The organism is Luteimonas sp. A501, assembly GCF_054052085.1.
Genome location: NZ_JBSVRI010000001.1, coordinates 396,242 through 451,555 on the forward strand (window position 1 = coordinate 396,242; position 55,314 = coordinate 451,555).

At 69.7% G+C, this 55,314-nt stretch carries 50 protein-coding genes, 1 pseudogene and 1 riboswitch (2 of these 52 only partly in view); of the genes and pseudogenes, 23 read left to right on the forward strand and 28 right to left on the reverse strand.

What is annotated here, in order from left to right; all coding sequences use genetic code 11:
• On the forward strand, nt 1-1,349 hold the 3' portion of the coding sequence (locus ACW7G5_RS01765; protein WP_457002813.1) for an NTP/NDP exchange transporter. 19 nt of this gene lie to the left of the window's left edge; 1,349 of the gene's 1,368 nt are visible here — the last part of the coding sequence; its start codon lies off the left edge, out of view; it ends in the stop codon at nt 1,347-1,349.
• A gap of 48 nt (nt 1,350-1,397) precedes the next feature.
• Here ACW7G5_RS01765 and ACW7G5_RS01770 read toward each other — a convergent pair whose 3' ends face one another.
• Together ACW7G5_RS01770 and ACW7G5_RS01775 are read right to left on the reverse strand one after the other, a co-directional pair.
• The gene (locus ACW7G5_RS01770; protein WP_457001291.1) at nt 1,398-1,778 is read right to left on the reverse strand and encodes a hypothetical protein; all 381 of its coding nucleotides are present in this window, start codon (nt 1,776-1,778) and stop codon (nt 1,398-1,400) included.
• 59 nt (nt 1,779-1,837) lie between these two features.
• Nucleotides 1,838-4,312 (reverse strand): acyl-CoA dehydrogenase, encoded by a 2,475-nt coding sequence (locus ACW7G5_RS01775; RefSeq protein ID WP_457001293.1) that lies wholly within the window; start codon nt 4,310-4,312, stop codon nt 1,838-1,840.
• Nucleotides 4,313-4,493: 181 nt separating this feature from the next.
• Between ACW7G5_RS01775 and ACW7G5_RS01780 the strand changes: the two genes are divergently transcribed.
• On the forward strand, nt 4,494-5,075 hold the full coding sequence (locus ACW7G5_RS01780; RefSeq protein ID WP_457001295.1) for a TetR/AcrR family transcriptional regulator: 582 nt from the start codon (nt 4,494-4,496) through the stop codon (nt 5,073-5,075).
• A 127-nt stretch (nt 5,076-5,202) separates the two neighbouring features.
• The gene (locus ACW7G5_RS01785; protein WP_457001297.1) at nt 5,203-7,023 is read left to right on the forward strand and encodes a phosphoenolpyruvate carboxykinase (GTP); all 1,821 of its coding nucleotides are present in this window, start codon (nt 5,203-5,205) and stop codon (nt 7,021-7,023) included.
• Between the two features lie 57 nt (nt 7,024-7,080).
• Here ACW7G5_RS01785 and ACW7G5_RS01790 read toward each other — a convergent pair whose 3' ends face one another.
• The 4 genes from ACW7G5_RS01790 to hslO form a co-directional block, all read right to left on the reverse strand.
• Complete coding sequence (locus ACW7G5_RS01790) at nt 7,081-8,667, reverse strand: sulfotransferase (RefSeq protein ID WP_457001299.1); 1,587 nt, start codon at nt 8,665-8,667, stop codon at nt 7,081-7,083.
• A 90-nt stretch (nt 8,668-8,757) separates the two neighbouring features.
• Nucleotides 8,758-11,607: a TonB-dependent receptor domain-containing protein gene (locus ACW7G5_RS01795; protein ID WP_457001301.1), complete on the reverse strand. Its 2,850-nt coding sequence runs from the start codon at nt 11,605-11,607 to the stop codon at nt 8,758-8,760.
• 171 nt (nt 11,608-11,778) lie between these two features.
• Nucleotides 11,779-12,633: an XOO1806 family protein gene (locus ACW7G5_RS01800; protein WP_457001302.1), complete on the reverse strand. Its 855-nt coding sequence runs from the start codon at nt 12,631-12,633 to the stop codon at nt 11,779-11,781.
• Nucleotides 12,634-12,730: 97 nt separating this feature from the next.
• Nucleotides 12,731-13,639, reverse strand: coding sequence for an Hsp33 family molecular chaperone HslO (gene hslO / locus ACW7G5_RS01805; protein ID WP_457001304.1), 909 nt, complete (start codon nt 13,637-13,639; stop codon nt 12,731-12,733).
• Between the two features lie 81 nt (nt 13,640-13,720).
• Between hslO and mtgA the strand changes: the two genes are divergently transcribed.
• From mtgA to ACW7G5_RS01820, 3 genes are read left to right on the forward strand one after another with little or no spacing between them, the layout of a single operon-like run.
• Nucleotides 13,721-14,482 carry a monofunctional biosynthetic peptidoglycan transglycosylase gene (gene mtgA / locus ACW7G5_RS01810; RefSeq protein WP_457002814.1) on the forward strand — a complete coding sequence of 254 codons (762 nt, stop codon included), beginning with the start codon at nt 13,721-13,723 and terminating at the stop codon, nt 14,480-14,482.
• A gap of 25 nt (nt 14,483-14,507) precedes the next feature.
• Complete coding sequence (locus tag ACW7G5_RS01815; RefSeq protein ID WP_457001306.1) at nt 14,508-15,539, forward strand: glycosyltransferase family 2 protein; 1,032 nt, start codon at nt 14,508-14,510, stop codon at nt 15,537-15,539.
• A complete protein-coding gene (locus ACW7G5_RS01820) occupies nt 15,499-15,930 on the forward strand; it encodes a CBS domain-containing protein (protein ID WP_457001308.1) in 432 nt (143 codons plus the stop codon). The genes ACW7G5_RS01815 and ACW7G5_RS01820 overlap by 41 nt, the downstream gene beginning before the upstream one ends.
• Before the next feature lie 180 nt (nt 15,931-16,110).
• On the opposite strand, the gene ACW7G5_RS01825 is transcribed toward ACW7G5_RS01820, so the two are convergent.
• From ACW7G5_RS01825 to ACW7G5_RS01845, 5 genes are all read right to left on the reverse strand, one after another.
• Nucleotides 16,111-18,021 (reverse strand): AsmA family protein, encoded by a 1,911-nt coding sequence (locus ACW7G5_RS01825; protein ID WP_457002816.1) that lies wholly within the window; start codon nt 18,019-18,021, stop codon nt 16,111-16,113.
• 136 nt (nt 18,022-18,157) lie between these two features.
• On the reverse strand, nt 18,158-18,796 hold the full coding sequence (gene trhA, locus ACW7G5_RS01830) for a PAQR family membrane homeostasis protein TrhA (RefSeq protein ID WP_457002818.1): 639 nt from the start codon (nt 18,794-18,796) through the stop codon (nt 18,158-18,160).
• A gap of 334 nt (nt 18,797-19,130) precedes the next feature.
• Nucleotides 19,131-20,735 (reverse strand): peptide chain release factor 3, encoded by a 1,605-nt coding sequence (locus ACW7G5_RS01835; protein ID WP_457001310.1) that lies wholly within the window; start codon nt 20,733-20,735, stop codon nt 19,131-19,133.
• 370 nt (nt 20,736-21,105) lie between these two features.
• Entirely contained in the window at nt 21,106-21,954 is an 849-nt protein-coding gene (locus tag ACW7G5_RS01840) for a M23 family metallopeptidase (RefSeq protein WP_457001312.1), read from the reverse strand.
• 3 nt (nt 21,955-21,957) lie between these two features.
• Entirely contained in the window at nt 21,958-23,061 is a 1,104-nt protein-coding gene (locus ACW7G5_RS01845; RefSeq protein WP_457001314.1) for a phytase, read from the reverse strand.
• A gap of 106 nt (nt 23,062-23,167) precedes the next feature.
• Nucleotides 23,168-23,286: riboswitch (SAM riboswitch) on the forward strand.
• 107 nt (nt 23,287-23,393) lie between these two features.
• Here ACW7G5_RS01845 and metX point away from each other — a divergent pair.
• From metX to ACW7G5_RS01860, 3 genes are read left to right on the forward strand one after another with little or no spacing between them, the layout of a single operon-like run.
• Nucleotides 23,394-24,449: a homoserine O-succinyltransferase MetX gene (metX, locus tag ACW7G5_RS01850; protein WP_457001316.1), complete on the forward strand. Its 1,056-nt coding sequence runs from the start codon at nt 23,394-23,396 to the stop codon at nt 24,447-24,449.
• A complete protein-coding gene (gene metB, locus ACW7G5_RS01855; protein WP_457001317.1) occupies nt 24,446-25,678 on the forward strand; it encodes a cystathionine gamma-synthase in 1,233 nt (410 codons plus the stop codon). Before metX ends, metB begins: the two co-directional genes overlap by 4 nt.
• Entirely contained in the window at nt 25,675-26,790 is a 1,116-nt protein-coding gene (locus ACW7G5_RS01860; protein ID WP_457001319.1) for a homoserine dehydrogenase, read from the forward strand. The genes metB and ACW7G5_RS01860 overlap by 4 nt, the downstream gene beginning before the upstream one ends.
• On the opposite strand, the gene ACW7G5_RS01865 is transcribed toward ACW7G5_RS01860, so the two are convergent.
• Complete coding sequence (locus ACW7G5_RS01865) at nt 26,777-28,159, reverse strand: L-serine ammonia-lyase (protein ID WP_457001320.1); 1,383 nt, start codon at nt 28,157-28,159, stop codon at nt 26,777-26,779. The genes ACW7G5_RS01860 and ACW7G5_RS01865 overlap by 14 nt on opposite strands.
• 90 nt (nt 28,160-28,249) lie before the next feature.
• On the opposite strand from ACW7G5_RS01865, the gene ACW7G5_RS01870 reads away from it, so the two are divergent.
• Nucleotides 28,250-28,477, forward strand: a complete 228-nt coding sequence (locus ACW7G5_RS01870; protein WP_457001322.1) for a glutaredoxin family protein — start codon at nt 28,250-28,252, stop codon at nt 28,475-28,477.
• Between the two features lie 16 nt (nt 28,478-28,493).
• Here ACW7G5_RS01870 and ACW7G5_RS01875 read toward each other — a convergent pair.
• Nucleotides 28,494-29,042, reverse strand: a pseudogene (locus ACW7G5_RS01875) (YceI family protein); the annotation flags it as partial.
• 290 nt (nt 29,043-29,332) lie between these two features.
• Between ACW7G5_RS01875 and ACW7G5_RS01880 the strand changes: the two are divergent.
• Together ACW7G5_RS01880 and ACW7G5_RS01885 are read left to right on the forward strand one after the other, a co-directional pair.
• Nucleotides 29,333-32,902 carry a two-component regulator propeller domain-containing protein gene (locus ACW7G5_RS01880; RefSeq protein WP_457001324.1) on the forward strand — a complete coding sequence of 1,190 codons (3,570 nt, stop codon included), beginning with the start codon at nt 29,333-29,335 and terminating at the stop codon, nt 32,900-32,902.
• Nucleotides 32,902-33,900, forward strand: a complete 999-nt coding sequence (locus tag ACW7G5_RS01885) for a hypothetical protein (RefSeq protein ID WP_457001326.1) — start codon at nt 32,902-32,904, stop codon at nt 33,898-33,900. The genes ACW7G5_RS01880 and ACW7G5_RS01885 overlap by 1 nt, the downstream gene beginning before the upstream one ends.
• Here the strand turns inward: ACW7G5_RS01885 and hemE are convergent.
• Genes hemE through ACW7G5_RS01905 form a run of 4 tightly spaced genes read right to left on the reverse strand, consistent with a single transcriptional unit; the run spans nt 33,885 to nt 36,937 of the window.
• On the reverse strand, nt 33,885-34,958 hold the full coding sequence (gene hemE / locus ACW7G5_RS01890) for a uroporphyrinogen decarboxylase (RefSeq protein ID WP_457001328.1): 1,074 nt from the start codon (nt 34,956-34,958) through the stop codon (nt 33,885-33,887). The genes ACW7G5_RS01885 and hemE overlap by 16 nt on opposite strands.
• Nucleotides 34,959-34,993: 35 nt before the next feature.
• On the reverse strand, nt 34,994-35,251 hold the full coding sequence (locus ACW7G5_RS01895; RefSeq protein ID WP_343275152.1) for a WGR domain-containing protein: 258 nt from the start codon (nt 35,249-35,251) through the stop codon (nt 34,994-34,996).
• A 25-nt stretch (nt 35,252-35,276) separates the two neighbouring features.
• On the reverse strand, nt 35,277-36,368 hold the full coding sequence (aroB, locus tag ACW7G5_RS01900) for a 3-dehydroquinate synthase (protein ID WP_457001330.1): 1,092 nt from the start codon (nt 36,366-36,368) through the stop codon (nt 35,277-35,279).
• Nucleotides 36,365-36,937 carry a shikimate kinase gene (locus ACW7G5_RS01905; RefSeq protein ID WP_457001332.1) on the reverse strand — a complete coding sequence of 191 codons (573 nt, stop codon included), beginning with the start codon at nt 36,935-36,937 and terminating at the stop codon, nt 36,365-36,367. Before ACW7G5_RS01905 ends, aroB begins: the two co-directional genes overlap by 4 nt.
• Nucleotides 36,938-37,070: 133 nt before the next feature.
• On the opposite strand from ACW7G5_RS01905, the gene ACW7G5_RS01910 reads away from it, so the two are divergent.
• Entirely contained in the window at nt 37,071-37,274 is a 204-nt protein-coding gene (locus ACW7G5_RS01910) for a dodecin family protein (protein WP_343255698.1), read from the forward strand.
• Here the strand turns inward: ACW7G5_RS01910 and ACW7G5_RS01915 are convergent.
• A complete protein-coding gene (locus ACW7G5_RS01915; protein WP_457001335.1) occupies nt 37,255-38,097 on the reverse strand; it encodes a kinase in 843 nt (280 codons plus the stop codon). The two genes, ACW7G5_RS01910 and ACW7G5_RS01915, sit on opposite strands and share 20 nt — an antisense overlap.
• Nucleotides 38,098-38,170: 73 nt before the next feature.
• Here ACW7G5_RS01915 and pdxH point away from each other — a divergent pair, with 73 nt between their 5' ends.
• The 3 genes from pdxH (at nt 38,171) to ACW7G5_RS01930 (ending at nt 40,138) form a co-directional block, all read left to right on the forward strand.
• Nucleotides 38,171-38,767 (forward strand): pyridoxamine 5'-phosphate oxidase, encoded by a 597-nt coding sequence (gene pdxH / locus ACW7G5_RS01920; protein ID WP_457001337.1) that lies wholly within the window; start codon nt 38,171-38,173, stop codon nt 38,765-38,767.
• A gap of 17 nt (nt 38,768-38,784) precedes the next feature.
• Nucleotides 38,785-39,594 (forward strand): cobalamin-binding protein, encoded by an 810-nt coding sequence (locus ACW7G5_RS01925; protein WP_457002819.1) that lies wholly within the window; start codon nt 38,785-38,787, stop codon nt 39,592-39,594.
• A 148-nt stretch (nt 39,595-39,742) separates the two neighbouring features.
• Nucleotides 39,743-40,138, forward strand: a complete 396-nt coding sequence (locus ACW7G5_RS01930) for a DoxX family protein (protein WP_457001339.1) — start codon at nt 39,743-39,745, stop codon at nt 40,136-40,138.
• A gap of 9 nt (nt 40,139-40,147) precedes the next feature.
• Here the strand turns inward: ACW7G5_RS01930 and proC are convergent, their stop codons facing one another.
• Together proC and ACW7G5_RS01940 are read right to left on the reverse strand one after the other, a co-directional pair.
• The gene (gene proC / locus ACW7G5_RS01935; RefSeq protein ID WP_457001341.1) at nt 40,148-40,999 is read right to left on the reverse strand and encodes a pyrroline-5-carboxylate reductase; all 852 of its coding nucleotides are present in this window, start codon (nt 40,997-40,999) and stop codon (nt 40,148-40,150) included.
• Between the two features lie 88 nt (nt 41,000-41,087).
• Nucleotides 41,088-41,780 (reverse strand): YggS family pyridoxal phosphate-dependent enzyme, encoded by a 693-nt coding sequence (locus ACW7G5_RS01940; RefSeq protein WP_457002820.1) that lies wholly within the window; start codon nt 41,778-41,780, stop codon nt 41,088-41,090.
• A gap of 172 nt (nt 41,781-41,952) precedes the next feature.
• Here ACW7G5_RS01940 and ACW7G5_RS01945 point away from each other — a divergent pair, with 172 nt between their 5' ends.
• From ACW7G5_RS01945 to ACW7G5_RS01960, 4 genes are all read left to right on the forward strand, one after another.
• The gene (locus tag ACW7G5_RS01945; protein ID WP_343255691.1) at nt 41,953-42,990 is read left to right on the forward strand and encodes a type IV pilus twitching motility protein PilT; all 1,038 of its coding nucleotides are present in this window, start codon (nt 41,953-41,955) and stop codon (nt 42,988-42,990) included.
• Nucleotides 42,991-43,002: 12 nt separating this feature from the next.
• Nucleotides 43,003-44,133 (forward strand): PilT/PilU family type 4a pilus ATPase, encoded by a 1,131-nt coding sequence (locus ACW7G5_RS01950; RefSeq protein ID WP_343255690.1) that lies wholly within the window; start codon nt 43,003-43,005, stop codon nt 44,131-44,133.
• A gap of 118 nt (nt 44,134-44,251) precedes the next feature.
• Nucleotides 44,252-44,878: a superoxide dismutase gene (locus ACW7G5_RS01955; protein WP_457001344.1), complete on the forward strand. Its 627-nt coding sequence runs from the start codon at nt 44,252-44,254 to the stop codon at nt 44,876-44,878.
• Nucleotides 44,879-45,027: 149 nt separating this feature from the next.
• Nucleotides 45,028-45,489 carry an FKBP-type peptidyl-prolyl cis-trans isomerase gene (locus ACW7G5_RS01960; protein WP_457001346.1) on the forward strand — a complete coding sequence of 154 codons (462 nt, stop codon included), beginning with the start codon at nt 45,028-45,030 and terminating at the stop codon, nt 45,487-45,489.
• An 18-nt stretch (nt 45,490-45,507) separates the two neighbouring features.
• Here the strand turns inward: ACW7G5_RS01960 and ACW7G5_RS01965 are convergent, their stop codons facing one another.
• A complete protein-coding gene (locus ACW7G5_RS01965; protein WP_457001348.1) occupies nt 45,508-47,313 on the reverse strand; it encodes a DUF4153 domain-containing protein in 1,806 nt (601 codons plus the stop codon).
• An 81-nt stretch (nt 47,314-47,394) separates the two neighbouring features.
• Between ACW7G5_RS01965 and ACW7G5_RS01970 the strand changes: the two genes are divergently transcribed.
• From ACW7G5_RS01970 to ACW7G5_RS01980, 3 genes are read left to right on the forward strand one after another with little or no spacing between them, the layout of a single operon-like run.
• Nucleotides 47,395-47,961: a YqgE/AlgH family protein gene (locus ACW7G5_RS01970; RefSeq protein ID WP_457001349.1), complete on the forward strand. Its 567-nt coding sequence runs from the start codon at nt 47,395-47,397 to the stop codon at nt 47,959-47,961.
• Entirely contained in the window at nt 47,961-48,449 is a 489-nt protein-coding gene (gene ruvX / locus ACW7G5_RS01975) for a Holliday junction resolvase RuvX (protein ID WP_457001351.1), read from the forward strand. Before ACW7G5_RS01970 ends, ruvX begins: the two co-directional genes overlap by 1 nt.
• On the forward strand, nt 48,446-49,387 hold the full coding sequence (locus ACW7G5_RS01980) for an aspartate carbamoyltransferase catalytic subunit (protein WP_457001353.1): 942 nt from the start codon (nt 48,446-48,448) through the stop codon (nt 49,385-49,387). Before ruvX ends, ACW7G5_RS01980 begins: the two co-directional genes overlap by 4 nt.
• A gap of 109 nt (nt 49,388-49,496) precedes the next feature.
• Here ACW7G5_RS01980 and mgtE read toward each other — a convergent pair whose 3' ends face one another.
• The 7 genes from mgtE to hprK form a co-directional block, all read right to left on the reverse strand.
• A complete protein-coding gene (gene mgtE, locus ACW7G5_RS01985) occupies nt 49,497-50,858 on the reverse strand; it encodes a magnesium transporter (protein WP_457001354.1) in 1,362 nt (453 codons plus the stop codon).
• Between the two features lie 121 nt (nt 50,859-50,979).
• Entirely contained in the window at nt 50,980-51,912 is a 933-nt protein-coding gene (locus ACW7G5_RS01990) for a 2OG-Fe(II) oxygenase (protein WP_457001356.1), read from the reverse strand.
• A complete protein-coding gene (ptsP, locus tag ACW7G5_RS01995) occupies nt 51,909-53,633 on the reverse strand; it encodes a phosphoenolpyruvate--protein phosphotransferase (protein WP_457001357.1) in 1,725 nt (574 codons plus the stop codon). The genes ACW7G5_RS01990 and ptsP overlap by 4 nt, the downstream gene beginning before the upstream one ends.
• The gene (locus ACW7G5_RS02000; RefSeq protein ID WP_457001359.1) at nt 53,633-53,902 is read right to left on the reverse strand and encodes an HPr family phosphocarrier protein; all 270 of its coding nucleotides are present in this window, start codon (nt 53,900-53,902) and stop codon (nt 53,633-53,635) included. The genes ptsP and ACW7G5_RS02000 overlap by 1 nt, the downstream gene beginning before the upstream one ends.
• Before the next feature lie 12 nt (nt 53,903-53,914).
• Nucleotides 53,915-54,307 carry a PTS sugar transporter subunit IIA gene (locus ACW7G5_RS02005; RefSeq protein ID WP_457001361.1) on the reverse strand — a complete coding sequence of 131 codons (393 nt, stop codon included), beginning with the start codon at nt 54,305-54,307 and terminating at the stop codon, nt 53,915-53,917.
• 100 nt (nt 54,308-54,407) lie between these two features.
• A complete protein-coding gene (rapZ, locus tag ACW7G5_RS02010; RefSeq protein WP_457001362.1) occupies nt 54,408-55,277 on the reverse strand; it encodes an RNase adapter RapZ in 870 nt (289 codons plus the stop codon).
• Nucleotides 55,277-55,314: the end of an HPr(Ser) kinase/phosphatase gene (hprK, locus tag ACW7G5_RS02015; protein ID WP_457001364.1), read on the reverse strand. It continues 919 nt past the right edge of the window; the window shows 38 of its 957 coding nt (coding positions 920-957); its start codon lies beyond the right edge, outside the window; its stop codon occupies nt 55,277-55,279. Before hprK ends, rapZ begins: the two co-directional genes overlap by 1 nt.

The following is a 55,314-nucleotide window of genomic DNA, read 5'->3' on the forward strand; positions in this document are numbered from 1 at the left end:
CCGACAGGCAGCTGGGACGCTTCCGGGCCGCGCTCGTCGCATCGCCGCCGCTGTGGTGGGCGATGCTGTATTTCTTCAGCCTGCTGTGCGGCTACTACGTGCTGCGCCCGGTGCGCGATGCGATGGGGGCGTCGTCCGATGCCGCAGCGGTGTTCCCGCGCGGACTGATCGCACTCGGCGAGCGCTTCGGCATCGAAGTCGGCGAGTTCACCCTGCAGCTGCTGTTCACCGCCACCTTCATCGCGATGGTGCTGCTGCAGCCGCTCTATGGCGCGCTGGTGTCGCGCTTTCCACGACGGGTCTTCCTGCCCGCGGTGTACCTGGTGTTCATCGCCTGCCTGCTGGGCTTCTGGTGGGCGTTCGACAGCGGCATCCCGGGGCGCGGTGCGGTGTTCTTCGTCTGGGTGGCGGTGTTCAACCTGTTCGCGGTGACCGTGTTCTGGAGCTTCATGGCGGACGTGTTCGACAACGCCAACGCCAAGCAGTTCTACGGTTACATCGGGGCCGGCGGCACCATCGGTGCGCTGGTCGGCCCGGCGATCACCCGCTTCCTGGTCGGTCCGGTGGGCGTCGCCAACCTGCTGCTGGTGTCGGCCGGCTTCCTGGCCGTGTGCCTGCTGTGCATCATCAAGCTGCGTCCATGGGCCCTGGCGCGCGAGCGCAGCCACGGCGGGAGTGCCGATGGCCGGGCGATGGGCGGCTCGATCCTGGCCGGCCTGAGGCTGGTCTGGCAGCGGCCGCTGCTGCGCGCGCTGGCGGTGCTGATGTTCTTCGGAGTCGGCGTCGGCACCCTGCTGTACAACGAGCAGGCGGCGATCGTGCGCGCCGCCTTCGACACCGCAGAGGAGCGCGCGGCGTTCTACTCGATGCTCGACTGGGCGATCAACGGCCTGACCATCGCCATCCAGCTGCTGCTGACGCGCTTCCTGCTGCAGCGCTACGGCATCGCACCGCTGCTGCTGCTGCCGGCGCTGGCGATCGTGCTCGGCTTCGCGGCGCTGTCTGCGTCGCCGCTGCCGATGCTGGTGGCGATCGTGCAGATCGTGACCCGTGCCAGCGAGTTCTCGCTGGCCAAGCCGGCGCGCGAGACCCTGTACACCCGCGTGGAGCGCGAGGAGCGCTACAAGGCCAAGGCGGTGATCGATACCGCGGTCTACCGCGGCGGCGACCTCGCCTTCGTCTGGGTGCACAAGGCGCTGGCGGTGCTGGGCTCGGGCATGGTGTTCCTCGCCGGCCTGGGCGTTGCGCTTGGCATGGCCTACGGCGCATGGCGCGTGGTGCGCGCGGAGCGCGTGCTTCCGCAGGACCCCGGCGCGGGCCCCGTGGATGGACAGCGCAAGCCGACGTGATCTGGTCGAAGCCGGCCGCGCCTACGCTGCCGCGATGGAGACCGCGGCCTATCCGGTGAGCGCCGCGAGCGCGAACAGGGCTGCACCGGTTGCGAACGCCACGTTGAGCCCGTGGACCATCGGATGGTTGACGCGCAGCCACACGAACTGGGTGGCCAGGCGCAGTGCCCAGAATCCGGACATGCCGAGCAGCAGCGCGTGCCCCAGCGGCGTATCGGCCAGTTCGCGGGGATGCCGCAGGCACAGCACCGCGACGAGCAGGAACACCCAGACCAGCTGCACGTTGGCGATCTGCAGGATCGCGCGATTGGGCAGCGTGGTGCCTTCCAGCGTCCGCGGCCATTTGAAGAGGGCCCAGAACGCCAGGTGGAACAGGGCGAACCCCAGGCTGTGGATGGCGCACAGCAGGAGCAGCGTCTGCGTGGTCACGGCCGCGCGGGCTTCGGCGCAGAGGCCATCAGGCGCCCCCTGGCATGCATGGCTGCGGCTCAGGCCGCCTCGCGCGTCCCGTCCGGGCGATGCAGGTCGCGGTAGCCCGCCGAGCGCAGCTCTTCGGTATCGAAGTCGTCGACCGTGATCGCGTCGAGGGTCATCACGCGCAGCTCTTCCAGCTGCGTGCGCTCTTCGGCGGTGATCCAGCCTTCGCGTACGCCCTCGTCAAGCTGGCTGGCGAAGTCCAGGGCCTCGATGCCTTTGTTCTTCAGCGCCTTGAGGAACTTGCGCTCCACCGGCTCGGCGGCAACGGCCGCGGCCAGGTAGCTGTTGATCCGGCCCGCCGGGTTGTTCGCGCCCGGCGTGGTGAACACCCCTTGGGCCAGGCGATCGCGGGCTTCGTTGGGCGTCATCAGCAGCGCGGCGACGCGGTGGCCGAGGCGATCGCCGGGGGCTTCCGCGCGGCGTCCCAGCGGGAAGATCAGCAGCCACATCAGCCAGCCCACCGGCCGGATCGGGAAGTTCCGCAGGGCCGCGGAAAGCGCGGTTTCGATCTGGTGGATGCTGTCGTGGTAGGCCCAGGCCAGCAGCGGCCGGTCGGCCACGGGCGCGCCCTCATCGTGGTAGCGCTTGAGGATGGCGCTGGTCATGTACAGGTGGCTGAGCACGTCGCCCAGGCGGCCCGACAGGGATTCCTTGAACTTCAGCTTGCCGCCCAGCATCAGCATCGACACGTCGGCCATCAGCGCGAGGTTGGCGGAGTGGCGGTTGAGGCGGCGGAAGTAGCGCTTCGTGTAGTCGTCGCCCGGCGCCTTGCCGAAGCGCGAGCCGGTGACCGCGAACCAGATCGAGCGCACGGCGTTGGAGATCGCGTAGCGGATGTGCCCGAACAGGGCGGAGTCGAAGGCCTCCAGGCCCGCGCGCTCGTCGGGGTCCTGCGCCGCCTTCATCTCCTTCATCACCCACGGATGGCAGAGGATCGCGCCCTGGCCGAAGATCAGCAGGCTGCGGGTCATGATGTTGGCGCCCTCGACCGTGATCGCGATCGGCGAGGCCTGCCAGGCGCGGCCGGCGAAGTTGCGCGGCCCGAGGATGATGCCCTTGCCGCCGATCACGTCCATGACGTCCCTGGCGACCTCGCGGCCCATCTCGGTGCAGTGGTACTTGGCGATCGCCGATGGCACCGCCGGCACGTCGCCACGGTCGACGGCGGCGGCGGTGGCCTGCGACAGCGCGCTGATCGCATAGGCCTTGCCGCCGATGCGGGCCAGGGCCTCCTCGACGCCTTCGAAGCGGCCGATCGACAGGCCGAACTGCTTGCGAATGCGCGCGTACGCACCGGTGGTGATGGCGCCGGACTTGGCGCCGCCGCTGGCGGTGGAAGGCAGGGTGATCGAACGCCCGATCGACAGGCACTCGCTGAGCATGCGCCAGCCTTCGCCGAAGCCGTTTTCCTCGCCGATGATCTGGCTCAGGGGCACGAACACCTCGTGCCCGCGCACGGGTCCGTTCTGGAACGGCGAGTTGAGCGGAAAGTGGCGGCGGCCGACGTCCATGCCTTCGACCCCGCGTGGCACCAGGGCAAGGGTGATGCCGATGTCGCGCACGTCGCCGAGCAGGCCGTCCGGGTCGTACATGCGGAACGCCAGGCCGATCAGCGAAGCCACCGGAGCCAGCGTGATGTAGCGCTTGTCGAAGGTGAGCTTGACGCCCAGCACCCGGGCGCCGTCCCACTCGCCCTTGCAGACGATGCCGAAGTCGGGGATCGAGGTCGCGTCGGAGCCGGCGAACGGACCGGTGAGGGCGAAGCAGGGCACATCGCGGCCGTCGGCCAGGCGCGGCAGGTAGTGGTCCTTCTGCGCCGGGGTTCCGTAGTGCATCAGCAACTCACCCGGGCCCAGCGAGTTGGGTACGCCCACGGTGGAGCTGACCACGCTGGAGATCGTGGCGAGCTTCTGGATCACCTTGTGGTGCGCAAGCGCGCTGAAGCCGAGGCCGCCGTATTCCTTCGGGATGATCATCCCGAAGAAGCGCTGGTCCTTCATGAACTGCCACAGCTCCGGCGGCAGGTCGGCGCGGACGTGGGTGATGTCCCAGTCGTCGGTCATCGCGCACAGCTGCTCCACCGGGCCATCGAGGAAGGCCTGCTCTTCCGCGGACAGTTCGGGCTTCGGCTGCGACATCAGTACGTTCCAGTCCGGCGCGCCCGAGAACAGCTCGCCCTCGAAGCCGACCGAGCCGGCCTCCAGTGCGATGCGCTCGGTCTGCGACAGCGGCGGCAGGATCTTCCGGTAGAACTTCAGCAGGGGTGCGGTGACCAGCGGCTTGCGGATCATCGGCAGCAGCAGCGGCACCGCCACCAGCGCGGCGATGGCGATCGCGACCAGGGTGGCGGTGATGTTCGCGCCCAGCAGCCAGCAGGCGGCGAGGCCGGCGGCGGTGATCGCCGCCCAGGTGGCCAGGCGCATCCGGTGGTAGGCGGCGAACGCGCCGACCAGCAGCAGGACGAGGAAGGGGACGACGATACTCATGGCACGGTCTCCGCGAGCGTTGCGCTCGCCTTCGGCTGGTGGGAGCCAGTGTGCACCCGGCGCCAGGCGCGGGTTGCCTCACTGGCCATACGGGTCAGTATGGATTTTGCAGGAAGTACTGTCAACGCCGCGAGGCGGCCGATACTGTCCCGCACGCCGGCGTATGGATACACTCCGGGGAATGAAGAAAACCGCCGCGAAAAGCGAACGCAGCCGGCTCAGTGCCGAGGACTGGGCCGAGGCCGCGCTCGACCTGATCGCCGAACAGGGCGTGGCCGCGGTGGCGGTCGAGCCACTGGCCCGCCGGCTGGGCGTCACCAAGGGCAGCTTCTACTGGCATTTCCCCTCGCGCGACGCGCTGCTGCAGGCGGCGCTCGAGCGCTGGGAGGCCCATGAGGAGCATGACGTCTTCGGCAAGCTGGAGGCGGTGTCCGACCCGCGCGAACGCCTGCGCGCGCTGTTCCAGATGGTCGCGCGCGAGTTCAAGTCGCACGTGGTCTACAGCGCCCTGCTCAAGGCGCCGGACCACCCGGCCGTGCAGCCGGTGATCGACCGCGTCTCGCAGCGTCGCCTCGACTATCTCACCGCGTCCTTCCGCCAGGCCGGACTGGGCCGCACCGACGCCCGGCATCGCGCCCGGCTGACCTACGCCGCCTACGTCGGCTTCCTCCAGCTCAACCTGCAGCTGCACCAGGCGCGGATGCCGCAGGAGGAGTTCGACGAATACGTCGAACACCTGATGGATACGCTCGTCCCCCGCTGAGCGGCGTGGCGCGCCCGGCGGCCCGCGATGGGGATTGTCTTTGACGCACTGCAGCACGGGGGCGTGGGCTGCGCTGGATAGAATTGCGTGTCCAGCCTGAAAGCAGCGCACTTCGGAGGCGCGAGACATGAATGCAGTTCCCCAGCAGGGCGCGAACGCGACGCCCGGCACCCGGCTTGCGTCCCTGCAGCAATGGGTCGACGAAGTCGCGGCGCTGACCCGTCCCGACCGCATCGTCTGGTGCGATGGCAGCGATGCCGAAGCGGCCGCGCTGCAGGAGGCCATGATGGCCGACGGCACCCTGCTGCCGCTCAACCAGGACACCCATCCGGGCTGCGTCCTGCACCGCTCCAGTCCCGATGACGTCGCCCGGGTCGAACACCTGACCTTCGTCTGCCACGAGCGACGCGAGGATGCCGGCCCCAACAACCACTGGATGGCCCCGGCCGAGGCCCACGCCAGGATCGATGCCCTGTTCGACGGCTGCATGCAAGGCCGCACCCTGTACGTGGTGCCCTACTGCATGGGGCCGATCGACTCGCCGCTGGCGCGTTGCGGCGTCGAGATCACCGACTCGCCCTACGTCGTCGCCAACATGCGGGTGATGACGCGCATGGGCGCCGACGCCCTGGCGCGCATCGAGCGCGAGGGCCTGGAGCATGTCGCCCGCGGGGAGCCCGACACCTTCGTCCGTGGCCTGCATTCAACGGGCGAGCTCGACCCGAACCGCCGCTACATCATGCATTTCCCCGAAGAGCTGGCGATCAAGTCCTACGGCTCCGGCTACGGCGGCAACGCCCTGCTGGGCAAGAAGTGCCACGCCCTGCGCATCGCCTCGCACCAGGCCCGCAACGAGGGCTGGCTGGCCGAGCACATGCTCATCGTCGGCATCGAGAACCCGCAGGGCGAAGTCCATTACGTCGCCGCGGCCTTCCCGAGCGCCTGTGGCAAGACCAACCTGGCCATGCTGATCCCGCCGGAGTCCTACCGCGAGAAGGGCTGGAAGGTGTGGACGGTCGGCGACGACATCTGCTGGATGCATCCCGGCGAAGACGGCCGGCTGTGGGCGATCAACCCGGAGGCCGGCTTCTTCGGAGTGGCTCCCGGCACGTCGGAAAAATCCAACCCCAACGCCCTGGCTTCGATCCAGCGCGACACCATCTTCACCAACGTCGCAGTCACCGACGACGGCCAGCCCTGGTGGGAAGGCCTCGACAAGCGCGTGCCGGCGAAGGATTGGCAGGGGCGTGACTTCGACCCCGCCAAGGGTCCGGCGGCGCACCCGAACTCCCGCTTCACCGTCAGCGCGAAACAGTGCCCGACGTTCTCCCCGCACGCCGAGGATCCGCAGGGCGTGCCGATCAGCGCGATCGTCTTCGGTGGCCGCCGCTCGGGCCTGGTGCCGCTGGTCTTCGAGGCGCGCGACTGGGCGCACGGTGTGCTCGTGGGTGCGGCGATGGCGTCGGAAACCACGGCCGCGGCCACCGGCGCGGTCGGCGTGATGCGCCGCGACCCGATGGCGATGAAGCCGTTCTGCGGCTACAGCTTCGCCGACTACTTCGCCCACTGGCTGTCTTTCGACCAGCCGGGTGCGAAGCTCCCGAAGGTCTTCCACGTCAACTGGTTCCGCAAGGATGCCGGCGGCCGCTTCATGTGGCCCGGTTTCGGCGACAACATGCGCGTGCTGGAGTGGATCATCGGCCGCGTCGACGGCGGCGCGAAGGCCGATGCGGCAGTGATCGGCCACGTTCCGGCAGAGGGCGCGCTCGATCTCGATGGTGCCGACGTGTCCGCGGATGCGATGGCCGAGCTGCTACGGGTGGATGAAGCCGGCTGGAAGGCCGAGGCCGCCAGCGTGGCGTCCTACCTTGACGAACTGGGCGTTCCGGGCGATTCGGCGCTGCGCCTGAGCCTCGAGCCGTTGCAAGGCGTCGCGACAGCGAGCTGAGGCGGGCCGGACCCGTTGGCAGCGTGGCTGCCAACGGGCGGGGCCGCGGAGTGGCGGTCACGCGCAGTCGATGCCGGCCGCTTCCAGCATGGTCCTGAGCGGCCCGAGCCGGTGTTCGTAGCGTTTCCACCGCCCCAGCGCGGTGGTGTACATCGGTGCCCGTACCTGCACCGCGCTCGCAGTGGAGACGGGCGTGGTGTTCTTCTCGAACGCCAGGCAAGCGTCGTCCCATTCAAGCCCGCAGTGGGAGATGATCGCGCGGCTGTTCCGCTCCTGCTCCAATACCAGCGACTCGTACTGGACCTCGAAGATCCGTCCGGGGAATGCCGCCTTCCAGTGCGCCATCAGCCTGTCGAACAGGATGTAGTAGTGCCCGATGTCGAGCAGGTCGTAGGAATAGTCGAAATAGGGCGATTCCGGCGCGAACAGCTGCCTGAAGTTGCCGAGACAGGTATCGAGCGGGTGCCTGCGGACACAGATCAGCTTCGCCTTTGGCAGTGCGCAGGCGATGTATCCGAGGTACAGGAAGTTGTGTGGGAGCTTGTCGGTGAAATGGGGCGCGGAGCCCGTGAAAGAGCGGGTGCTGGCGACGTAGTCGTCCCCGAGCTTGCGCCAGTCCAGGGCATCCGTTCCCGCGCCGGCGATGTGTGCCGGGTTGAACATCTCGAACCCCGGGCCGCCCATGGCACGCTTCCAGACAGAGGCGAAATTGTGCAGTTCACCGGCGGACTGGACCTTGGGATGGCTGGACACGATGCGGTCCACGAGGGTGGTCCCGGTGCGCGGCATGCCGACGATGAAGATCGGGTCGACCGCATCGCTGCCGCGGATGGCCGGAACAGGGCAGGGGGGCGGGAAGGCCGAGGCCAGCGCATCGAATAGCGCTTCGTCCTTTGCCGTTGAATATTGCAGCAGGTGCCCTGGTGCGCCCTTGCCGGTGACCCAGCGATCAAAGGCGCCATCGTGGTCGCCGATGTCCTCGAGCTCCTTGGCCAGCGCCATGTTCAGGAACGTGGTCGCGGTGACCTTGCCCTCGGCAGCCGTGGCCAGCGCCGACAAGCGTTCGATGTGGTTGGACTCCGTCGTTTGCCTGCGCAGTTGCGACAGGGAATGGTGGGCCCGCCAGTGATGCGGATCAAGGCGGACGCTGGCCTCCAGCTCACGCTCGGCGCCATCGATGTCGCCCAGGAAGGTCAAGGCGGTGCCGAGGTTGAAGCGGAGCCCCGCATTGTCTGGATCCAGGCGTATCGCCTGTCGAAAAGCGGCTGCCGCACGTTCATGGGCGTTGCACTGGACAAGGACGACCCCGAGGGTGTCGAAGCCGAGCGCGTGCTCGGGATGAAGAAGGGCTTCGGCCTGGCCAGCTGCATCGAGGGCCGCATCGTAGTCCTGCGACGACGCGCAGGCCCTTGCCAGGTACAGGTGGAAGTCGGGGCGCCGCGGGTCGAGGGCGATGGCCTGCCTGAAGTGAGCCTGCGCGCCGATGGCGCCGTGCTGTTCAAGCAGGGCCACGCCGGCGATGAAATGGATTTCCGGGTCGGCTGCGCCAAGGTCGATCAGGCGCAGGGCTTGCGAATGCGCTTGGCCCCATTGCCGGCGGTTCAGGGCGGCAATCATCTGTTGCTTGGGGACGCCGGTGTCCATGGATGGTCGTTAACCTCGTGTTTTCAAAGGCGAAAAAAACTACAGCCCCTTTCGGGGCTGTAGCGTCAAGCGTAGCGGAAGTTCAGAGGATCAGAACTTCTGCTGGTAGCGCATGTAGATGAAGCGTCCGATGTCGTGGCCACCGTAGAACGCGAAGCCCGAGTTCGGAGCCGAGAAGTAGACCGGCGGATCCTTGTCCAGCACGTTGTTGGCACCCACCGCGATGCGGGCGTTCCACGGAGCATTCCAGCTGACCTGCAGGTCGTTGAACGTGGTCGAACCGACCTCGTTCTGCGACACGATGTTGCCCAGGGTGTCCGGAGCCTGATAGTTCGGGAGCGAGCAGTGCTCTGCGAAGTAGCAGCCTTCCTTGGTGCCCGAGTTGTAGCGCATGCCCCAGCTGACCGCGAAGTCATTCAGGGCCCAGCTCAGGTTGAGGTTCGAGCGGACCCGGAAGGTGCCGCCGAAGCCGTTCGCCTGGCCCGGGATGACGCCTGCATCGTCGGTGGACTTGACCTCATACAGGCTGACGTAGGTCGTGGCCCAGCGGGCACCGAACCGGCCGTAGTCGGTATCCATGCTGTAGTTCACGTCGAGGTCGAAGCCTTCGGTCTCGACGTAACCCGCGTTGCGCGAGCCGTACAGCAGCTCGGTGACGATGTTGCCCTGGCCGGGGTCACGCGAGAACAGTCCGCAGCGGCTTTCGATCAGGCTCACGTAGCAGTCGCTGAGGATGTCGTTCGGGTGGTCGCCAACCACCGTGTTCTCGATCAGGATGTTCCACCAGTCCAGCGCCACGCTCAGACCCTGCACCTGGCTGGGGCTGTACACGAGGCCGATGGTCTTGGACTCGGAGAACTCCGGCTGGAGCAGGGGGTTGGAACCCGAGGTGAACGCGACCGGAGTCTGAGCGCCAGGCGTGGTGGTGGGCACGAAGCCCTGCTGCAGCTGGCGGTAGCCGACGGGCACGTCCTGGAGGCAGCGGGCCGTACCGGCGGCGGAACCGTAGAGCGTGTCGCAGGGGTCGCGGAAACCGGTGGTGAAGGTATCCGACGTACCGCCGTACAGGTCGCCGATGGTCGGGGCGCGGAAGCCCTCGGCCCAGGTGCCCCGGACCAGCAGGTCGTCCATCGGACGCCACTTCACACCGAACTTGTTGTTGGTGGTGTCACCGAAGGTGTCGAAATCCGAGTAACGGCTGGCAACGTTGAGGCTCAGCTCCTTGGCGAAGGCCATATCGGCAAGGATCGGAATGTTCAGCTCGAGATAGACCTCGTCGACCGAGTACGAACCGTAGGTCGGACCCGACGCCAGGTTGGTGGAGTCACCCGACTGCGCGATGGAGTCCGGAGTGAAGCCGCCCTCTTCCTTGCGGTACTCGTAACCCACGGCGAAGCCCAGGTCGCCGGCCGGCAGGGTGAACAACGAACCCGCCAGGTTGGCGTAGTAGTTGTTGGTCTCGGTCTTGCCGCTCGCGTGCTCTTCCTTGAACAGATAGTTGACCAGCGACGGATCGTCCAGCGAGTTGGCCACGGCGCCCGTGCCGAAGCCGGCAAAGGGGTTCCACGGCACGCAGCCGGCGATGACGTTACCCGGGGTACCGCAGACGATCTGGCCCTGGCCGTTCATGAACGACGGACCCACTGCGTCGCGGACCGCGGGGATGTAGAAGTTGCCGTTGTTGGTGATGTAGGTGTCGGCCTCGTTGTACATGTAGCCGACGTCCCAATCGAAGTAGCGCTCGCCGATTTCGAACGAGCCTTCCAGCCCCGCGTTCAGGCGCCACGTGGTCTGATCGGTTTCGGTGGTGCGCGGCACTTCCCAGCCGCGACGGCGCCAGTTGACCGCGGACGCGCCGCCGGTCGGGTTGAAGTAGCTGTCCGCGGCCATCGGAGCACCGAGGGCCCCTGACTGGGTCGGGTAACCCGCGATCTGTCGGTCCGACTCGCGCTTGGTGTAGCCCATGTCGGCAACGAAGCGGATGTTGTCGGTCAGGTCATAGTTGGCGTTGACGAACAGCGCGCGGCGCTTGAGCGGCGTCATCGCGTGCATCTGGTCGGACGGGATGCTGGTGTCCGCATCGGTCTGGTCGTGCCAGCCGCCGGGACCGATGGTATCGCTGCCGCGGTCGGCAACCTGCCAGGGATCGGTGTTGGCGGCACTCGGGAGACGCCAGTTGCCCCACTGCCCGACGGGCGTGGTGCTGTACTGCGGATAGCCCGGGTAGCTGTCCTTGGAGAACCAGCGGTTGCGCGCCCACACGCCTTCTTCCTTGTGGGATTCGGCAGCGATGGTGACCGAGCCGCGGTCGCTGGTCATGCCGACCAGGAAGTCGTAGGTCTGCTTCGTGCCGTCGCCTTCGCCGTACTGGCCGAAGTAAGCGTTGGCCTCGGCACCCTCGAAGTTCTTGCGGGTGATGATGTTGATCACGCCGGCCATGGCGTCCGAGCCATAGATGGAGGAGGCACCGTCCTTCAGGACGTCGATGCGATCAACCATGATGGTCGGGATGGTGGAGATGTCCTGGAAGCCATCGGGGCTGATGCCCAGGCGCTTGCCGTTGACCAGCACCAGGGTGCGCTGTGCACCGAGGTTGCGCAGGTCGATGTACTGGCCGCCAGCTTCGGCGTTGGCGGTCAGCGGCGAGGTGCGGCTGAACGTCGGGGAACCGGCCGACGGGATGTTCGCCAGGATATCGGCAACGGTGTTGAAGCCGCCGGCCTGGATATCGTCGCGGCTGATGGTCATGACCGGCTGGGCGGTTTCAACGTCAACCTGGCGGATGCGCGAGCCGGTGACTTCGATGCGGTCCAGCGTGGTCGCCTGGTCCGTGGAGCTGGCTTCCTGTGCAAATGCTGCACCAGTGCCCACGAGCGTGGTGGCACCTGCAACGAGCGCGAAAGTGATCGCGTCGCGGAGCTTGGTGGTCTTAAAGGTCATCTCTCTCTCCGAGTGAGTCTTGGGTAAATCCCATGGGAACCCCACCGGTGGAGTCAAGACAGACACCAAGCCCGGCAAGGCCGCTGCCGATAGTAGCTCCGCCTGAGCAAAAATTAAAGTGTTGTTAATAATTGCGCGCTCCGCCAGGGAAGTCTGCGCAAAATCAAGGACTTAGAGGTCCTGCTCGTACCTGATGTAGGGCACGGTGCCTTCTTCGTCACGACCATTGAGGTTCGGCGAGAACGGATTCCGGCCCTTGGTGACGAGATTGTCGGCGCCCACGGTGAGCTGGCCGCTCCATGGCGTGCGCCAGGTGAGCCCCAATCCGACGCCTTCCCACCGGGGCTGGCCCGGGGTTTCGACGACATGGCCGACGATGCTGGCGCCGAAGCGGCCGTAGCCGCCGCCGATCGTCAGGCTGCGCGAGGTCCAGGCGTCGCCGATGCCGAGATGGGTGGCTTCGGCCGGGGTCATCAGCGTGGCTTTCGCCATGGTGCCGGCGATGGCGACCACGCCTTCGCGGCCGATATTGTGCTGCGCGAAGACGGTCAGGTCGTTGACGTCGACCGTGGCGGCGGCGCCGCGGTTGCCCGTGGCAAGCCATGGCGGAAGGGTGCCGTGGCCGCTGCCGGCGCTCAGGCCCAGGCGCGTGTTGGTGCCGGCCTGGAAGGCTGCGGTACCGCTGGCATGGCTGCCGGAGTCGTCTTCGAAGCTGGCGAGCATGCAGTTGTCGGCAAGGTTGCCCAGCGCGCTGGCCAGGCCGGTCTTGCGGTCGCAGAACACGCCCAGGGAATTGCCGGCATCCAGTCCGAAAGCAGCATCAAGCGCGCTGTCGCCGAAGCCCGCGGCCGAATTCGCCTCGGCGGGCTCAAGCAGGAGCAGGGCTTCGATCTTGCCGCTGGACTGGTTCCATACCGGCAGCACGGCCTGGCCGCGCTTGCCCTGCAACGTCTGCCCGTGCGCGCCCGCTGCCACGCCGAGGGCGAGGACAAGGGAGAGGGACAGCTGTGCAAGGCGCGTCTTCATGGCGTGCCGGATAGACCCCTGACAGATGGCGGAAGTTCCGCCTCGATGATGGCTCCGACTCTAGTCGATTCATGTTTTCTTAACAATCCCTCCGCAGTCACTGCAGTCCCGGCGGAGCAGCCATTGGGCTCAGCTTGGCCGTGAAGAGGGCGTGCAGGGCGCCGGCGTCGAATTCGTAGGCCTGGCCGCAGAACTCGCAGCGGACCTGTGCGGTGCCGTCGATCAGGGCGGCCTCGGCTTCGTCCCTGCCCAGCGAAACCATCATCGCCTCGACCCGCTCGCGCGAACAGGAACAGGCGAAGGCCAGCGGCTTGCCGCCTACCACTTCCGGTGACTCCTCATGGAACAGGCGGTGCAGCAGCTCCGCCCCCGGGGTGGCCAGGAGCTCGCCTGCTCCCAGGGTGGAGAACAGCGCGCTGGCACGGTCCCAGCCGTCATCGTCGCCTTCGTCGGCGGGGAGCTTCTGCAGCATCAGTCCGGTGGCGGCGTCCCCGCCGGCGGCGAGCAGGATCCGGGTCGGCAGTTGCTCGGACTGGATGAAGTAGTCCTCGAAGGCCCGCGACAGGTCGGCGGCGTCCAGCGGTACCAGGCCCTGGTAGCGCGCGGCGTCGCGGCTGCCGACGCCGGGGTTTTCGATGGTGATCGCAAGCAGGGCGCCCTCGCCAAGGCCGTCGATCCCGCTGATGTCGCCGGCATCCTCCGCCATGCGCGCGATGCCGCGCAGGGTGCCGGCAGCGGTGCATTCGGCGAACAGGGTGCGCAGCGCGCCCTCGCCGCGCAGCTGCACCGAGAGGCGGCCGTCCACTTTGACGTGGCCGGTGAACAGCGCCGACGCCACCGCGGCTTCGCCGAGCAGCCCGCGCGCCACCGGTGGGTAATCGTCGCTGGATGCGATGCGGCGCCAGGTTTCGCCCAGGTGCACGTGTACTCCGCGCACGCCGGCGCGCGGCAGCAGGAAGCGGGTCAGGTGGTCGTGGGGCTCGGGGGCGTTGGCGGCATCAGTCATGCGGGGGGATCCGTTGCGCGTTGTGGTGGGGCCGTGCGGCTGGATAATCGCCGCATCGACCCGTGCGGGCGAACCGTGGAGATGGGGATGGAGTCGGGAAGGAACAAGGATGACGCGACGCCGTCCGCGTCGCGCCACGGCCGCCGCCGGCGCAGCCGATGGCACTGGTTGTGGAAGCTGCCGTTGCTGCTGGCGCTGGTGAGCGTGGTGCAGGTGCTCGCGCTGCGCTTCATCGATCCGCCGTTCTCGACGTTCATGGCCATCCGCCAGGTGGAGGCGCTGCGCGCGGGGGATACCGGTTTCCGGATCGCCTACGAATGGCGCGACCTCGACCGGATCGCGCCGTCGCTGCCGCTGGCGGCGGTCGCGGCCGAAGACCAGAACTTCGCCGGCCATCGCGGCTTCGACCTCGAGGCGATTGAACGTGCGCGCGCCCACAACGCCCGCGGTGGCCGCACCCGCGGCGCGAGCACGATCAGCCAGCAGTTGGCCAAGAACCTGTTCCTGTGGAGCGGGCGCAGCTGGGTCCGCAAGGGGGCGGAGGCCTGGTACACGCTGCTGATCGAGGCGCTTTGGCCGAAGCAGCGGATCCTCGAGGTGTACGTCAACGTGGCCGAGTTCGGCGACGGCATCTACGGCGCGCAGGCGGCGGCGCGCAGTTACTGGGGCAAGGACGCCGACACCCTTACGGACAACGAGAGCGCACGCCTGGCGGCGGTGCTGCCGAGCCCGCGACGCTACAGCGCGCATCGCCCCGGGCCATACGTGCAGCGGCGCGCGCAGTGGATCGAACGCAACATGCGCAACCTCGGCGGCGAGGCCTGGCTCGGGGCGCTGGAGTGACGCCGGTGCACGCTAGGATGTCGGCATGAGCCGTGACCGACTGACCGTGGTGGTGGCCGCCTTCAACGAGGCGGCGGCGCTGCCGGAGCTGCATCGCCGCCTGGCGGCCGTGCTGGCGCGGCTTGCCGCCGCCGATGGCGTGGCCGGCAGCGTGCTGTACATCGACGACGGCAGTACCGACGGGACCTGGGCGGTGATGCGGGATCTCGCCGCCGCCGACGCGCGGGTGTCGCTGCTGCGGCTGTCGCGCAACTTCGGCAAGGAGGCGGCGCTGACGGCCGGGCTGGATCGCGTGGTTTCGGGCGCGGCCGTGATCCTCGACGCGGACGGCCAGGATCCGCCGGAACTCATTCCGGAGCTGGTCGCGCGCTGGCGCGAAGGCTTCGACGACGTGCACGGCACCCGGCTGGCGCGCGAAGGCGACGGCTGGTTCAAGCGCGCCTCGGCACACCTGTTCTATCGCGTGATGCAACGCCTGTCGAAAACCCCGGTGCCGGCCGACACCGGTGATTTCCGCCTGCTTTCCCCGCGCGCGCTGGCCGCGCTGCGCGAACTGCGCGAGCGCCACCGGTTCATGAAGGGCCTGTTCGGCTGGATCGGCTTCAAGCGCGTCAGCGTTCCCTACCGGCGCGAGCCGCGGCTGGCCGGGCGCAGCAAGTTCAACGCGTGGCGACTGTGGAACTTCGCGCTCGAGGGCATCACCAGCTTTTCCACCGCGCCGCTGCGGCTGGCCACCTATCTCGGCATCGCCACGGCGCTGTTGGCGTTCGGCTATGGCCTGTGGATCATTGCCAAGGCCCTGGTCTGGGGCGATGCGGTGGCGGGCTGGCCGACGATGATGTCGGTGATCCTGTTCCTTGGCGGCGTGCAGCTGATGGCGCTGGGCCTGATCGGCGAATACCTCGGCCGGCTTTACGAGGAGTCGAAGCAGCGGCCGCTCTACCTGGTCGATACCTGGTCCCCGGCCGAAGGGGTATGCTCGGGCGTGCCCCCCACGATCGACGAGCGAGGTCGCGATGCGCACGGTAAGGCAGCTGCTGGAATCCAAAGGTCCTGAGGTCCATGCGATAAGTCCGGATGCGGCGGTGATCGACGCCATCCGGCTGATGGCCGAAAAGGGTATCGGCGCACTGGTGGTGCTGGATGCGGGAGGCGGGCTTGCCGGAATCGTTTCCGAACGCGACTACGCGCGCAAGATCGTGCTCGACGGGCGCTCGTCCAGGGACACGTCGGTGCGCGAGATCATGACCGCCGACGCGGTGACGGTCGGTCTCGACGACGTCGCGCCGGCGTGCATGCAGCTGGTGACCGAGCGCCGCATCCGCCACCTCCCGGTGGTGGTGGACGGCAAGGTGGTGGGCCTGGTCTCGATCGGCGACCTGGTCAAGGCGGTGATCGAGGAGCAGCAGCTCGAACTCGATCACCTGCAGCGCTACATCACCTCCTGAGCGGTGTCCTGCGCCCCTGTGTGGGAGCAGCGGCTATAGCCGCGATCGCCTTGCCATTGCAGGAGCGGCATGGTCGACCGGTAAACAATTCGCGGCTATAGCCGCTGCCACAAATGCAGCTGCCACAAATGCAGCTGCCACAAATGCAGCTGCCACAAATGCAGCTCCTGCAAGTGCGCGCTACCGCGCGTACTCGCCGCCGCAGTCGCTGTCTTCGCCGCCGCCAAGCTCCAGCGTGGCCAGCAGTGCTGCCGGGGGCGCGATGCTGGCGAGCGTGAGCGCGATCGCGCCGCGGAGGCCGAGCCTGGCCATGTCGGGACGGAAGCCCGGATCGAGGAAGCTGCCATCGACCACGAGCGGCGAGCGCAGCGCGAGGATGCTGCGGTCCTTGGGCCTGGGCCTGAGCTCCAGGTCCAGCTGCTCCTCGCGCAGGTCGACAGTGCCCTTGCCGACGATGATGGTGTCGCTGGTGTCGAATGCGAGCGCGCGCGCCGTCATCACCCCGTCTTCGACCGCGAAGTCGCCGAAGGCGCAGCGGATCGCCACCTTGCGATCCTTGCCGATCAGGAACTTGAGTGCTTCATAGATATCCAGGCCGGCGAGTTCGACCAGCAGGTTGCTGATCTCGCCGCGGCCCATGCCCAGCGCGATGTCGCCGTCGGCGGTGGCGAGCATGCGGGCCACGGAATTGCCGCTGCCGGCGATGTCGATGTCTCCGCTGATGCTGCCCACCGCATCGGCGGCGAGCTCGGAGTCCGGGAACAGCCGCCCCAGCTCGAGTCCGCGGGCGCTGATCGCGGCGTTGGTGCGGATCGCATCCTTGCGCGCGTCCATGCGCACGGTCGAGCGTACGCGGCCACCGGCAACGCCGAAGTCCAGCGGCTCCAGGCGCAGCAGCCCGGCCTCGAGCACGAGATGGGCGTCCATGTCGTCCAGCGGCCAGCCCGGTGCCTCGATGCGGGTCGCCTTCCAGCGAACGTCCGCGTCCATCGTGCGCAGTTTGTGCAGGTCGTAGGGCGTGTCCGGCAGCAGGCGGCCTTCGGCGGCGCGGGCGGCGGCCTGCGCCTTGAGCTCGGCATTGCCCGATTCATCACCGTCGCTGTCGGGCGGTGCGCCGACGAAGCCGCCGAGATCGTCGAAGTCGAGCAGTTCGGAATGCAGGTCGCCCTCGAACAGCAGGCGCTCGCCGCCGGTGGTGACCTTCGCCGTGCCACCAAGGTCGCTGTCGCCGACGGTGCCGCTGAAGCCTTCGTAGCGCCAGACGGCGCCGTCGCGGACCAGGCGGCCGTCGAGCGCGTAGCGCGGCGTATGCGGCAAGGCGAGCCCGAGCAGCGGATAGAGGTCTTCCAGGTCCTTGCCCGAAAGCGCCATCTCTACGTCGAACGCGTCCAGCCCGAGCAGCCGGGTGATGGCGCCGCGGGCGTGTGCACTCGTGGCTCCGGCGGTTGCGCGCAGGTCGAGTGCGAACGGCGTATCGCTTGAGCTCAGTTCGAGCGGCGACGCGACCGCGCCGCTGAGTTCGAAGGCCTCGCCGCGCCAGTGGCCATCACCGTGCAGGGTGAGCGGGCGTTCGTCGACGTCTTCGCCCTCGTGGCTGGCTACGGCAAGGTCGATGTCGGTGCCGTTGGCCGCGTCGATGAAGCGCAGGCGCCCCTCGTCTACCAGCAGGCGGTCGATCCGCGGGCCGTCGCCGTTGCCCGGGGTGTCCTTGAAGATCCAGTTGCCGCCCTTGGCGCCGGTCTCCAGCAGCAGGTCGGGCCGGGCCAGGTGGAGCTGGGGAACGTGCGCGCTGCCGGTCAGCAACGAGAACGGGCGCACGTGCAGTTCGAGTGAATCGGCGGTCGCCATCTCGGGCGTGTCGGACCAGTCGGCGTTCCCCAGCACCAGCCTGTCGGCGCGGACGATCGTGGTGAGGCCCAGGTCGACATCGAGGTCTCCGCCGATGTCGAAGCTGCGCCCGGTCTGCGCGGACACCACGCGTTCCACCGGGCCCTTGAACCAGTTCCAGTCCCACAGCAGGAGCAGCACCAGCAGCGCGATGGCGGTCGCCGCGGCGGCGATACGCCAGGGATGCGCGCGGGCGCCGTCCAAGGCCTCGCGATATGCCTCGCGTTGCCGGGGCTCGGGTTGCTGGGGATGTTCCGTCGGCACGCGGCGTTCCGGTGTGGATGCCGGGCCACCTTCCACCGCGGGCGGTAAAACGACGGTGAACGGACGTGGGGGATGTTCAGCCGGGCAGCGTGACCTGGGCCATCACCGCGACGTAATGGCACACGCTGCCGGCGATGCAGAACAGGTGCCAGATCGCGTGCGAATAGGGGATCGATTCGCGATGGTAGAAGACCGTGCCCAGGGTATAGAACACGCCGCCGGCGACCAGCCAGCCGAAGGTCCAGGCGTCGAGTGCGGCCAGTACCGGCTTGATCGCCACCAGCACCAGCCAGCCCATGGCCACGTAGACCAGGGTCGACAGGCGCTTGAAGCGGCCGGTGTAGAACAGCTTGAACACCACGCCGGCAAGTGCCAACGTCCAGATCGCGGCGAACAGGCCCCAGCCCCAGGGCCCGCGCAGGCCGATCAGCGTGAACGGCGTGTAGGTACCGGCGATCAGCAGGTAGATCGCGCAGTGGTCGAACACCTTCAGCCGCCCCTTGAGCACCGGATGCTGGAACGAGTGGTACAGGGTGGAGGCGAGGTAGAGCAGCAGAAGGCTGCTGCCGAATACGATGGCCGCACCAAGCTGCCAGCCGTTGCCGTACAGCGCGGCCAGGGTGATCAACACCGCGCCGCCTGCAAGCGCGGCGGTCGCGCCGAGGCCGTGGGTCAGCGCGCTGGCGAGTTCCTCGCGCCTTTCGCGCAGACTCATGGTGGACACGATGGAATCCCGGGGGGATGAACGGGGTCGATCATGCCATGCGTTGGCGTATAGGAGATGCGGGCAGAAGAGAAAGGGCGAGAGCTTTTTGCCACGGATTTGCGCGGATTACGCGGATCAAGCCAAGACCATGGGTTGCTTCTCGCCTCGACTCACTCCGTCCCGCGAACGCGTGGCAGAACTTCTTGGGCCAGACCCGCGTAATCCGCGCAAATCCGCGGCTGAAAGCTCCTTCGCCTGCTGTGCTCTATCCGTGTAAATCCGCCCTGATCCGCGCAAATCCGTGGCAAAAACGCTCTTCCAGCCCCATCCGTGCGACAGACGCTCAGCCAGCGGCCTGGGTGTGGGCCTGTTCGCGGGTGGCCATGAACTCGACGTCGGGTGAGCGTTCGATGGCGAGCTGGAGGTTGACTCGGGTCGGGGCGAGATAGACCAGCTGGCCGGCGGCGTCGATGCCGAGGTTGGTCGCGTTCTTCTCGCGGAACTCCTCCAGCTTGCGTTCGTTGGCGCAGCGCACCCAGCGGGTGGTCACCACGCCCACAGGTTCGAAGATCGCATCCACGCCGTACTCGGCCTTGAGCCGGTAGGCGGCAACCTCGAACTGCAGCACGCCGATCGCGCCCAGGATCAGGTCGTTGGACATCAGCGGCCGGAAGAACTGCGTGGCGCCTTCCTCCGACAGCTGCGCCAGGCCCTTCTGCAGTTGCTTGAGCTTGAGTGGATCGCGCAGGCGGGCGCGGCGGAACAGTTCGGGCGCGAAGTTGGGGATGCCGGTGAACGAGAATTTCTCGCCCTCGGTGAAGGTGTCGCCGATCGAGATCGTGCCGTGGTTGTGGATGCCGATCACGTCGCCCGGATATGCCTCGACCGCGATCTCGCGGTCGCTGGCCATGAAGGTCAGCGCGTTGGCCAGCTTCATGTCCTTGCCCGTGCGCACGTGGAAGGCCTTCATCCCGGCCTCGAAGCGGCCCGAGCACACGCGCATGAAGGCGACGCGGTCGCGGTGCTGCGGGTCCATGTTGGCCTGGATCTTGAACACGAAGCCGCTGAGCTTCGGCTCACCCGGCGCGACGTCGCGGCCGGTGGTCGCGCGCGGCTGCGGCGAGGGTGCCTGGCGCACGAAGAAGTCGAGCAGCGGCTGCACGCCGAAGTTGTTCACCGCCGAGCCGAAGAACACCGGCGTCTGGCGCCCGGCCAGGTATTCCGCGGAATCGAAGCCGTGGCTTGCTCCCTGCACCAGCTCCAGCTCGTCGCGAAGTTCGCGCAGCATGTCGGCGCCGATTCGCTGCTCCACGCGCGGGTCGTCCAGCGACGGGAAGATCGTCGAGTCCTGGCGGGTGAAGTTGCGGCCCTGCTCGTACAGGTGGACCTCGCCGCTCAGCAGGTGGACCACGCCCTTGAGCCGCTTGCCCATGCCGATCGGCCATGTCACCGGCGCGCACTGGATGCCGAGCACGCTCTCGACCTCGTCCAGCAGCTCGATCGGCTCGCGGCCTTCGCGGTCGAGCTTGTTGATGAAGGTCATGATCGGCGTGTCGCGCATGCGGCACACCTCCATCAGCTTGATGGTGCGTTCCTCGACGCCCTTGGCGACGTCGATCACCATCAGCGCCGAGTCCACCGCGGTCAGCACGCGATAGGTGTCCTCGCCGAAGTCGGCGTGGCCGGGGGTGTCGAGCAGGTTGACGATGCGGCCCTCGTAGGGGAACTGCATCACCGAGCTGGTGACCGAGATGCCGCGCTCCTGCTCGAGCTTCATCCAGTCGGAGGTGGCGTGGCGTGCGGCCTTGCGGCCCTTCACGCTGCCCGCCATCTGGATCGCGCCGCCGAACAGCAGCAGCTTCTCGGTCAGCGTGGTCTTGCCGGCGTCGGGGTGCGAGATGATCGCGAACGTGCGGCGGCGGGCGGCTTCGGCGGAAACGTCAGGCATGGCGGTACGCGCCGCGCTGGCGCCGTCGGGTGTGCGGAAAGTCCGGGATTATACGGGGCTGGTGTGGGTCCAAAGAGCGTTTGCCACGGATTTGCGCGGATCAGGGCGGATTTACACGGATAGAGCAGAGCGGGAGAGAGAGCTTTCAGCCGCGGATTTACGCGGACTACGCGGATCTGGCCGGGGGACTTTTGCCACGCGTTCGCGGAAATGGAAGTAGATCAAGGCGAGGGGCAACCCATCGCCTTGGCTTGATCCGCGTAATCCGTGGCTGAAACGCCTTTTTTCCTTCGCTCTTTCCTGCCTTTGCCCTATCCGTGTAAATCCGCCCTGATCCGCGTAAATCCGTGGCAAAAATGCTCTCCGCTCTTCACTCCACCCCCGCCGCAGCCTCGCTGAAGCGGAGGATCCCGGCCGGGCCGAACATCTTGAAGGGCAGCGACACCAGGCGCATGCCGCGGTTGGCCTGGACGGCGAAGTGCAGGTGCGGGCCGCCGCTGTAGCCGGTGCTGCCGGAGCTGCCGATGCGCTGGCCGCGGCGCACGCGTTCGCCCTCGCGGACCTGCGCGCCGCCCGGGGCGAGGTGGGCGTACACGGCCATGGTGCCGTCGGCGTGCAGGATGCGGATGAAGTTCGCGCGCTCGGTGTCGGCGGGTGAGCCGAGGCCGCCGTTGCGGAAGCGGGCTTCCACCTGCATCACCACGCCGTCGCGCGCGGCCAGCACCGCGGTGCCTTCGGCGACGGCGAAGTCGACCGCATGGCGGTTCTCGTCGTCGCGGTGGCTGAAGGCGCCGCCCCAGCCCTGGCCGATGCTGAGCACGTGGGTCGCCAGCGGCCATGTGTATTCCACGTCACGCGGCTTGGCGCCCGGATGGCCGGGCACCACGTCCAGCAGGAGCAGGGCATCGGCGCGATCCACCCGCGACACCAGCACCCGGCCCCGCGATGGAACGGTGGCGCGTGCAGGCAGCGCGGGATGCGCCACGGGTGCACTGCCGCTGGCGCGCAGCACGACCTCGATGGGGCCGGAGAGCAGATTCTCCGCCCAGGCCTCGGGGCCGTGGCCGCGGTCCACCACGTCCAATCGCGCAAGCGGTGCGGGATCCTGGCGCGTGCCTGCAACGGGTTCGGCGGCCTGCGCGGCGCCTGACGGCACGCAGCCCGCGGGCACCGGAATGCACCCTGCAAGCAGGATCGCGGCGGCGAGGAGGGTGCGCATCGGTCAGTGCAGGCAGGCGGTGTCCAGGCGCAGCGCCTCGACGATGTCGCCGAGGTCGAACGCGGTGACCGCACGGTCGTCGTGCACCGCGTACAGCACGCCGCCGGGGAACCGCGGCGTGGCGGCGGCGTGCAGGGCGATGCCGTCGGTGCGCGCCGTGGTTTCGCCATGGAAGCTGCCGACCGGCTCCAGGCTCTCGCGGTCGAAAAGGTGGAAACGCGTCAGCGGCGCCTGCTGGTCCACCGCCAGCCAGTAGCCGGCGGTGGCGCTGCAGGCCCACAACACCACGCCCTCGGCCTCCCCGGTGAACGTGTCTTCGGGCAGGCTGCGTCCGCTCCAGCGGCCGGCGAAGTCGTAGACGTGGATGTTCGACGGGCCGGTCTGGTCCTCCTCGGCGACCAGCAGGCGTTCGTGCGCCGGGTCGCCGGCGATCGACTCGACCATGTTCAGGCGCGCCGGCCCCGCGGTCTCGCCGAAGGATCCGAGATGGGCGGCATCCAGGTGGCCCTGGTCGTCGAAGCGCAGGCGGTAGCGGCGTACGCGCTGCGACAGCTCCTGGGCCGGAGGCACCACGTCGTGGCGCTCGCCGTACATGAAGCTGTCGGTGACGAAGACCTCGAGTTCGCGTGGCGCGCTTTCGTGCAGCCAGATGCCGTAGGGGCTGCGCAGCTCGTCGTGGCCGAAGCTCGCCACAGGCGCGAAGTCCGGCAGCGACAGCAGCTGCACGCGATGGTTGTCACGCTCGACCACGAACAGGATGTCGCCGAAGACCGCCAGGCCGTTGGGACGATTGAACGTACCCGGTGTTTCCCCGCGCGCGCCGACCGTGCGCAGTGCCGCGCCGGACTCGCCGTCGAACACCGACAGGCGGTGGGTGGACTTGCCGGTGGCGAGCAGCCAGGTGTCGCCGTCCCCGGAAACCCAGGTGACCACGGAGTCCAGCTCTTCGCCGTGCACGTCGGGCGAAATCCAGGCCTCGGTGACCAGCACCGAGGCCGGTGTAGCCGGCGACGTCGCGGAAGACTGGTAGGACGGACGGGGCGAAGGGGCGCCGGCGCAGGCGGCAAGCAGCAGGGCGAGCGCACTCGCAACGATGGGTCTCGACATGGCTTGATTATGCGGTGCGCAGCACGCCTGCGGCGACCGGAAGAAGGACATCTCTTCATCCGCATAAAGCGATTGACATGTGGCGGATGCGCTGCCAAGCTGCCGCCATCCATCGAGACCGGCCGAGGGACAGGCCCGACGACGCCGGGGCAACTGGATGGGGCGCACGCCCCGTCCGCTGTGCCAAGTCCTGCGGGGACCTGTGTGTCCACCGGAAGATGGCTGCGGATCACCCTCGGGGTGGTTCGTCGCGTATTGCCGCCGCTGCGGCGATATCCATCGTTCGGCATGCCCCGCGGCATCGATGGCCTTGTCCACATACGGATATCGCCATGAGCCTCGAAGACCGCGTCGCCCCTGCCTCCACGCTTCCCGCAGCGTGTCCCATCGCACCCGTACCACGGCCTCTTCCCGCGGCCGGCGGGACAGGCCATGCCGCCCTGCGCGGCGAGATCGACGTGGTGCTGCCGATGCGCCATGCCGGTGCCCGCCGCCTTCGCCTGGCCTGGCAGCTGCTTGGGCCCGAAGGCGCGCCGGTGGTGCTGGTGTCGGGCGGCATCTCGGCTGATCGCCACCTCGCCGCCAGCGCCGCGTTCCCGCAGCGCGGCTGGGCAGAGGCGGTCGTTGGCCGGGGCCGCGCACTTGATCCATCGCGACTGCGCCTGCTCGCCTTCGATCACGTCGGCGCCGACGGCAGCCTCGATGCGGTGATCGACAGCGCCGACCAGGCCGATGCCGCGGCGGTGCTGCTCGATGCGCTCGGCATCGCGCGCCTGCGTGCCTTCGTCGGCTACTCCTACGGCGCCGCCGTCGCACTGCAGTTCGCGGCGCGACACGGCGGGCGCCTGGAGCGGGTGGTCGCGGTCAGCGGTGCGCATCGCGCGCATCCCTGGGCCGCGGCCTGGCGTGCGCTCCAGCGCAAGGCGGTCGCGCTGGGGGGATTGCAGTGTGCGGAAGGGCAGGGCCTCGCGCTGGCCCGGCAGTTCGCGATGCTCGGCTACCGCAGCGGCGATGGTTTCGCGGAGCGCTTCGACGCGCCGGCCGAAGTGGTCAACGGACGCGTCAGGGTGGCATCGGAGGACTATCTGGATGCGGCCGGCGTGCGCTTCGTGGCAAGGACCCCGGCGCTGGCCTGGCAGCGGCTGTCGGAGTCACTCGACCTGCACCGGGTGGCGCCAGCGGACGTGAGGGTGCCGGCCACCGTGGTGGCGGTCGAGGGTGATCCGCTGGTGCCGCTGTCCGACGCGGTGGCGCTGGTGGAGGAGCTGGGGGGGCCGGCCAGCCTTCGCGTAGTGCGTTCGCCCCACGGCCACGACGCGTTCCTGAAGGACGATGGCCGCATCGACGCGATCCTGCAGCGGGCGCTGGCCGCGGAGGTGTCGGCATGAGCCGGCACGACCACGGCCCGGGCCACGAACACGACCCGGGCCACGGCGATGCGACCCGTGCCGTGCGCGCGGGCATCGACCGCGACCAGGCCTTTGGCGCGGTGGTGCCGCCGCTGGTGCTGTCGTCGAACTTCAGCTTCGAAGGCATCGGCGGCAAGCGCGAGTACGACTACACGCGCAGTGGCAATCCGACCCGCGACCTGCTCGGGGCGGCGCTGGCCGACCTCGAGGGCGGCGCCGGCGGCGTGGTGACCTCCAGCGGCATGGCGGCGATCACCCTGCTGCTGCACGCACTGCTCGAACCCGGCGACCGGCTGGTCGTGCCGCACGATGCGTATGGCGGCAGCTGGCGGCTGTTCGAGGCGCTGGCGGGCAAGGGCCACTTCGAGCTGCTCACCGCCGACCTGACCGATCCACGTGCGCTGGCCGACGCATTGGCGACGCGGCCGAAGCTCGTGCTGGTCGAGACGCCGTCCAATCCGTTGCTGCGCGTGACCGACCTGCGCTTCGTGATCGAGACCGCGCACCGCGCCGGCGCCCTGGTGGCGGTGGACAACACCTTCCTGTCGCCGGCGCTGCAGCAGCCGATCGCCTTTGGCGCCGACGCCGTGCTGCATTCGACCACCAAGTACATCAACGGCCACAGCGACGTCGTCGGTGGCGCAGTGGTGGCGGCGACCCCGGAGCTGCATGAGCGCTTCACCTGGTGGGCAAACGCGCTCGGCATCACCGGGGCACCCTTCGACAGCTTCCTCACCCTGCGCGGCCTGCGCACTCTGGACGCACGCATGCGCGTCCACCAGGAGAACGCGGAGGCGGTCGCGCGCCGGCTCGATGCGCATCCGGCGGTGGCGCGGGTCTATTGGCCAGGCCTTGAATCGCATCCCGGCCACGCCGTCGCGGCGCGCCAGCAGAAAGGCTTTGGCGCGATGCTGAGCGTGGATCTGCATGGCGGCGAGGCGGCGGCGCGTGCATTCGTCGACGGGCTGCAGTGCGTCACGCTTGCCGAGTCGCTGGGCGGCGTTGAAAGCCTGGTCGCGCATGCGGCCACGATGACCCATGCGGCGATGACACCTGCGGCCCGCGAGCGTGCCGGCATCGGCGCCGGCTTGCTGCGCCTGTCGGTGGGCATCGAGTCGCTGGCCGACCTGCTCTGCGACCTTGATGCCGCACTCGCGCGCGTCGATGCGGTCCTTGGCGCGATCGCGCGCCGACGGGTGGATGCATGAACGCAGCGGCCATCCATCCACCGCCGGCACGCCCGGATGGGCGATCCGCGGGTGCCGCGCGCCCCTCGCCACGGCTGGCGCTGCTGGGCACGGGCACGGTAGGCAGCGCCTTCGTCGCACGCTGCGAACGCCTGCGTGGCGAAGGCGTGGATGTTCCCGCGTTTGCCTGGCTGTCCAACTCGCGTGCAGTGAGCGAAACCGGGGATCGGCCGCTGCAGGCGCTGGCCGAGATCGCCGCGGCGCCGGTGCGCCACGGCGCCTGGGCTCCATGGGTGGAGCGCGAAGGCCTGCGCCGCGGCGACGTCGTGGTTGACGCCACGGCGAGCGACCGCGTGGCCGGCTGGCACGGCGAATGGCTGGCACGCGGCGTCCACGTGGTGACCGCCAACAAACTCGGCAAGGGTTCGGAGCTGGCGCGGGCGGAAGCCATCGCCGTCGCGCAGGCCGAGGGCGGTGCGCACTATGGCGACAGCGCCACGGTGGGTGCAGGCCTGCCGCTGCTGCGCTCGATCGCGGACCTGGTGGCCGGTGGCGACCGCATCCACGCCGTGGAGGGCGTGCTTTCGGGTTCACTGGCCTGGCTGTTCGGACGCTACGACGGCTCCCGGCCATTTTCGACGCTGGTGCGCGAAGCGCGCGAACAGGGCTATGCCGAGCCGGACCCTCGCGTTGACCTGTCCGGCGAGGACGTGCGCCGCAAACTGCTGATACTGGCGCGCGCGGCCGGGCTGCCGCTGGAGCTGCGGCAGGTGCGGGTGGAGTCGTTGCTTGACGGTGCGCTGGCCGCGGCCGGCCCCGACGAGGTGGAGGCGCTGCTGCCAGTGCTCGATGCAAGCCTGCGCAGGCGCCTCCTGCAGGCCCGGGGCAGCGGCGCGCGGCTTTGCTTCGTGGGTCGATTCGACGCCGGCGGCGCGGAGGTGGGCCTGCGCGCGCTGCCCGCGTCGCATCCACTCTGTGCGGGCGCAGGCACCGACAACCTGGTGGCGATCAGCAGCTGTCGTTATGCCACGCAGCCACTGGTGATCCGCGGCCCTGGGGCGGGTGCCGAAGTGACGGCTGCGGCGCTGCTGGATGACGTGCTGAGGACTGTGCGGTCGCTCAGCACTCGATGACGTTCACCGCCAGCCCGCCGCGGCTGGTTTCCTTGTACTTGTCCTGCATGTCGCGGCCGGTGTCGCGCATGGTCTTGATGACTTCGTCCAGCGTCACCTTGTGCTTGCCGTCGCCGCGCATGGCCATGCGCGAAGCGTTGATCGCCTTCACCGAGCCCATCGCATTGCGCTCGATGCAGGGGATCTGCACCAGGCCGCCGATCGGGTCGCAGGTCAGGCCCAGGTTGTGCTCCATGCCGATCTCGGCCGCGTTCTCGATCTGGCTGGGAGTGCCGCCGAGCGCAGCGGTCAGGCCCGCCGCGGCCATCGAGCATGCGACGCCGACCTCGCCCTGGCAGCCGACCTCGGCGCCGGAGATCGATGCGTTTTCCTTGTAGAGGATGCCAACCGCGGCCGCGGTAAGTAGGTAGTCGAACACGCCCTGCTCGCTGGCGCCGGGGCAGAAGCGCTCGTAGTAACGCATCACCGCGGGCAGGATGCCGGCGGCGCCGTTGGTTGGTGCGGTCACCACGCGGCCGCCGGCGGCGTTCTCTTCGTTCACCGCCAGCGCGTACAGGTTGACCCAGTCGAGCACGGTCAGCGGATCGCGTATCCCGGCCTCGGGGCGTTCGGAGAGCTCGGCGTACAGCGCCGGCGCGCGGCGCGACACGCGCAGGCCGCCGGGCAGGGTGCCGCCGTTGGCGATGCCGCGCTGGATGCACGACTGCATGGCATCGTGGATTTCGCGCAGGCCGGCGCGCACTTCATCCTCGCTGCGCCAGGAGGTTTCATTGGCCATCATCAACTGGGCGATGCTGAGCCCGTGTTCCGCCGCCTGGGCCAGCAGCTGGTCGCCGCTGCTGAAGGGGTAGGGCACCGGCGTGGTATCGGCGACGATGCGGTCTTCGGCGGCCTCGTCCTGGTTGACCACGAAGCCGCCGCCGACCGAGTAATAGTCGCGGGTGGCGATCACTTCCTCGCTGGCGTCGTAGGCGGTGAAGCGCATGCCATTGGTGTGGTGGGGCAGCTTCTGGCGCTTGTTCATCACCAGGTCGCGCTTCTCGTTGAAGGCCACCGGGTGGCGGCCCAGCAGATGGACCTGCTTTTTACCGCGGATGCGTTCGAGCGCGGCGGGGATGATGTCGGGGTCGATGGTGTTCGGGTGCTGGCCTTCCAGGCCCATCAGCACGGCCTTGTCGGTGCCGTGGCCGCGGCCGGTCAGCGCCAGCGAGCCGAAGACCTCGGCGCGGATGCGGGCAACGTCCTGCAGGCGACCGGGTTCATCCAGCCAGTGCTCGACGAAGCGCGCGGCGGCACGCATCGGGCCGACGGTATGCGAGGAGCTCGGCCCGATGCCGATCTTGTAGAGGTCGAACGTGCTGACGGCCATGGCGTCCCGGAAGGGCTGGGGTATTGCCTATGATAGCCGTCGCCGCGTACGGGCCCGTGCGTCGGCGTACCCGAAGCGAGGCCTTGCCGCATGCCCCTGATCCTGTTCCAGCGCGACGACTGCCATCTCTGCGACCTGGCCCTGGAGGTGCTGGCCGCGGCGCGGGTGCCGGCGTTCGAGAGCGTGTTCATCGACGGCGACGAAGCGTTGGAGGCCGATTACGGCGACCGGGTGCCGGTGCTGCGCGACGATGGCGACGGGCGCGAGCTGGCCTGGCCGTTCGATCCGGCGAAGCTGGGGGATTTCCTGCGCCGCTGAGGCGCGGTGTACTTCAGCGAGTGGCTTCGAGTTCTATCCGCACTTCGACCGCATCGCCGATCATCGAATCCCATGCGGTGCTGCCGAAGTCCGCGCGGCTCAGCGTGGCGGTGGCGGAGAACCCGACGGTGTGGCGGAACGGCGGCAGCGGGTGGCGGCGCTCGGCGTTGCGGACGGCATCAAGCACCACCCCGCGGGTGACGCCGCGCAGCGTGAGCCCACCGTGGATGCGGGCGCGCCCGGCGTCCAGCGGTTCGATGCGCGTGGAGTGGAAGGCCGCGATCGGGTGCCGCCCGGTGTCGAGCAGCCCGCGCGCGGCGACCGCGCGGTTCCACGCGGCATCGCCGAAATCCAGCTGCGCGAGCGGGATCCCGACCTCCACGTGCGCGCCTTCCCAGGATCCAGGCACCAGGTGCAGCGTGCCCGTGGCTCCCGACACCGTGCCGATGGCCTTCGAGAATCCGGCGTGGTCGACCGCGATCGCGATCCTCGTGTGCACCGGGTCCAGCGTGTAGGCATGGGCATCGGGATGCAGCGCCGGGGCCGGGTTCGGAGGGGTCGGCACGGAACCGGTCGCGGGGTCGACTGCCGGCGACGCGCCGGCCACCGCTGCATCGCGCGATGGTGCTTGCGCACATGCGCCGGCCAGCGCGCAGAGCGCAGCCAGTGCCGCAGGTCGCAGGCCAGGTCGCCGGTGGATGGCAGGCATGGCGTCCCCAGGGTGTGGCCGCATGGACCGGTGGCCCGATTCTAGGCAGCTCCGGCGCGCGGCGAAACTTGCGCCGGCGCGCGGGCATTGCGAGGATGCCCCGGGGGTCGATCGGTGCCCGGCGCACCGTGGACATGGGGAGTTCAATGCGGGGTTGGGCAAGGGGCTGGTGGCTGTGCCTGCTGTCGCTGCTTGCGGGTGCGGCCGGCGCCAGCGTGCCGCAGCTGCCGCAGCCGCGGCAGGTCAGCGTGATCGACGGGCTGCCGTCCAACCGCGTCAACGCCATCGCCGAAGACCGGCAGGGCTATCTCTGGATCGCGACCCGCGACGGCCTGGCGCGCTACGACGGCGTCGGCTTCCGCATCTGGCGCGTTGGCGACGGGCTGCGCGACAACTTCGTGTGGTCGGTGCACGTCGACACCCGGGACAGGGTCTGGATCGGCACGGCGTCGTCCGGCCTGGCCATGCTCGACGTCGACCGCGAACACTTCACCTGGTACGACCGTGAAACGCAGCCGGAGATGGCGAGCAACGATATCTGGTCGATCAACGGCACGCCCGATGGCGACATCTGGTTCGGCAGTTCGGGGGGCGGCCTGCACCGGCTGTCCGCGGACGGCGCGCTGCGGCGCTATCAGCGCGATCCCGACGACGGCTCCAGCCTGCCCTCCGATGGCGTCTCGCACCTGGTCGTGGACCGCAGCGACGGCACCCTGTGGGTCGGCACCAAGGGTGGCGTCGCGCGCTGGAACGGAAGCGGCTTCGACAGGCTGCCAGCGGAGATGCTTGGCACGCAGATGGTCGACGGGATGGCCATCGACGACGCCGGCAGCCTGTGGATGGGCATCCACGGCGGCGGCATGGTCCGCCACGCCGACGGCCGCCTGGAACCCCTGCCGTGGACCGACCCGATGCTCGGCGAGGTGGCGCTCAACATGCTCATCCAGGACTCGCGGGGCGCGCGCTGGCTGGATACGCGCAGCGGGCTGGCCTGGGTCCACGAGGGACATGTCCGGAACGTGCCGCTGTATAGCACCACCAGCCGCGGCCTGGTGCGTCCGGCCTGGTCGAGCGCATACGAGGATCGCGAAGGCGGGCTGTGGTTCGCCAGCTCCGACTCGGGCCTGTGGCACCTGCCGGCCAACTGGCGGAACTTCACCGTGCTGCAGCGGCGCCTGGGCGATCCGTCATCGCCGGCCAACGCCTTCGTCTACAGCGCCGCGCCTGCGTCGCCGAACGCGGGCAACGGGCTGTGGCTGGTCGGCAGCGGTGGCACGCTCGACCACCTGTCGCCTGACACCGGCGTGATCGAACACCGGCTGGCGGCGGCCTGCGGCGCGCTGTTCATCACCGGGGTGACCGAGGCCACCGATGGCGGCGTCTGGCTCGGTTGCCAGGACCAGCTGGTGCACCTCGACCCGGACACCGGGAACGTGCGCCGCTGGCATGCCGACGGCAGCGCGGATGCGGCTCCGCCGGGGCGCATCGCCCAGTTCGTCGAACAGCGCGACGGCAGCCTGTGGCTGGCGAGCCACCAGAGCATCCAGGTGCGCGACGCGGATGGAACGGTGCTGGACACCCTCCATCGCGGCGACGGCCGCGGGCTGGCCGCGTCGACCGTGGTCGAGCACATGGTGCGCGCGCCGGACGGCGGGGTGTGGCTGGCCACCACCGATGGCCTGCTCGCCTGGAACGACGGCACGGCCCGGTTCGAGCGCGTGCGCGGCGCACCGGAGGCGGCGCTCTACAGCATCGCCTTCGATGGCCAGGGCGTGGCATGGCTGGCCGGCTATGGCGAGCTCGGTGCCTATGCCTGGGACGGCGACGCACTGGCCCCGATGCGCACATTCGGTGCCGCCGAGGGCCTGCCGATGGTCGCCCCGGGCGGTGTGGTGGTGGACGATGCCGGCGTGGTCTGGCTGACCACGGTACGCGGCCTGGTGCGCATCGATCCGGAGAGCGGCCGCCTTCGTGTCTATGGCGTGCACGACGGATTGCCCAGCCACGAATTCAGCGAATACCCCGTGGTGGTCTCGGCCCAGGGCTATGTCGCCGCCGGCACCGCGGATGGACTGCTGCTGTTCCAGCCCGGCCTGGTGCAGTGGAGCCAGCGCACGCCGACGCTTGCGATCGAATCGGTGGACCTGAGGCGCGGCGACGAACGCATCGTCATGCCGCCGCACGACGAGATCCCGCTGCGCCACGACGACCGCGACCTGCGGGTGGTCGCGCGGCTGCTGTCGTTCACCGATGCCCATGCCCACCGCTACCGCTTCCGCCTCGATGGCTACGATCCCGGCTGGGTCGAGACCGGTGCCAGCGGGGAGCGGATCTTCGCGCGGCTGGCGCCGGGCACCTACCGGCTCAGCGTCCAGGCGCGCACCGCGGACCAGCAGTGGACTCCCGTGCAGGGCCTGCAGCTGCGCGTGCAGCCGCCATGGTGGCAGGCCGCCTGGGCGGTGGTGGCGTTCGCGACCCTGGGCGCGCTGCTGGTGCTGTGGATCGTGCATGCCTACCGGTATCGCCTGAAGCGGCGGCACGCCTGGCAGCTCAACAAGCAGAAGCGCGAGCTCGCCGAGCACGCGTCGCAGGCCAAGACGCGCTTCCTGGCCACGCTGGGCCACGAGGTGCGCACGCCGATGACCGGCGTGCTGGGCATGAGCGAATTGCTGCTGGGAACGTCCCTGGACACGCACCAGCGCAGCTATGCCGATGCCATCCGCCGCGCCGGCGAGCACCTCATGCGACTGGTCAACGATGCCCTGGACCTTGCGCGGATCGAATCCGGGAAGCTGGAGCTCGTGGTTCAGCCCTTCGATCTCGTGACCCTGCTGGAGGAGGTCGGCGGCCTGGTCGAGCCGATGGCACGGCAGCGCGGGCTGCGCTTCCGCTGCCACGTCGATGCGGGCACGCCGCGCTGGCTGCTCGGCGATCCCGGGCGCGTGCGCCAGATCCTGCTCAACCTGCTCGGCAACGCGGTGAAGTTCACCGAAGCCGGGAGCGTCTCGCTGCAGGCCGCGCCGATCGCCTCCGGTGGCGTGCGCCTGGTGGTGTCGGACACCGGCCCCGGACTCAACGAGGAGCAGCAGGTGCACCTGTTCCGCCGCTTCGAGCAGGCCGAAGGCGCGCGCACCGCCGCGCGCTATGGCGGCAGTGGCCTGGGCCTGGCGATCTGCCAGGAGCTGGCGGTGGCGATGAAGGGGCGGATCGAACTCGACAGCACGCCGGGCCAGGGCACGGACTTCACCGTGGACCTGCCGCTGCCGGCTGCGTCGCCGCCGGCTGCGTCGCCGCCGGCGGCACCGGCCGCCGATGCCGCATCGCCCGCGCCGAGGGGCGCGCAGGCGCCGCTGTCGCTGCTCCTGGTCGAGGACGACCCCACGGTCGCGCGCGTGATCGCCGGGCTCCTGCGTGCGCAAGGGCACGAGGTCGTGCAGGTGCCGCACGGGCTGGCGGCACTCGGCGAGGTGGCGGGCACATCATTCGACATGGCGCTGCTGGACCTCGACCTGCCCGGGATCACCGGCCTGGCGCTGGCCAGCCAGCTGCGGGCGCGCGGGTTCGTCGCGCCGCTGCTGGCGGTCACCGCGCGCGCCGACGCCGAGGCCGAACCGCTGGCGCGCGAGGCCGGCTTCGACGGCTTCCTGCGCAAGCCGGTGACCGGCGCGATGCTGGCCGGCGCGATCGAACGCTTGCGGAACCGGGAGGGGGACTGATGGCGATATGGCAGGGGAAGCGCGGGCTGGCATGCGCCGCGATGTTGTTGGCCGTGTGCGCCTCGCATGCGGTGCTGGCCGCGACCGGAGAGGCGCAGGACGATGCCCCGGAGCCGTTCCTGGGTGGCTTCCTGAAGGAAACGCGTGTCGTCTATCCACTCGAAGTCGATGGCTGGCGCGCGCGGGACGAGAAGCTGTACGACGCAGCCGAGCTTGGCGCTTCGGTTCGCTACCAGTCCGGTGAGCGCCTGGACCGCTGGATCGACATCTATTTCTACCCGGTCGGCGTCGTGCAGCCGTCCCACCTCGACCAGGCCGCGCTGCGCACGCTGCAGGAAATCAGCACGGCCTCCGGCTACCGGGAGGTGGAGGCCGGAGCGTTGCGCAGCTTCGACGTGGAACTTGAGCGTGATGGTGAATCGACCGGCATCCCGGCGCGTTCTGCCGACATGCGGCTCATGCGCGACGAGGGCGCCTACCATTCGGCGATGGTGCTGCTGGTCGACCGCATGTACTACGTGAAGGGCCGCTACAGCGTTGCCGCGGCGGCCATGGCGCGCGATGAAGTGCGCTCCATGCTGGAGGTATTCGTCGCCGCGATGCTGCGCGACACGTACATCGGCAGCACCGGCAGCTGCGGGTCGCCGCTGGTCATCGAGGCGCTGCCCGCGGACGCCCCGGTGCCCACGGATGCGGGCCTCTCGATCACCTCGGACGGCGGCAACGGGGCCTGGGTGGTGGACGGCCGCGTGCTGGCGCGGGATCCGGCGAGTGATGAGGCGCAGGTGCTGGCCGTGCTCGCGATGAGCATGGACGGCCGTCCGTACCCTGGCTGCGTCGACGCCGAGCCGCACAACCCCGAGGTGCCCGAGGGGCACCGCGAGATCCGCTTCGAATACCGCGCGCCGACCGATACGCGCAGGCACGACGGCCGCATCCTGGCCCCCTCGCGCGCCGGCATCGGTCGAGCCGGCGCGCCCGGTCAGCGCCGGCTGTAGGCGTGCACCTCGTCCACCAGCACGCGCACGTGCTCCGGATCCATGCCCGGCGACATGCCGTGGCCGAGGTTGAACACGTGGCCCTCGCGCGAGCCGCCGTTGCCGTCGCGGTAGCTGTCGAGTGCGCGCCGCACTTCGCGGCGGATGGCGTCCGGCGTCCCGTACAGCGTGGTCGGGTCGAGGTTGCCCTGCAGCGCGACCTTGCCGCCGGTGGCGCGCGCGGCGTCGCCCAGTTCGATCAGCCAGTCGACGCCGAGGCCTTCGGCGCCCGAGTCGGCCAGTTCGCCAAGGTAGGCGGCATTGCCCTTGCCGAACACGATCAGCGGCGTGCGGTCCGCGCCTTCGCCACGCTCCAGCTCGCGCGCGATCCGGGTGAGGTAGGGCAGCGAGAACTCGCGGTACATCGCCGGCGACAGCACGCCGCCCCAGGTGTCGAACACCTGCAGCGCCTGGGCGCCGGCCGCGCGCTGCGCGGCGAGGTAGGCGATCACCGCCCGGGTGTTGACCTCGAGCAGCGCGTGCAGCGCCTTCGGGTCGGTGTGCGCCATGGCCTTGATGCGGGCGAAATCCTTGCTCCCGCCGCCTTCGACCATGTAGCAGGCGAGCGTCCACGGGCTGCCGGAAAAGCCGATCAGCGGCACGCGGCCGTCGAGCTCGCGGCGGATCACGCGCACAGCGTCCATCACGTAGCCGAGTTCGCCCTCCATGTCCGGCACGCCGAGCTTCGCGATCGAGGCGGCGTCGCGCAGCGGGCGCTCGAACTTCGGGCCTTCGCCGTCGACGAAGTACAGGCCCAGGCCCATCGCGTCGGGGATGGTGAGGATGTCGGAGAACAGGATCGCGGCGTCGAGTTCGAAACGCTCCAGCGGCTGCAGGGTGACCTCGCAGGCCAGCTCCGGGTTCTTGGCCATGGCCAGGAAGCTGCCGGCCTTCGCCCGGCTGGCACGGTATTCGGGCAGGTAGCGGCCGGCCTGGCGCATCAGCCAGACGGGGGTGTGGTCCACGGGCTCGCGGCGCAGTGCGCGAAGGAAACGGTCGTTCTTGAGTGCTTGGGTCACGTCGGGATCCTGTAGTGCCGGCGCGCGGGGCTGCTCTAGGGCCGGGGAACGTCGGCGCCCTGCGCGAACGTCACCTGGAACCCGCGCTTGAGCTGCTGGTCGCGCGCCTGTTCCAGCGCGTGTGTCGCGCTGGCCTGGTCGAGGAACTGCTCGCGGCGCACCGTGCTGCGGCCGCCGATCTGCCCGCTTTCGCGCACCAGCATCCAGCCACCCAGGAGGTCGGGCTGGAGCATGAGCTGCACGAAACGCGGGGCCTCGGGGCCGCCGGGTCGCTGTTGGAGGAGCAGGCGCATCCGGGGATTGTAGCCGGGCGGCGGTTCAGCCCGCCCGGAGCACGTCCAGCACCCGCGCCTCGGGAACGCCGGCCACGACCCGCGCCCGGCCCGGCCCGTCCCACAGCACGAAGCGCAGGCCGTCGGCCTGGGCCTTCTTGTCCAGGCGCATGCGCGCCACCAGCGCGGCCGGGTCCAGGCCGCGGGGAAGCGCCACCGGCAGCCCGAAGCGTTCGAGCACGCCGCACAGCGCGTCGGCATGGGCCGCGTCCGCGAGTCCCAGTCCGGCCGACAGCCGGGCCGCCAGCACCATGCCCACGGCCACCGCTTCGCCGTGGTTGAGGCCGTCGTAGGCCTGCTCGGCCTCGATCGCATGGGCGAAGGTGTGGCCGAAATTCAGCAGCGCGCGCTCGCCGTGCTCGAACGGGTCGCGCTCGACGATCGCCGCCTTGTGCGCGCAGCTGCGGGCGATGGCCGTGGCCAGCGCGGCGTCCTCGCGCTCCAGCAGCGCGCCGGCGTGGCCGCACAGCCAATGCAGGAAGTCTTCATCGACGATGGCGCCGTACTTCACCACTTCGGCCAGGCCGGCGCGCAGCTCGCGGTCGGGCAGGGTGCGCAGCACGCCGGTGTCGGCGAACACGGCGCGCGGCGGATGGAAGGCGCCGACCAGGTTCTTGCCGGCGGCAAGGTCGACCGCGGTCTTGCCGCCCACCGACGAGTCGACCATCGCCAGCAGGCTGGTCGGCAGCTGCACGCAGTCGATGCCGCGCATCCAGCAGGCGGCGGCGAATCCCGCCAGGTCTCCGACCACGCCGCCGCCGAGGGCGTAGACGCAGGCGTCGCGGGTGGCGCCGAGGGCGGCCAGGGCGTCGATGGCGGCGCTGAAGCCGTCGAGTGTCTTGCTCGCCTCGCCGGCGGGAAGCACGAAGGCGTCCACGCGCGCATCCGGGCGTGCATCGCGCAGGGCGTCGCAGACCTGGCGCGCATACAGCGGACCGACGTGGCTGTCGCTGGCCACCAGCGCCTGGCGCCCGCGCAGCGGCATGGCCAGTGCCGCGCCGTCGGCCAGCAGGCCGGGACCGATGGTGATGGCGTAGGGCGCCGGGCCGCCCACGTCGATGCGTTGGCGCGCGCTCACGCCGCCGGCTCCGGCGTGGCCCGCGTCGCCGCGGCCGCGGTGCCGCGGCGCCACGTGGACTCCAGCAGCGCCGCCAAGCGCTGTGCGGCGTCCTGGGCCGGTGCCGGGGCGGGCTCGAAGACGAGGTCCGCCACCTCCGCATAGAGCGGATCGCGCTCGGTGGCCAGGCGCGCCAGGATCGACGCGCGGTCGCCGTGCGCCAGCAGCGGGCGGCTGCGGTCGCGGGCCAGGCGCTGCAGCTGCGCGGGCACGTCCGCATGCAGGTGCACCACGAATCCGTCCCGGGCCAGGCAGCGCCGGCTCCCTTCATCCAGCACCGCGCCGCCGCCGGTGGAGATCACCGCGTCCGGCCCGGCCAGCAGGGCGGCGAGCACGTCGCGTTCGCGCGCCCGGAAGCCGGCTTCGCCCTCGCATTCGAAGATGGTCGCGACGGTGGCGCCGGTGCGCTGCTCGATTTCCTGGTCGCTGTCGGCAAAGGCAAGGTCGAAATGCCGCGCCAGGCAGCGCCCGATCGAGGTCTTGCCGGCACCCATGGGGCCGACGAGCACGAGATGGCGGGCGGGATTCATGGGCGTTGGCGTGGCGGCGTCCAGGGTGTGCCGATGCTAGCAGCCGGCCACCGGCGAAGGCATGCCCTTAACGGTCGCGAGCCGAGGATGGCGTTCGCCACCAGTCCGGTGGCCAATGCGAAAGGAGAACACCATGTCGGTTGCCAAGGTCATCGAGATCAATGCGTCCTCGCCCACCAGCGTCGAGGACGCCGTGCGCAAGGGGCTGGCCAAGTGCGCGGAATCGGTGAAAGGCATCAGGGGTGCCTGGATCAACGAAACCAAGGTCGTCACCGACGGTGACGGCACCATCACCGAGTGGCGCGTGAACCTGCGCATCAGCTTCGTGGTCGACTGACCGCGGAGGCCGCAGCGGTCGGCCGCCGCCGCGCGTCCAGCGCGATGACGTGGTCGGCAATGCCCGGCAGGGTGCGCAAGGCCTGGCGGCTGGTTCGTTCGTAGTGCTGGACGAAGCGTTCGACGCCTGCACGGTCCATGCCGCCGCCGCCGGCGCTGATCGCGTCGCGCAAGCCCTGTTCCGCCTGCCATCGCCATTCCGGCACGATCTCGAACGAGGGCGGCTGAAGCAGGAGCAGGCGATCGATTCGCTGCCACAGAGCGGGATAGTCGCGTGCCAGCGCGTTGTTGCACCAGCGCCGCCAGCGGCCATCGCCGTCTTCCTCGCGTTCCAGGGCGTTGACCGGCGCGGCCAGCGTCGCGTCGTCCTCTGCCGGGGTACCCAGGAACCAGCCTTCGAACACGGCCAGGTCCACTGCGCCCGACGCCGGCCATCGCGCGTCCGGCAGGCGGTCGTCGGCAAGCTTGTCGAAGCGTGGCAGGGCGACATCGCGGCCCTCGCGCAGGGCGTCGAGCACGTCGATCGCGAGCGTGACCTCGTGAGTGCCCGGCGGTCCCCGCGTGGCCAGCAGCGGATGGACCTCGCGCGCCAGGCGCTGCCGGTCCGCGTGGCCCAGGTAGACATCGTCGATGGACAGTACGGCGCAGCGCAGGCTGCGGCTCCGGGCTTCCGCGGCCAGCTGTGCGGCGAAGGTCGACTTGCCGCTGCCCTGCAGGCCGCTGATGCCGAGGATGCGGACACCCTGGCGCAGCGCGTCGTCCAGTGTCGTGGACACAAGGCGGCTGTCGAAACCCGGGGTGGGCCTGTGCATCGGCGTCGCCATCCGGGCACGATAGCCCAGGTGCGCACGCGTCCCGCGCACGCCGACGACAGCAGAACCGCGGAGCCCCCAGCTTATGACCGACCTTTACGCCGAAGCCCTGCACACCTTCGACACGCTCTTTGACGAGGCGCTGGCTGCCGGCGAACCCGATCGCACCGCCATGCAGCTGGCCACCGCCACCGGCGACGGCCGCCCCTCGCTGCGCACTGTGCTGCTGAAGGCGCACGACGCGCGCGGCTTTGTCTTCTACACCCACCTGGAGGGCCGCAAGGGCCGCGAGCTCAAGTCCAACCCGCGGGCGGCCTTGCTGTTCCACTGGCCGCGCGTACGGCTGGGGGTTCAGGTGCGCATCGAGGGCGGCGTGGTGATCGTGGACGAGGCCGAAGCCGACGCCTATTTCGCCAGCCGTCCACGCGGCAGCCAGCTCGGCGCCTGGGCTTCGCTGCAGTCCGAGCCGCTGGAGTCGCGGGAGGAGTTCGATCGCCGCCTGGCCGACTGCGAGCGCGAGTTCGAAGGCCGCGACGTGCCGCGGCCGCCGCGCTGGACCGGCCTGCGCGTGGACCCGGAGCGCATCGAGTTCTGGTACGCCGCTGAATACCGCTGGCACGAGCGCTGGCTGTACGAGCGCGACCTCGCCGGTGGCTGCAGCAAGCGGATGCTCTATCCGTGAGCCGCGCCGCCTCCGCCATGCGCGGCCCCAGGCGCATCGTCTGCCTGACCGAAGAGCCCACCGAAACGCTGTATGCACTGGGCGAACAGGACCGGATCGTCGGCATCAGCGGCTTCACCGTGCGCCCGCCACGGGCGCGCCGCGAGAAGCCGAAGGTCAGCGCATTCACCAGCGCGAAGATCGACGCGATCATGGCCCTCGCGCCCGACCTCGCGATCGGCTTTTCCGACATCCAGGCCGACATCGCCGCCGAGCTCGTGCGCCGCGGCGTCGAGGTCTGGATCAGCAACCATCGCAGCGTCGAGGGCATCGTCGACTACGTGCGTCGCCTGGGCGCCCTGGTCGGCGTGCCGGAGCGTGCCAACGACTATGCCGATGCCCTGCAGCGTGGCGTCGAGGAGGTCGAGGCCCGCGCGGCAACGCTGTCGCAGCGCCCGCGCATGTATTTCGAAGAGTGGGACGAGCCGCCGATCACCGGCATCCGCTGGGTGGCCGAGCTGATGCGCATCGCCGGCGGCGACGATGTGTTCCCGGAGCTTGCCGCCGAGCCGCTGGCGAAGCAGCGCATCCTCGCCGACGCGACCGAGGTGGTGCGTCGCGCGCCGGACATCATCGTCGGCTCCTGGTGCGGCAAGAAGTTCCGCCCCGACCGGGTCGCGGCGCGGCCGGGCTGGGACGCGATCCCGGCGGTCCGCGACGGCGAGCTTCACGAAGTGAAGTCGCCGCTCATCCTGCAGCCCGGCCCTGCGGCGCTGACCGACGGCCTGCTTGCGCTGGCCGACATCGTGCATGGCTGGGCAGAGCGACAGCAGGAGCGCGCCCGATAAGAGCGCGCTCGACAGGAGCACGCTCGACAGGAGCACGCCGGAATGCGGCCGACGTTCGGCAACGGCGGGCCGGCTCGCGCGACTGCAGCGGGCTGACGGCCGCGTGCGTGTCTGCCATGATCCGCGACTCCAGACAACGGGACCGGTCATGAACCAGGCTGCGATGCACGACCTCGCACGACTGCTGCTGCGCATCACCCTCGGGGTGTTGATCCTGCTGCACGGCATCACCAAGCTGCGCGGCGGCATGTCCGGCATCGAGGGCATGGTGGTGGCGCAGGGCCTGCCCGGCTTCCTTGCCTATGGCGTGCTGGTCGGCGAGGTGCTGGCGCCACTCATGCTGCTGGCCGGCTTCCACGCGCGCATCGGTGCCGTGCTGGTCGCGATCAACATGCTGTTCGCGATCGCACTGGCGCACCTTGGCGAACTCGGCCAGCTCAATGCCAGCGGCGGCTGGGCGCTTGAGCTGCAGGGCATGTTCCTGGCCACGGCCATCGCCATCGCGCTGCTGGGGCCCGGGCGCTACGGCATCAACCAGCGCTGAGCCGCCGTTTCAGTCGTTCGCGGCCGAGAGTTCACGGCCGCGTGCGGCGGCGGCATCGATCGCTGCCGCGACCAGCGTGCGCAGGCCGCCGGCCTCGAAGGTTTCGATCGCCGCCTGGGTGGTGCCGCCGGGCGAGGTGACGCGGCGGCGCAGCTCCGCCGGCGCTTCGTCGGAGCCTGTGAGCATGCGGGCTGCGCCGAGCAGGGTCTCCTGCACCAGGGTGCGCGCGGCATCCGCCGGCAGGCCCTGGGCGCGCGCCGCGTCCTCCATCGCTTCGGCAAGCAGGAACACATAGGCCGGGCCGCTGCCGGAAACCGCGGTGACCGCGTCCATCAGCGCCTCGTCCTCGACCCAGACCGTCTTTCCGGTGGTCGCCAGCAGCGCCTGGGCGCGTTCACGGCCGGCAGCGTCGACGGCGGCGTTGGCGTGCAGGCCGGTCACGCCGGCGCCGAGCAGGGCGGGGGTGTTGGGCATGGCGCGGACCACCGCGGCATCGCCGCCGAGCCAGGACGCGAGCTGGCCGGCGGTGATGCCGGCGGCGATCGAGATCGCAAGCGGGCGCGAGGCGCGGGCCTGGCCTGCCAGGCCTTCGCAGACCTCGCGCATCACCTGCGGCTTGACCGCGAACACCCAGGCGTCGGCGCCGGCCACGGCATCGGCCGCGCCGGCGTGGACCTGCACGCCGTAGTCGCGGGCCAGCGCATCGCGAAGCGCGTCCACCGGTTCGGCTACGTGGATGCCCGCCGGATCCGCGCCGCGGGACACCATGCCGCCGATCAGGCTGCGCGCCATGTTGCCGCCACCGATGAACGCGGTGGCCCGCGGCGTGGCGGATCGGGCATCGGTCCGTGGATCGATCATGGCGTGGCTCCTGCAGCGACGGGGCCGGCCATTGTCGCCGAGCGCCGGCGCCGCCGCGACCGTCGCACCCGGGCGGGCGTGGCCCGGCTCAGGCCGGCGTGCGCGGTCCGAACAGCGCGCTGCCGATGCGGACCATGGTCGCGCCTTCGGCGATCGCGAGTTCGAAGTCCCCGCTCATGCCCATCGACAGCGTGTCGGCGCCGGGATGCGCCGCCAGCAGTTCATCGTGCAGCACGCGCATGGCCACGAAGCCGGCGCGGCGGTGCCCCGGGTCGGGATGCGGTTCCGGGATCGCCATCAGCCCGCGCAGCGCGAGCGCGGGCTGCGCGGCGATGGCCCGGGCGAGTTCCGCCACGTCGGCGGGTGCGCAGCCGTGCTTGCCGGCTTCGCCATCGATGTTGACCTGGATGAGCACGTTCAGGGGCGGCCGCTGCGGATCGCGGGCCGCGGCCAGCGCCGCCACCAGCTTCGGGCGGTCGACCGACTGCACCCAGTCGAACAGCGCCGCCGCCTGTGCCGCCTTGTTCGACTGCAGGTGGCCGATCAGGTGCCATTCGATCCCGGTGCCCTCCAGGGCGGCGACCTTGGCCGACGCCTCCTGGACGTAGTTCTCGCCGAATGCGAGCGCGGCGCCGGGACGCAGGGCCGCCCACTCCGCGGCCAGGGCCGCGATCGCGCCGGCCTCGCGGGTCTTGCCCACGGCGACCAGGCGCGGCGCCGGCCGCGTTGCGCCGCGGATCGCGTTCTCTCCCGAAGCGGTCTCTTCCGAGGCGCGCGCCATGGCTTCAAGGACGCGCGCGAGGGGTCGATCCGGCATCTGCCTGCTCCTCCAGCACCGCTGGTTCTGTGACGCGTTTACGGGGCTATACTGCCTCCGGGGAGTACTCTGGCGCCAGCCGCGACGCGGTTGGGCGTCCCGCAATCAACTTGTGCACTGCCGCTGGGGAGCATGCATGGATATCGCCGAACTTTTGGCGTTCTCGGTCAAGAACAAGGCCTCGGACCTGCACCTGTCGGCAGGCCTGCCGCCGATGATCCGCGTCGACGGCGACGTCCGCCGGATCAACATCCCGGCGCTCGACCACAAGCAGGTGCACGCGCTGGTCTACGACATCATGTCGGACAAGCAGCGCCGCGACTACGAGGAATTCCTCGAGGTCGACTTCTCGTTCGAGATCGCCGGCCTGGCGCGCTTCCGGGTAAACGCCTTCAACCAGAACCGTGGCGCCGGCGCGGTATTCCGCACCATTCCGTCCGAGGTGCTGACGCTCGAGGACCTCGGCACGCCGCGGATCTTCAAGGAGCTGATCGACCAGCCGCAGGGCCTGATCCTGGTCACCGGCCCGACCGGTTCGGGCAAGTCGACCACGCTCGCGGCGATGGTCGACCACGTCAACAAGACCGAGTACGGGCACATCCTCACCATCGAGGACCCGATCGAGTTCGTGCACACCGCGCAGAAGTGCCTGATCAACCAGCGCGAGGTGCACCGCGACACCCACGGCTTCAACGAGGCCCTGCGCTCGGCGCTGCGCGAGGACCCCGACGTCATCCTCGTGGGCGAGCTGCGTGACCTCGAGACCATCCGCCTGGCGCTGACTGCCGCGGAGACCGGCCACCTGGTGTTCGGCACCCTGCATACCTCGTCGGCGGCCAAGACCATCGACCGCATCATCGACGTGTTCCCCGCCGGCGAGAAGCCGATGGTGCGCTCGATGCTGTCGGAGTCGCTGCGCGCGGTGATCTCGCAGGCGCTGTTGAAGAAGGTCGGCGGCGGGCGCACCGCGGCCTGGGAAATCATGGTCGGCATCCCCGCCATCCGCAACCTGATCCGCGAGGACAAGGTCGCGCAGATGTATTCCTCGATCCAGACCGGCCAGCAGCACGGCATGATGACCCTGGACCAGCACCTGCAGGACCTCGTCAAGCGCGCCATGGTGACCCGCCAGCAGGCCCGGGACTACGCCAAGGACAAGCGGCTGTTCGAGTAACCGGAGCACCACATGAGCGCCATCGACTTCACCTCCTACCTCAAGCTGATGGCCCATCAAAAGGCCTCGGACCTGTTCATCACCGCCGGCATGCCGCCGTCGATGAAGGTCCACGGCAAGATCTCGCCGATCACCCAGAACGCGCTCACGCCTCAGCAGGCGCGCGACCTGGTGCTGAACGTGATGACGCCGCCGCAGCGCGAGGAGTTCGAACGCACCCACGAGTGCAATTTCGCCATCGGCGTGTCCGGCGTCGGCCGCTTCCGCGTGTCGTGCTTCTACCAGCGCAACCAGGTGGGCATGGTGCTGCGCCGGATCGAGACCCGGATCCCGTCGATCGAAGAGCTCAACCTCCCGCCGATCATCAAGACCCTGGCGATGACCAAGCGTGGGCTGATCATCTTCGTCGGCGCCACGGGCACGGGTAAATCGACCTCGCTTGCATCGATGATCGGCTACCGCAACCAGAACTCCACCGGGCACATCATCACTATCGAGGACCCGATCGAGTTCGTGCACAAGCACCAGGGCTGCATCATCACCCAGCGCGAGGTCGGCATCGACACCGACAACTGGGAGAACGCGCTCAAGAACACCCTGCGCCAGGCGCCGGACGTGATCATGATCGGCGAGGTGCGCACCCGCGAGGGCATGGACCACGCCATCGCCTTCGCCGAAACCGGCCACCTGGTGCTGTGCACGCTGCACGCCAACAACGCCAACCAGGCGATGGACCGCATCATCAACTTCTTCCCCGAGGACCGTCGCGGCCAGCTGCTGATGGACCTCTCGCTGAACCTCAAGGGCGTGGTCGCGCAGCAGCTGCTGCCGACGCCGGACGGCAAGGGGCGCCGCGTGGCGATGGAGATCCTGCTCGGCACGCCGCTGGTGCAGGACTACATCCGCGACGGCGAGATCCACAAGCTGAAGGAAGTCATGAAGGAGTCGACCAACCTCGGCATGAAGACCTTCGACCAGAGTCTGTTCGAGCTCTACCAGGCCGGCGAGATCTCCTACGAGGACGCGCTGCGCTACGCCGACTCCGCCAACGAGGTGCGCCTGCGCATCAAGCTCGCCCAGGGCGGCGATGCGCGCACGCTGTCGCAGGGGCTGGATGGCGTCGAGGTGGCCGAGGCCAACTGATACGCAGTGTTTCGTGGTTCACGGAAAGGGCGCCCATGTGGCGCCCTTTCCCTTTGCGTACTTTTTACCTTGCAGCGGCGACAATGGCCGGCCGACCCATTCATCCTTGGAGATCCCCATGGCCTTCACCCTGCCCAAGCTTCCCTACGCCTACGACGCGCTCGAGCCCCACATTGACGCGCAGACGATGGAAATCCACTACACCAAGCACCACCAGGCCTACATCAACAATGCCAACGCCGCGCTTGAAGGCACGGAGTGGGCCGACAAGAGCGCCGAGGAGATCATCGCCAACCTCGACGCGCTGCCGGAAGACAAGCGCGGCCCGCTGCGCAACAACGCCGGTGGCCATGCCAACCACTCGCTGTTCTGGACGGTGATGTCGCCCAAGGGCGGCGGCAACCCGACTGGTGAAGTGGCCAAGCGCATCGACAGCGACCTCGGCGGCTTCGACGCGTTCAAGGAAGCCTTCACCAAGGCCGCGCTGACGCGCTTCGGCAGCGGCTGGGCCTGGCTGTCCACGGACGCGTCCGGCAAGCTCAAGGTCGAGAGCAGTGCCAACCAGGACAATCCGCTCATGAAGGGCGTCGGCTCGGGCAATACCCCGATCCTGGGCCTGGACGTGTGGGAGCACGCCTATTACCTGAAGTACCAGAACCGCCGTCCGGACTACATCGGCGCGTTCTACAACGTGGTCGACTGGAACGAGGTCGAGCGCCGCTACAAGGCCGCCGTCGCCGGCTGATCCGCGCCCGGTCGCAAGGCCCAACGGAAGAACCCCGCGATCCTGCGGGGTTTTTTCATGGAGCCGGTCACGCCGATGCGTATCCGGGCTTGCGCGGCCGCGTGGTGCTGGCGACGATGCTGCGGTACCCGAGGAGGATCGCGCCAAAGATGGACATCGCCGACAGCCGCATCGCCACCGTGCACTTCACTCTCACCGACGCTGACAGCGGCGAGCAGATCACGAGCACGCGTGGGCACGAGCCCTTGACCTACATGCACGGCAGTGGCGGCATCGTCCGCGGCCTGGAGAATGCGCTGGAAGGACGCAGGGCCGGCGACCGCTTCGACGTCATCGTGGCTCCGGAAGACGGCTTCGGCCCTCGCCACGAGGCGCTGCTGCAGACGCTGCCGCGAACGATGTGGCGCGCGCCGTCGGAGCCGAACGTCGGCGACCGGCTGGAGACCACCACCGCCAAGGGGCCGCTGGAGGTGGTGGTCACGGCGGTGGATGCCGATACCCTCACCGTCGACGGCAATCACCCGCTGGCCGGGCGTCGCGTCCGTGCCGAGGTCGAAGTGGTCGCCGTGCGGGTGCCGACGCCGGACGAGGTGCAGTTCGGCCTCGGCTGAGGCGCCACCGCTGCCAGCTCAGGGACCAGCGGGGCCGGCGTTGTCGAACTGCCTCGGCTGGTCATCGCCGATCCGCAGGTCGGGCCAGCGTCGCGGAACCGCCTGCACCCGGCCACCCAGAAGGTCACGGCGCAGCGCGCGACGCCAGGCCCGCTCCGATGTCCCCGGTGGCCACGCCTGCAGGTTGGCCGTGATGCTCCACTCGCCCGCGTCATCGCGGGCGAACAGCGCGCATCGCGCGCCATAGCCGTCCCCGAGCGTACACAGCAGCGGGTCGGCGACGCCGTCGCCGTCCAGGTCCGGGGTCAGCAGGATGCAGTCGTCGGCCACCCCGACGCACTCGTTCCTGCCCGGGCGTCCGGTGGCCAGCGCCTCCCACCAGTCGCCGTCGGGCGAATCCGCTCCCTCGGCCAGCTGGACCTGCGCACGCAGCTGCGCGATATCGCGCACCGGTCGTCCGGCGTCGTCGCTCTGCGGCGTGCCCCAGCGGCTGGTCCGCGCAATCACCCGCTCGAGCTCCGCGAGCCGTTCCTCGTTGCCTGCCCACGCGGCGTGGTCGCGCAGTGCAAGCGTGGCTTCGTAGCCGCGGCGGCCGCTGTCGTGACGCAACCAGTCGAGGTCGAAGTCGTCGGCTTCGGTACGGCCGTCGGCCAGGCGTTGCATCTGGCTGCCCACCGCGATCCGCTGCGCGTCCAGCAGCGGGGTATTGGCGAGGATCACCAGCGCCACCACGACCAGCGACATCATCCGGTTCACCGGCCGGATCGTGCCCAGCCAGTCGGAGCGGTTGCGCAGCGTCGCCCAGGCGTAGCCGAACGCGTAGCCGCACACCACCACCGCCAGCAGCACGGCCCAGAACCGCTCCGCGGTCCAGCCATGCTGGTGGATGCGCAACCACAGCGCATACAGCGCCAGCAGCGCGTACACCGGCAGCAGCACCAGGCCGGCATCGACCAGGCGCCGCAGCCAGCCCGGATAGGGGCGTTCGCCCTGGCCGTCCTGCAGCACCGAGTTGGTGAACGCCACCAGCAGGGCGACCACGGCAACCAGCGTCGCCGCCGCCGAACGCATGTCCCACAGCGGGGCAAGCCCGGTGAACGGCAGGCTGGCCACGAACAGCACGGCGATGAAGGCCAGCAGCGGCAGCAGGCCGGTGAAGATCGCGAACAGGATCTGTCGCGCCACCTGCACGGCGCGGTGCTGGGTCCGGCCGATAAGCACGCCCAGGCCGGCCATGGCGCCGGTGGCGAGATAGATGAAGGCGTCCTCGCGGAACAGGTCGCGGAAGAAGTCGATCTTCACCAGCGCGAACAGCGCGCCCCAGAGCCACAGGACCAGCCAGCAGATGCCGGTGAACAACCCCGCCAGCGCCAGCGTCAGCGCGTTCTGCCAGGCGTGTTCGAACAGGCAGGGGTAGGGTGCGCGCCAGTGGCCGTGGGCCAGACGGCACTGCAACCAGGGCAGGGCGACGAACAGGCCGATGGCCATCGAAGCACCGAATGGTCCCAGCACGCTGCCGGCGTTGATCCCGGACCCGCCGGTGGCATTCCACGACGCCCAGGTGGCCAGCCCGGCGAACACCACGGTCGCCGCGATCGCGTGCTGCCAGAAGCGCGCGTCGCGCAGGCGCACCACGCTCAGAGCCATCATCGTGGGCACGGCCAGCACCAGGGTGTACCAGCAGACCCGGCCGGCCAGCTCCGCGAACGGCCACCAGCCCGCGTCGTGCCCCTTCTCGGCGAGGTACAGCAGGCCGCCCTGGAGCACCGCCAGCAATACGATGAAGGCGCGCTCGTTGCGCGGCAGGGGGGCGTCTACGGACATGGAGGTTTTCCGCGGCGGTGGTGAAGGCGCCATGGTAGCCGGCAGCGCGCGCGTGGCGTCGCCACTGGATAGAATGACGCCATGCCGGTCCAGTCCACGCCACTCGCCAACCAGCTGCTGGTCGCGCTGCCCTCGCTGGCCGACGGCAACTTCGCGCGCACCGTATCGCTGCTCTGCCAGCACGATGCGGGCGGCGCCATGGGCGTGGTGGTGAACCGGCGCTCGGACTACACCCTGGGCGAGATTTTCTCGCAGATGGGCATCGCCTGCGGCGACGAGGCGCTGTGCGCGACCCCGGTGCTCGCCGGCGGCCCGGTGCACCCGGAACGCGGCTTCGTGATCCACGATGGCGAGCGCGACTGGGATTCCAGCCTCACCGTGGCCAACGGGCTGCGCGTCACCACCTCGCGCGACGTGCTCGAGGCGATGGCGCGGGGCGACGGTCCGGGCAAGGTCGTGGTGGCGCTTGGCTGCGCCGGCTGGAGCCCGGGGCAGCTGGATGCGGAACTGGCCGAGAACAGCTGGCTGACCGTGCCTTCCGATGACGAGCTCCTGTTCGCGCTGCCGCTTGACGCGCGCTGGCAGGCCGCGGCGGGCCGCATCGGCGTGGACCTGGCGCACATGCCCGGTTACGCCGGACACGCCTGATGGCCACCATCCGCCACGACGGCACGGTGCTCGGCTTCGACGTCGGCGCGCGCCGCATCGGCGTGGCCGTGGGCAGCGCCTTCGGCCACGGCGCGCGCGCGCTGGAAGTGGTCGACGTACATGCGGACAAGGTCGACTGGGCCGCGATCGACAAGCTGCAGAAGGAGTGGCGCCCCGATGGCTGCGTGGTCGGCGATCCGATGACCCTGGACGGCGGCGACCAGCCGATCCGGCTGCGCGCGCGTGCGTTCGCGCACGAATTGGCGCGCCGCTATGCGGTTCCAGTGGTGATGGTCGACGAACGATCGAGTTCGATCGAAGCCGCGCAGCGCTTCGCCGTGGACCGCGCCGAAGGGCGTCGCCGCCGGCGCGATGCGGCCGCGTTGGACGCGGTGGCCGCCGCGGTCATCGTCGAGCGCTGGCTGGCCGCGCCAGGCGACGCCACCGTGGTCGATCCCGACGCCGCCGAACCGGACGCATCCGCATGACCCTGCAGTCGACCGGCGACGGCCGCCTGCGCCACCTGCTGACCCTGGAAGGCATGCCGCGGTCGACCCTGGTCGGGCTGCTCGACCGCGCCCAGGCCTTCGTCGACCACGGCGGCGGCGCCGATCCGCGCACGGCCCTGGCCGGCACCGCGGTATGCACGCTGTTCTTCGAACCCTCCACGCGCACGCGGCTGTCGTTCCAGCGCGCGGCGCAGCGCCTGGGTGCGGACACGCTGGCCTTTGACGCCTCCACTTCGTCGACCAGCAAGGGCGAGACGGCGCTCGACACACTGCGCAACATCGAGGCCATGGGCGTGCGCGGTTTCGTGGTCCGCCATCGCGAAGACGGCGCGGTGGCGATGCTCGCGGCCTCGGCGCAGCCGGGCACGGCCCTGGTCAACGCCGGCGACGGGCGCAGCGCGCATCCGACCCAGGGCCTGCTGGACGTGCTGAGCCTGCGCCAGGCCAAGGGCGCGGACTTCAGCGGCTTGAAGGTGGCGATCGTCGGCGACATCCGCCATTCGCGCGTGGCGCGCTCGGAGCTGCATGCATTGCGCGTACTGGGCGTCGATGAGATCCGCGCCTGCGGGCCGGCGAACCTGCTGCCCGACGACGCGACCCTGGCCGGCTGCAGCGTCGGCAGCGACCTCGACGCCGCGCTCGAGGGCGTGGATGCGGTGTTCATGCTGCGCCTGCAGCGCGAGCGCATGGAGGAGGGCCTGGTGCCCTCGCTCGAGGCCTACCACTGCGACTACGGCCTGACGGCCGCGCGCCTGCGCCGAGCCGCGCCGGATGCAGTGGTGCTGCATCCGGGTCCGATGAACCGCGGCGTCGAGATCAGCGACGACGTGGCCGACGGCCCGCAGTCGCTGGTCCTGCGCCAGGTGGCGAATGGCGTGGCGGTGAGGATGGCCGTGCTGGAGGCACTGCTGGCCTGAGCTGGCGCCGCGATCCCGCCTGACGCGGCAATCTTCACTGTAGGAGCAGCCATAGCTGCGATCGTGGATCCCGGTCGCAGCTATAGCTGCTCCTACGGAGGGGGTTTCGTCAGCGCAGCAGGACGACTGTCGCGAGCCCCAGGAAGCTGAAGAAGCCCACCACGTCGGTCACTGCGGTGACCACCACGCCGCCGGCCACCGCGGGGTCGACGTCGGCGCGCTTCATCGCCAGCGGCACCAGCACCCCGGCCAGCGCGGCCGAGGCGAAGTTGATCACCAGCGCGGCGGTGATCACCAGGCCCAGCATCCAGTCCTGGAACCAGGCGAAGGCCACCAGTCCCACGAAGCCACCGATCAGCAGGCCGTTGATCAGCGCCACCCGCAGCTCCTTCCACAGCAGCACGCTGGCGTTGCTCGCACCAACCTGGCCCAGCGCAAGGCCGCGCACCATCAGCGTCAGCACCTGCATGCCGGCGTTGCCGCCGATGCCGGCGACGATCGGCATCAGCACCGCCAACGCCACGATCTGTTCGATGGTGGCCTCGAAGCGCCCGATCACCGCCGCCGCCATGAAGGCGGTGGCGAGGTTCACGCCCAGCCACACGATGCGCCCGCGCACCGCGCGCTTCACCGGCGAGAACAGGTCCTCGTCCTCGTCCAGGCCGGCGGCGCCCAGCGCCTGGTGCTCGGCCTGCTCGCGGATGATGTCGACCACGTCGTCGATGGTGATGCGGCCAAGCAGTACGTTGCCCTCGTCGACCACGGGCGCGGACACCCAGTCATGGTCGGAGAACTGGCGCGCGACCGATTCCGCGGACTCGCCGACGTGGATCGCGGTCAGCGCGTCGTCGATCAGCTTGTTGATCGGGCTGCCCGGATCGCGGGTCACCAGGTCCTGCAGCGCCACCCAGCCCAGCAGCTGGTGGCGGCGGTTGACCACGTACAGGTGGTCGGTGTGCTCGGGCAGTTCGCCGCGCAGGCGCAGGAAGCGCAGCACCACGTCGACCGTGGTGTCGGCGCGCACGGTGACCACGTCGGGGTTCATCAGGCGGCCGGCGGTGTCCTCGGCGTAGGACAGGGCCTGCTCCAGGCGCTCGCGGTTCTCGCGGTCCATCGACTTCAGGACTTCGTCGATCACCGTGTCGGGAAGGTCCTCGACCAGGTCGGCGAGGTCGTCGATGTCGAGGTCCTCGACCGCGGCGACGATCTCGTCGGGATCCATGTCCGCAAGCAGGCTTTCGCGCACCTCGTCGCCGACGTGGACAAGGACCTCGCCGTCGTCCTCGGCATCGACCAGGCCCCAGACCACCATGCGGCGGTCGGGCGGAAGCGATTCAAGCAGGTTGCCGATCTCGGCCGGCGCCAGCGTGTTGACCAGTCGTCGCACCGGCCCCAGGCGGCCGCTGTCGAGCGCATCGGACAGCAGGCGAAGCTGGCGCGCGGTCTTGTCGTGGCGGACGGCTTCGGCCATGGAATGCTTCCGAGGGGGCGCGTCGCGGAACGGTGATGCGCGACAGGGGTCAGGCGTTCATGCCTGCATTATCGCCCGCGCCGATCCCGCTGCCCACCCCGCGACCCGCTCGGCGATCCGCTCAGCGCCAGAGGCGTGCGCGGACCCGCCGCGCGGCGGCGAACAGCCGGCCCGCGAAGCTGCGGTCAAGCTCCGCCTGCAGTACACGCATGTCGCCGTACAGGCGGCGGTTGTGTGCGTCGCGACGCGCGAGCAGCTCGCGCAGCTCCTCGACGTCGCGACCGGTCAGCACGCGTCCCGGTGCGATGTGGGCAGGCAGCGGGCGATCGACATACATGGTGGAATGCGGCGATGCCGCCTCGTCCGCGGGCCGCTCGCGCGTATAGAAGTACAGCGCGATCGAGCGCCGGGTGAGCACGGCCCGCTCCGGCGGCAGGCGGATCGGCGGGAAGCCGTGCCAGCTGTGCTCGGTGGTTTCGAAGATCACGCAGCGGTTGTACGCCGGCGCGACCGAGACCACTTCGTCGGCCGCCGGGTCGTGGGGATCGCGATGGAGCTCGAGCGCGCCGCCCCAGTCGTCTTGCCACTCCGGGTTGAGGTACACGATCAGGTTCAGGCGCCGGTGCCAGCCGGTGGCTGGGTGGTGGTTGAAGTCGATGTGGTTGTCGAGGCTCTGGCCGTCGCGGTTCTCGTGGGTGCCGCCGCCGAAATAGCCGGGGTCGTAGAGCAGTCCGTCGATGCCGGTCAGGCGTCCGGCCAGCTCGAGGAACGCGGGCGACTGGATGCAGGCGTCCAGCCGGGCGTAGGCCTCGCCCAGCCCGCGGATCCGCTCGACCGTCGACTTGCCGCCGGCGACTCCGTCCTCGTTGAACGCGTTGCCGTGCTCGAAGGCCGGGAACTGCGCGAGCAGCGCCTCGACGAACGGGGGCGCGAAGAAGCCTTCGATCACGCAGTGGCGGAAAGGCGCGGCGGCGAGGAAGCGTTGCCGGATCGCGGCCGCCTCCGCGACGACGCCGGGCGCGACGATCCCGGCGAGGGCGTCGCCGGCCGTCACGGCGCGGCCGCCGCTGCCGCCAGCCAGCGCGCGATGCCGGCCTCGTCGCGCGCGCGCAGCAGCGCGGGTGTGCGCCGCCGCAGCCCGGCAAGGTCGAGCCTGCGGATTTCGCGGCGCACTTCCAGCAGCGTCGACGGATGCAGGCTGAACTCTTCCAGCCCCAGTGCCAGCAGCAGCGGGGTGAACAGCGGGTCGCCGGCCATCTCGCCGCAGACCGCGGCCGGCCGGCCGTGCGCCCGCGCGGTGGCCAGCACCTGGTGCAGCAGCTGGATCACCGCCGGGTGCAGCGGGCTGTGGAGTTCTTGCAGGGCGTCGTTGCCGCGGTCGGCCGCGAGCAGGTACTGCACCAGGTCGTTGGTGCCGATCGAGATGAAGTCGACCATGTCGATCAACGCCGGCAGCGCGATCGCGGCCGCCGGCACCTCGATCATCGCCCCCAGGGGAATGTTGTCGGCCACCGCATGTCCCTCGCGACGCAGGCGTGCGCCGACCTGGCGCACGAGGCGGCGTGCGGCGACCAGCTCTTCGCGCCGCGCCACCATCGGCAGCAGGATCCGCAGCGGGCCATAGCCCGATGCGCGCAGGATCGCGCGCAGCTGGGTGGCGAACACCTCGCGCCGGCGCAGGGCCAGGCGCACGCCGCGCACGCCCAGCGCCGGGTTGGGCTCGCCGGGCAGAACGAGCCCGCTGTCGTCGGCCTTGTCGGCGCCGACGTCCAGGGTGCGGATGGTCGCGATGCGCCCGGTCATGCCGAGGACCAGATCGCGGTAGGCGACGAACTGCTCGTCCTCGGAGGGCAGTTCGCTGCGCTGCAGGAACAGGTATTCGGTGCGGTAGAGGCCGATGCCGGCCGCACCGAGGGCGTGTGCTTCGGCCACGTCCTCGCGGGCCTCGGCATTCGCATACAGGCGGATGTCGACACCGTCCAGGGTGCGCGAGGGCTCGCGGCGCAGGCGGTGCAGCTGGCGCCGCTCGCGCTTGCCTTCGCGCACGCGTTCGCGGTGCGCAAGCAGGTCGTCGGCGCCGGGATCGACGATCACCAGCCCCGTCGTGCCGTCGATCATCAGCACGTCGCCGTCATTGACCTGCGCCAACGCCTGCGGCGCGCCCACCACCAGCGGGATGTGCAGGCTGCGCGCGAGGATGGCGCTGTGCGACAGCATGCTGCCGCCCGCGGTCACGATCCCGATCACGCCGCGCGCATGCAGCCGCGCGACTTCCGACGGCCCCAGGGCGTCGGACACCAGGATTTCGCCGGCCACGCCCGTCGGCCTGGCGTCGTGGCGGTGCAGCGCTGCATGGATGCGGCCGATGACGTGGTCGATGTCCTCGATGCGGCTGCGGAAATAGGGGTCGTCCATGCTCTCGAACACCGCGGCCAGGCGGTTGCGCTGCATGCGCAGCGCGTAATCGGCGCCGTAGAGGTCACGGGTGATGAGATCGTCCAGGCCCTGCAGCAGTTCGGGGTCGTCAAGCAGCAGGGCGTGCAGGTCGAGGAACTCGCCCACTTCCTTGGCGAGCGCGCCGTGCAGGCGCGAGCGCAGGTCGCGGAGATCGGCCCGCACCATGTCGATGGCTTCATGCAGGCGCGCCACCTCGCCGGGTGCCGCGGCGCGGGTGATGCGCTCTTCGGCGACTTCCAGCGCATGCGGCTGCCGCACCCGGGCGCGGCCCAGGGCGTTGCCCCGCGATGCGCCATGGCCGGGCAGCAGCTGGCGCATCAGCTGTCCTCGTCGAATCGCCGCTCGAACAGTCCGCACACGGCGTCGGCGGCGGCCACTTCGTCCGGCCCTTCGACGCCCAGCTTGACCGCGGTGCCGGTGCCGGCTGCGAGCAGCATCACCCCCATGATGCTCTTGGCGTTGACCTCGCGGCCCTTGGCGGTGAGGGTCGCGTTGACGTCGTAGTCCGACAGCAGCTGCACCAGGCGCGCGGTGGCGCGCGCATGCAGCCCCAGCCGGTTGGAGACGGTGAGTTCGCGTTCGATCATGGCAGTCCCGCCTCAGGCGTCATCGTGCACCACTCCATTGCGCGCGCCCGCGGCGGCCACCGCAGGCAGTTGGTCGAGCGGCAGCTCGGGATAGTTCAATACCCGCAGCAGCATCGGCAGGCTCAGCGCCGAGACGCGGCGCACCGGCGTGCCCAGGTGCGCCAGGCGCGCGGCGAGGTTGGCGGGGGTGGCGCCATAGACGTCGGTCAGCAGCAGCACGCCGTCGCCGCTGTCGGCGCGACGCAGGGCGGCGCTGGCGGTTGCCAGCATGGCGTCGGGATCGGCGTCATAGGACATCTCGAAGACTTCGATCGCAAGCGGCAGCGTACCCAGAAGCCGGCCCGCCACCGCCTTGAACGCGGTGCCGATGCCAACGTGGGTGATGAGCAGGATGCCGACGGCCATCGATACAAATTAACAGAGCCGCATGACCCTCAGGAAGCGGCGCGTGCGGAAGCCACGGGTTCCAGCGATGCGCAGGGCCGGTCCGCGCCGGGTCCGGAGATCAATCCAGCCCGCGGTGATGGGTGGCGACTTCCTTCCAGCCCTGCGCGCGCGCGTGTTCCGCGGCGGCCTCGGCCAGGTAGACCGAGCGGTGGCGGCCGCCGGTGCAGCCGAAGGCGACGGTGACGTAGCTGCGCGTGGACGAATGCATGCGCGGCAGCCAGGCGTCGAGGAACCCGTTGACATGCTGCAGGTACTCGGCGACCTCCGGCTGTGCCGCGAAGAACTCGCGCACCGGGCCGTCGCGACCCGACAGCGGCCGCAGGCGGGCATCCCAGTGCGGGTTGGTCAGGGCACGGGCGTCGAACACGAAGTCCGCGTCCGGCGGCACGCCGCGGCGGTAGGCGAAGGATTCGAACAGTAGCGACAGCGATGAATCCATGCTCAGCCCGAGGTCGGTCAGGACCCGGCGGCGCAGCTGGTGCACGTTCAATTCGCTGGTGTCGATGATGACGTCGGCCAGCGAGACCAGCGGGCGCAGCACTTGGCGTTCCAGCGCGATGGCATCCGACAGGGCCAGTCCAAGCCGGGTCAGCGGGTGCCGGCGGCGGGTGTCGGCGTAGCGCTTGAGCAGGATGTCGTCGATGGTGTCGAAGAACACCAGCTTCGGGTCGAAGCCCATCGCACCGACCGCGGACAGCCACTCCGGGATGCTGGCAAGGTCGCCGCGGCTGCGCACGTCGACTCCAACCGCGAGCTTCTGCGACGCGCGCTCGGGATGGGTGGCGCTGCGCACGAAGTCGGGCAGCAGCTCCGCCGGCAGGTTGTCGACGCAGTAGAAATCGAGGTCTTCGAGGGTGTTGAGGGCAACGGATTTGCCGCTTCCGGACATGCCGCTGACGATGATCAGCGAGTTGTTGGCGGTGTTCATTACATGCCCCGCTCAAGGAAGTGGGAGTGGCGCGCGA

What these genes read in the sequence shown, in the direction of transcription:
- proC (WP_457001341.1), bottom strand. Translation starts at nt 40,999, where the DNA reads ATGATCGATCCACGGACCGATGCCCGATCCGCCACGCCGCGGGCCACC.
- ACW7G5_RS01820 (WP_457001308.1), top strand. Translation starts at nt 15,499, where the DNA reads ATGCGCACGGTAAGGCAGCTGCTGGAATCCAAAGGTCCTGAGGTCCAT.
- ACW7G5_RS01795 (WP_457001301.1), bottom strand. Translation starts at nt 11,607, where the DNA reads ATGACCTTTAAGACCACCAAGCTCCGCGACGCGATCACTTTCGCGCTC.
- ACW7G5_RS01905 (WP_457001332.1), bottom strand. Translation starts at nt 36,937, where the DNA reads ATGAATCCCGCCCGCCATCTCGTGCTCGTCGGCCCCATGGGTGCCGGC.
- ACW7G5_RS01840 (WP_457001312.1), bottom strand. Translation starts at nt 21,954, where the DNA reads ATGCGCACCCTCCTCGCCGCCGCGATCCTGCTTGCAGGGTGCATTCCG.
- ACW7G5_RS01870 (WP_457001322.1), top strand. Translation starts at nt 28,250, where the DNA reads ATGCCCCTGATCCTGTTCCAGCGCGACGACTGCCATCTCTGCGACCTG.
- ruvX (WP_457001351.1), top strand. Translation starts at nt 47,961, where the DNA reads ATGGCCACCATCCGCCACGACGGCACGGTGCTCGGCTTCGACGTCGGC.
- ptsP (WP_457001357.1), bottom strand. Translation starts at nt 53,633, where the DNA reads ATGCGCCAGCTGCTGCCCGGCCATGGCGCATCGCGGGGCAACGCCCTG.
- ACW7G5_RS01790 (WP_457001299.1), bottom strand. Translation starts at nt 8,667, where the DNA reads ATGGACACCGGCGTCCCCAAGCAACAGATGATTGCCGCCCTGAACCGC.
- ACW7G5_RS01835 (WP_457001310.1), bottom strand. Translation starts at nt 20,735, where the DNA reads ATGCCTGACGTTTCCGCCGAAGCCGCCCGCCGCCGCACGTTCGCGATC.
- ACW7G5_RS02005 (WP_457001361.1), bottom strand. Translation starts at nt 54,307, where the DNA reads ATGGCCGTCGGCATCCTGCTCATCACCCACGTTGGCATCGGCACCGCG.
- ACW7G5_RS01910 (WP_343255698.1), top strand. Translation starts at nt 37,071, where the DNA reads ATGTCGGTTGCCAAGGTCATCGAGATCAATGCGTCCTCGCCCACCAGC.
- ACW7G5_RS01925 (WP_457002819.1), top strand. Translation starts at nt 38,785, where the DNA reads ATGCGCGGCCCCAGGCGCATCGTCTGCCTGACCGAAGAGCCCACCGAA.
- hslO (WP_457001304.1), bottom strand. Translation starts at nt 13,639, where the DNA reads ATGACTGATGCCGCCAACGCCCCCGAGCCCCACGACCACCTGACCCGC.
- ACW7G5_RS01895 (WP_343275152.1), bottom strand. Translation starts at nt 35,251, where the DNA reads ATGCGCCTGCTCCTCCAACAGCGACCCGGCGGCCCCGAGGCCCCGCGT.
- ACW7G5_RS01965 (WP_457001348.1), bottom strand. Translation starts at nt 47,313, where the DNA reads ATGTCCGTAGACGCCCCCCTGCCGCGCAACGAGCGCGCCTTCATCGTA.
- ACW7G5_RS01845 (WP_457001314.1), bottom strand. Translation starts at nt 23,061, where the DNA reads ATGTCGAGACCCATCGTTGCGAGTGCGCTCGCCCTGCTGCTTGCCGCC.
- metB (WP_457001317.1), top strand. Translation starts at nt 24,446, where the DNA reads ATGAGCCGGCACGACCACGGCCCGGGCCACGAACACGACCCGGGCCAC.
- ACW7G5_RS01775 (WP_457001293.1), bottom strand. Translation starts at nt 4,312, where the DNA reads ATGAGTATCGTCGTCCCCTTCCTCGTCCTGCTGCTGGTCGGCGCGTTC.
- trhA (WP_457002818.1), bottom strand. Translation starts at nt 18,796, where the DNA reads ATGAGTCTGCGCGAAAGGCGCGAGGAACTCGCCAGCGCGCTGACCCAC.
- ACW7G5_RS01945 (WP_343255691.1), top strand. Translation starts at nt 41,953, where the DNA reads ATGGATATCGCCGAACTTTTGGCGTTCTCGGTCAAGAACAAGGCCTCG.
- ACW7G5_RS01780 (WP_457001295.1), top strand. Translation starts at nt 4,494, where the DNA reads ATGAAGAAAACCGCCGCGAAAAGCGAACGCAGCCGGCTCAGTGCCGAG.
- ACW7G5_RS01885 (WP_457001326.1), top strand. Translation starts at nt 32,902, where the DNA reads ATGGCGATATGGCAGGGGAAGCGCGGGCTGGCATGCGCCGCGATGTTG.
- mgtE (WP_457001354.1), bottom strand. Translation starts at nt 50,858, where the DNA reads ATGGCCGAAGCCGTCCGCCACGACAAGACCGCGCGCCAGCTTCGCCTG.
- ACW7G5_RS01940 (WP_457002820.1), bottom strand. Translation starts at nt 41,780, where the DNA reads ATGGCGCGCGCCTCGGAAGAGACCGCTTCGGGAGAGAACGCGATCCGC.
- ACW7G5_RS01860 (WP_457001319.1), top strand. Translation starts at nt 25,675, where the DNA reads ATGAACGCAGCGGCCATCCATCCACCGCCGGCACGCCCGGATGGGCGA.
- ACW7G5_RS01800 (WP_457001302.1), bottom strand. Translation starts at nt 12,633, where the DNA reads ATGAAGACGCGCCTTGCACAGCTGTCCCTCTCCCTTGTCCTCGCCCTC.
- ACW7G5_RS01915 (WP_457001335.1), bottom strand. Translation starts at nt 38,097, where the DNA reads ATGGCGACGCCGATGCACAGGCCCACCCCGGGTTTCGACAGCCGCCTT.
- metX (WP_457001316.1), top strand. Translation starts at nt 23,394, where the DNA reads ATGAGCCTCGAAGACCGCGTCGCCCCTGCCTCCACGCTTCCCGCAGCG.
- ACW7G5_RS01930 (WP_457001339.1), top strand. Translation starts at nt 39,743, where the DNA reads ATGAACCAGGCTGCGATGCACGACCTCGCACGACTGCTGCTGCGCATC.
- ACW7G5_RS01980 (WP_457001353.1), top strand. Translation starts at nt 48,446, where the DNA reads ATGACCCTGCAGTCGACCGGCGACGGCCGCCTGCGCCACCTGCTGACC.
- pdxH (WP_457001337.1), top strand. Translation starts at nt 38,171, where the DNA reads ATGACCGACCTTTACGCCGAAGCCCTGCACACCTTCGACACGCTCTTT.
- ACW7G5_RS01970 (WP_457001349.1), top strand. Translation starts at nt 47,395, where the DNA reads ATGCCGGTCCAGTCCACGCCACTCGCCAACCAGCTGCTGGTCGCGCTG.
- ACW7G5_RS01950 (WP_343255690.1), top strand. Translation starts at nt 43,003, where the DNA reads ATGAGCGCCATCGACTTCACCTCCTACCTCAAGCTGATGGCCCATCAA.
- rapZ (WP_457001362.1), bottom strand. Translation starts at nt 55,277, where the DNA reads ATGAACACCGCCAACAACTCGCTGATCATCGTCAGCGGCATGTCCGGA.
- ACW7G5_RS01955 (WP_457001344.1), top strand. Translation starts at nt 44,252, where the DNA reads ATGGCCTTCACCCTGCCCAAGCTTCCCTACGCCTACGACGCGCTCGAG.
- ACW7G5_RS01815 (WP_457001306.1), top strand. Translation starts at nt 14,508, where the DNA reads ATGAGCCGTGACCGACTGACCGTGGTGGTGGCCGCCTTCAACGAGGCG.
- ACW7G5_RS02000 (WP_457001359.1), bottom strand. Translation starts at nt 53,902, where the DNA reads ATGATCGAACGCGAACTCACCGTCTCCAACCGGCTGGGGCTGCATGCG.
- ACW7G5_RS01865 (WP_457001320.1), bottom strand. Translation starts at nt 28,159, where the DNA reads ATGGCCGTCAGCACGTTCGACCTCTACAAGATCGGCATCGGGCCGAGC.
- ACW7G5_RS01880 (WP_457001324.1), top strand. Translation starts at nt 29,333, where the DNA reads ATGCGGGGTTGGGCAAGGGGCTGGTGGCTGTGCCTGCTGTCGCTGCTT.
- ACW7G5_RS01785 (WP_457001297.1), top strand. Translation starts at nt 5,203, where the DNA reads ATGAATGCAGTTCCCCAGCAGGGCGCGAACGCGACGCCCGGCACCCGG.
- mtgA (WP_457002814.1), top strand. Translation starts at nt 13,721, where the DNA reads ATGGGGATGGAGTCGGGAAGGAACAAGGATGACGCGACGCCGTCCGCG.
- ACW7G5_RS01960 (WP_457001346.1), top strand. Translation starts at nt 45,028, where the DNA reads ATGGACATCGCCGACAGCCGCATCGCCACCGTGCACTTCACTCTCACC.